Consider the following 57,671-nt stretch of genomic DNA (forward strand, 5'->3'; position numbering starts at 1 on the left):
TTAAGGCAAATGCAGAGAGGGAGGACTGATATCATGGCAAGAACAAGTTTAGACGATAGAATCAAGAAACAGGAAGAGGCAGTATTTAAGGCAAAAGACAGATATGAAGCAGAGCTTAAAGAACTGGACAAGCTCATAACAAAGCGCAGGGAACTTGAGAGCAAGGAACTGGTGAAGGCTTTCGAGAAGAGTAAAAAGTCACTGAAAGAGATCATAGAATTCATGAATGGGGACGCTGATGAGGAGGATTAAAAATCATCAACCCTGCATTAAGAGATTTTTTGAGGGGATTTACCGGAAGTGACGACGAGAGTTAAAAAGATAGGAAGTTAACATTTACAAATTCTGTTAAAATCTTAAAAATCCTGGCTGTAGTTTTTCGTTTTTTTGCACAAATCTTGTAAAAACTCTTTTGGAGTTTTCGTAATATTCACATGATATTTGTGATGTTTACAGGAAACTATTTTAGTTGTATGAAAATTGTGCACACAAATAGCAAATTGTGCAAATTATTAAGCAATTATTAAGAAGTTATTACAAATCATTACTGTTAGAATGATGGTGCTCGAGCAAGTAACTATCATAAACATGCTGGTATTGGGGGATGTCTGGCATGTAGATTCACGAAATCCAACTTAATAAGAAATGGAGAAACAAGTATGAAAAAGTTTAACGTGAAAGGGATCATTTCGAAACTACTGATCATGCTTCTCCTTGTTAGCACAATGGGGGTGTGCTTCAAGAGTAATGTGAGGGCCGCAAGCTACAATCTCATGGAGACCTATGGCGCCAAATACGGGTATTCCGGCAACTGTGTTCATACATTTATGCTCAGAAACCAGAGTACAGTTAACGCCATCAAGAAAGATTCAAACATTGTCACCTTGGGAAATGAGTTTAAGCCAGATTATCTTTTAGGAAGCAGATCTGCTACTCTCATATCAGTAGACGAAGCAAAAAGACTTGGCTACTACATTCCCTCAAATTATAAGGAAAGCTATGTTCCAAAGATCAACTTTTCCACTGTTGATGAAGCCATGAAACTCTGCTATCAGAATGGTCTTAAGATGAGAGGCCACACTTTGGTTTGGCATTCTCAGACCCCTACATGGTTCTTTAGAAATGGTTTTTCAGGAAATGGCGGCTTTGTAAACCAGTCCACAATGGATGCCCGCCTGGAGTTCTATGTCAAGTCAGTTCTTAATCATGTTTATTCAAGCCAGTACGGCAGCGTTGTTGTATACTGGGATGTTGCAAATGAGATCATGCATGCCCAGAACTCAGGCTGGGAGGCTGTTTACGGAAACAATAAGACTAACGCTTCTTATGTAAAAAAAGCTTTCAATTACGCCTATGAGTGTCTTGAATACTTCAAGCTTACGGATAAGGTAAAGCTCTTTTACAATGATTACAACACTTACATGGTAGTTAACGACGAGATCAAGCTTGTTAATTACATCAACCAGGGCAAAAAAGTCTGCGCCGGCATCGGAATGCAGTCTCACCTTAGCACAAGCTATCCTTCAGTTGATTATTATACACAGGCTCTCAATGCCTTTATCAGAGCAGGTTTCGAGGTTCAGATCACAGAGCTTGATATCAAGAACAACGGCGACAACGATCTTAACAACTACTGCTATCAGCTCTTTAAGAACATCAATACAGCCAAAAAGAATGGCGGAAACATTTCCTGCATCACATGGTGGGGCCCTTCAGATGCTGAAACCTGGTTATCAGGTCAGAAGCCTCTTATCTGGTCAAACATTGGCGTTAGTAAGCCAGCTTATGACTATGTGGTTAAGGCTTATACTGATGTCTTTGGCAATCCCGGTCAGGGCGGAAGCGGCTCTGGCAGCGGAAGTGGTAGTGGAAGTGGATCTTCAGAAACAGCACCTTCTGGAAACACCAATGCTACAGCGCATATCGATGATGGCTGGTATTACATCAAGAATCCTGCAACTCAGAAGTATCTTACAGTTGAGGGCAACAAGGCAGATGGCTGGAACAGCGTTGTAATAAGCTCCGGCACAGGTGTTGACGGCCAGAAGTGGTATGTAACAAATAGAAATGATGGTTACGTAACACTCACAAGTAAACTTGGAAATATCATGATGGATGTAGCTAACGGAGAGGACGTTGATGGCGCAAACATCGGAACATACCAGGGCTACGGCGGAAACGCTCAGCAGTTTATCTTAAAGGCAACAAGTACAAACGGTGTTTACACTATCGGAACAAAGAGTTCAAATGCTGCCAAGTATCTTGATATCTATGAGAAAAAGACAGCTGACGGAACAAACGTAGTACAGTGGACCTACAATGGCGGCGCTAACCAGCAGTGGCAGTTTGAAAAGACAGACGCAGGCTCACAGGGCGGCTCTACCGGCGGCAACGAAGGCCAGGGCGGCAATGGCGGCTCTACTGGCGGCAATGAAGGTCAGGGTGGTTCAACTGGCGGTAACGAAGGCCAGGGCGGACAAGGTCAGACAGACCCACAGCCTACTCCAGTTGTTTCATCTGGTCTTTCACTTGAATATTCAATTAATAGCTGGGGTTCAGGCTATCAGGTAACCTATAAGATTTCCAACAACTCTGGAAACACAGTTGATGGCTGGACACTCAAGGTTAACAAGAATCAGGTAAATATTGATTCTTGCTGGAATGTAAATCTTGAATCAAGTGGTGATTATTATGTGATCACTCCTGTAGACTGGAACAAGTCTATTGCAAACGGACAGAGTATTGAATTTGGTTCAATCGGTGTAGGCCAGGTAGGCAGCTCTTTTGACTACGTTCTTGAAAGCGCAGCTGGAAGCACCACAGGAAGTGGTTCTGCAGGAAATGAAGGCGGAAACAGTGGTTCTACTGGTGGAAACGAGAATCAGGGCGGCAACGAGTCTGCTGGTGGTAATGAAGGCCAGGAGCCAACTCCTAACCCACATTACGATCCAACTGCCAAGATTGAGAACTCAATCCCTTCCAAATATTCATCTGCAAGATACGGAGAAGGTTCAGGTACTATAGTGAACATTTCCTATACTGCACATGACACAGAGGCTAATGGCCGCACATATACCAAGAAGGCTAACGTATACCTTCCTGCCGGATACAGTCCAGACAAGAAGTACAATGTTCTTTACCTTCTCCACGGTATCGGCGGAAACGAGAACGAATGGGGTATGACAGGCAACAACTCAACAGTAAAGGCTATCATGGATAACTTGTCATACTATGGCGACATTGATTCATTTATCGTAGTTACACCAAATGGTAAGGCTTCAGCCAGCGGCTCAACAAATTCTTTTTACAACTTCGGTGCTGAGCTCAGATACGACCTCATTCCTTACATTGACTCTCACTACAGCACAAATGCTGACAGAGATCACAGAGCTATAGCTGGTCTTTCAATGGGCGGAATGCAGACTATCAACATTGGTATCGGAGAGTGCGTTGATCTGTTTGGCTACTTTGGAGCATTTTCAGCAGCTCCTACAAGTAATGCAGCTTCCAAGACCGCATCACTTCTTAGTGGCAATTCATATCCTATCCACTATTTCTACAATGTATGTGGACTTCAGGATGGCATCGCATACTCAAGCCACTCACAGGCAGCCAAGAACCTGCCTTCTGTATGCAATCAGTTCGTAAGCGGCCAGAACTACATGTGGCAGGAGCTAAACGGCGGCCATGATTTCAACATCTGGTACCTCGGCTTCTACAACTTCGCGCAGATTGCTTTTAAATAAGAAAAAGCCGCAGGATAAAAATCCTGCGGCTCTTACTTTGCCTTAAGTTATCCGATGGCCTTTTTAACAGCCTCGAGAACACGGTCAGCCTGGAAAGGCTTAACAATGAAGTCCTTGGCTCCGGCCTGAATAGATTCAATTACCATTGCCTGCTGACCCATAGCAGAGCACATAATGCAAACTGCATTAGGATCTGCAGCCTTGATTCCCTTCAAGGCTCCGATACCATCAAGCTCAGGCATTGTGATATCCAGAGTTACAAGGTCGGGTTTCAACTCATTATATTTTTCGATTGCGACTTTACCGTTCTCAGCTTCGCCAGCAATCTCATATCCGTTCTTGGAGAGGATATCCTTAAGCATCATGCGCATGAAAGCGGCGTCATCAGTAATGAGTATTCTTTTTCCCATATTGAACCTCCAATAAGTATTTTTAGTTGCTAAGAAAATTGATGAAATTTCTTTCTTTCTTTTTTTTATTTTTTAGTTGTTCAGTACATAATCTATTGTAACACGGATTTATAAATATAAGCGTTAAATCGTTATGCTAAAAATTAAAATTTGATAAAGTCTTGGGAAAATTTATGCTAATATAATGACTTATTTATATACTGGAAGCGTGTAATCGTACTCTGTGTCGCGGTGATCCACAATTTGCCACTGGGTAATTGTATATTTATTCGTTGAATTGGTGGAGTTGTTTCTAATATTTGACATTAACGTAATATCAAGTGACTGATTATCGGTAATTGGTATACTTTTCTTAATTATATCATCTTGAGAAAAGTTTTCATAGCCTGAATTTACGGCGGCTACAAAGGCATTTCCCTCATGGCAGGCTCTGTAATATGCTAGCTGTCTCTGGGCTAGATTGTTGCTAAGATTATAGTCAGCTTTTGAATTTACTAGTGTAAGGGTGGCAAAAGAGATAAGGCTCAGCACCGCAAAGATCAGCAGTATCGAAGCGCTTCCTGCGTTTATTCCCTTGGATCTTCTTGCTTTCATTTTTCGTTACCTTCCTATTTGCACCATTTCTAAAATTAGTCTTCCCCGACATACACATCTACGGTGTTCTCAAACAGCACATCACTACTATCTTCCGGAATAACCATGTAACTTTCACTCCGTCCTCTGATGTCTAAAATTGCAATCTTTCCAGTTATTGCATAGCCCTTAAGGGAAGCCTCCTTATCTTTTACGTCAGCATACACGTTATCCGCCAGGTCTTTTCTGATAATGAGCATAGCCTCGTAGGAGGCTCCAGACAAAGAACTGTCTATCGGATACCAGTCCTGGTCGAAAAAAAGGATGATCGTGCCATCACTTTCAGTATCTTCCTCCGCAAGATAGGCTGTAGGGTACAGATTTTTTATCATTAGAAGGTGTCCGTTGCTACCATAGAAGCTTTCGGACAGATTCTGGGACCACAAAATAGCATTATTTAGATTCTTGTCCTGATCTGACATAATGTGGGCAGCAGCAAACAGCCGCAGGCATACAGCACTTGCCAGGGAAAAGAACAAAATAGCGATTATGATTTCCATTAGGAAAAGACTTGTTTTTGAATGGGATGAATTCATAGGCCAATTATCTCTTTTTACTTGCTGTGGATTGAAATGTATACGGTTTCTTCCTGCCCGTCTTCTTCAGTTATGGTAGCCCGGAGTAGATCGTCACTAGCTTTTTCAATCATAAAGGAATTGATCTTTAAAATTTTCTGCCCGGTCTGAGGGTAAAAACTTTCAAGGTCGTCTCTTGCAAACAATTCCATCAGATACCCCTCATGGCTGTAAATGTAGGTATTGTAGAGGTCTCCGTTTACCTCCTGCTGGAACACAAGCACATTTTGCCCAAAGAGCTCCCGGACGAAGATAGAGCCTGACACATCCGACTGTCTGACCTTCTCTGTGACATAAGCGATAGAGACCCGCTGGGCGTAGTTGTCGTTGGTCTGAGCCACATTCTTTTTATATATGCTTGCACCTATGGCGATAATTGTAAGGGCAGACAAAAGAAAAAGCAGCATCAGGCAGATGACAAAAACCGTATCAATTACATGTTTTTTGCTTGTTCTTGGATTCATCTTTTTCCTCAGATCAGTTTAAAGCTACTTCTTTATGCGGATTATGGTTACATCGGGATACAGATTGGATGCAACCGGGATATAGTCAACAAAAAATGTTTCTTTGTCGTAGGTCAGGCCATAGTGGTCTTCAAGATACTTAAGGTCAGGTGGATAACTGCCTTCAATGGCATAGCACTGGACAATGTCGCGGGAGAGGGCATTTTCTAAGGATTCTTGTTGCTTACTGATGGAACTTTTGCCGGTAGCATCAACAGCCAGGAAAAAGAGAAGGGCGATTCCCACAAAAATAGCTATGGAAATAAGCCTATAGGCTCCGTCAGAAATCCTGAATATTCTGTTTTCCTTTGATTCGAATCTATTAGCCATACATTTCTCCTGGATTTATGCCTCTTCCAAGGTTTGTGCGGTACTAGGTTTTTGCAAGTGGCTGTCTGGTGCATATATCGGCAGCATTCTCTCACCCGATAGTCGTCATGATGCCCATAAGGGGCAGTATTACTGACAAAAGAATGATTCCGACGATGACGGACAGGATTATTACTAGGGTTGGCTCAACTATTGAGATAAAAGAGTAGATTTTTCGCTCTGTTTCTTTTTCATAGCGGTCAGCAATCTGCTGCATAGCGCTGTCCATGGAACCTGCCTTGAAACCAACGGAAACCATCTGGGAATAAAAAGAAGTGAAAATGTTGGATTTTTCAAGGGCTTCAGGAAAGCTATCTCCCTCAAGCAGGAGATTTCGGCAGTTTTCGACCTTTTTTTTCATCTCATCAGTTTCAACAAGCTTGCTAACAAGAGAGAGCCCCTCGAAAGTGTCCATGCCGCTTGAAAGAGTAAGGACCATGCCGCTTGCAAATCTGGCACTCTCAAGTTCCTGCATGAGTTTCTTGGTGGTTACGAATTTGCTGAGGATTTTTTTGAATAGCTTTTTACCCTTGTCAGTGCTTGAGAAGAAGATGAACAAGAAGGCTATGATCACCAAAATGGCCACCATTACTATGGAATACTTGTTCAGTATGTTTCCAAGATCAAGAAGAGACTGGGAAAATCCGCTCATATTGGTGCCTAGCTGTGCAAAAACCTGCTGGAAGATAGGAAGAACTTTGATGATGAGGACTATGACAACAACAAGCATCATAAATACCATGATGAGAGGGTAGCTGACTGCGCTTTTTATGCTGGTTGATATGGATTCCTCGCGCTCGTAGTAGTCAGCCAGGGAATTCATGACTGTATCCAGAGTTCCGGATTCCTCACCGATTGTCACCATATGGACCATGTAGTCAGGAAAAGAACCATTCATCTCAAGGGCAACGTGGAATTTTTCACCGCTCATTAGCACATGGTTTATCTGTTCCAGGAGTTTCTTGGCAGAAGCGTCGTGGGAATCCTGGATCAGAATCTCAATTCCTTCTGCAGGAGAGATGCCAGCTTTTATCAAAAGAGCCATCTGCCTGCAAAAGCTTGCTATTTCATAGTTTGAAAGCTTTAACTGTGTTTTTTTCTGTATCATCTTGCCTCCATCAGTAAATGTATTTAACTGAGTAGTTCTTGCCATCGCCAATAAAGTCTTTTAAAGCTTTTTCTTCCGTATTTGATGCAAAGGTCGGATCCATTAAAGACCACTCTTTTCCGTCAAACTGTATCATACCGTTGACCCAGCCAATGTCCTTTATATAAGTGCTGATCCAGGCGTGATAAGCTGTTCCAGCATAGCCAATTTCCATTCTGGTAGGAATCCTCTGGCTTCTTAACATGCTGCACATAAGAGCGGAGTAGTCGAGGCATATACCTTTTTTGGTGGTCATAACCTCGTTGATGTCAGGAAGATAGCCGCTTTGCACTGTTTCAGCTTCATCGTAGTCATATTTGATATTTTCTATCATGAAGTTGTAGACTTCTGATACTACTTCCAGGTCATTATTACAAGTAAAAGCCAGTTCCTCAGCTTTTTTTACAGCAAGGCTGTCGGCGCTGAAAGTGCAGTACTGGTTTGGATACAGAAAAGGCCCGAATTCATTAGCGAGCGTAACATCAACCATCTGGGAAAAGACGGTTGTGTACTGGGTTCCTTGCAGGTTTTCAAAGACATTTACCAGATACTGACCATTGCCACTCTGGAGAGGAAAGACCTCATCAGTGGGGGCTCCTACTGTAAGGTTGTAGGTGTAGGTAATCTCGTTTGGACCTGTTATCTGGAGCTTTACCTTGCCAGAATCCCCGGTATACCTTACTACGATGTAGCCCTCGGAAATGTTGGAAGCATCAAGATGGGCGTATTCATTCTCGTAGACAGTAGTTCCCGGCGCTTCTGGGACAAGACACACGGAAGTGTTATCTCTTTCCCCTTTTACAGGCGGAGCAGTGCTTTCTGTGACTGCAGCCTCCGCAGGACTAGAAGCAGGCTTGTTTCCTATATTAGAACTTGCTGTTCTTGTGGCGCCTTCATCTGCGCTTTCACAGGAAACTAAAGCCATGGAGGCAAGCCCCACGGCTAGAAAGATAGCTATTTTGTTTTTATTAAACAATCTGTCTGCTTTTAATTTTTTTATCATATTCATGAGAGAATCTGGGGAATTTCCTTAAGCCTCTTGTATCCAAGAGAAATGAGCTCAGCTATTTTTTCTTTGTGTTCGTCTCGGTTAAGACAGCGTGAATAAGCAACTTCCAGCGGATCGCCAATGTTCATTTCGTTGTAGCCGTGAATTCTTTTGGTGAGGTCCATAAGAAACATATCCGCCTTCACGTCATCACAGTTTTCCATGATCATAATGAATTCATTGCCACCATTTCTGCCAATGTGGCCATAATCCTGGCTAACATCCTCCAGAATTGAGCTAAACTCGGAAATCAGGAAGTTTCCATTTGTATGCCCATTATCCTTGTTAATAGAAGAGAGATTATTGATCTTAAGCAGGAGGAATCCAGCATTTGGTAAGATTTCAGGAGAACTGAAGCTCTCAAAGATCAGATCACAGCTGTATCTGTTAGGAAGCCCTGTCAGCTTGTCTATGTAAGCAAGCCGGTTAAGATGCCTGCCAATTGATGCGGTTCTATGGAGAATGTAAAAGTCAAAAATGACAGAAAAAGCAAACAAAATAAGAGTAATGAGCATGACATAGAAAATAGGAGGAGTTGGAGAAGCTATAATGCCATCCACAACTGCCTGGTCTCTAAAGAACATTACGGCAAGAATAATTGTCAATATGGCGAGAACGACCAGAGAGATGATCTTATATATGTAAATGCTGTTATATACAGTTGCTCTTTTGTTTTTATCGAAGAACTCTGTCTGCATCACAATCCTCCTGCGTATCAAACTATTTAGCAGATTTCAAGCACAAAGTATCAAATGCAAATGAACATATGTATAATTATTGTACTATATTTAGTTAATGATATAAAGGAGATTTGTTGTTGCTTATGTTGATGCTTGTGTTGATGCTTATGCTGCTACTTGTGTTGATGCTTGCGGAGGCGAGAATTGTACTATTACATGTGGAAAGCTGTTTGTTGAGAAAACGCGTGTACATTGCAAAAAAATGAAAATATCATTTTACACGCCAAAAAGAATGCAATAGAAAAATGCGTGTAGGGAATTCTGATAATAACTGGCATCCTACACGCACAGAAGAGTCAAACGGGAATACGCGTGTAAGGGCATCGTGATGGAAAGCGGGAGTGTACACGCATATAAGGGCCAAACAGAAATATGCGTGTAAGGGCATTGTGATGGAAAGCGAGAGCGTACACGCATATAAGAGCCAAACAGTAATATGCGTGTAAGGGCATCGTGATGAAAGTGGGAGTGTACACGCATATAAGAGCCAAACAAGAGTATGCGTGTATGTGGAGTATGGATCCATGCATTACGCAGGATTCGTCCCTCGTTTCGCAAGGGACTGGTCCAATACGCCCCATTTCCAAATGAAAATCAAGCTTCTATAGTTTAATTGCAGATGGAACTCTCTTGTTAAAGGTGTAGTACTCGGTAAAGCCGCAATTCATAGCAATTTCACGGGCTTTTTCAAAAGAACCTGCGATACCTTCTGGAGTGTGGGCATCGGCTCCGAAAGTTATGATACGTCCGCCAAGCTCATGGAATCTTTTCAATACATCTGCTGGTGGATTGGGCTCCTTGCTTCCACGGAAAAGAGCCTTGGTATTAAGGTCAAGTCCCTTGCCATTTTTGACAAGTGTGACTAGAATTTCATCTATTATTTCCTTATACATATTGTAAGAGTAGTAAGGCGCGCCACTTGGGGCATAGCGCACAATGTAGTCAAGGTGTCCCAGACAGTCATAGTCATTAAAGGCTTGGATGTTCTCTAAAGTGGATTCAAAGTAGCGAAGGATCACATCTTTTTCATCCTTGCCTTCCCAGGCCTCAGGGTAGAAGGGATCCTTTTTATCAAGAAGGTGGATAGAACCAATGACAAAGTCGAAGTCATTTTCCTTTATAAGAGCAGAGTTTGTATCTGTGATCTGCATCTGAAGCCCTAGTTCAATTCCATATTTTATAGTGATCTTATCCTTATACTCTTCTTTATAGGAAAAGAGATCACGCTTATAGGCTGGAATGTCAAGAGTAAAGAGGCCTTCCGGAACTTCTTTTGTCACAGGAAAGTCCAGATCCATATGCTCAGTAAAACAGATTTCTGAGAGGCCAAGCTTTATGGCACTCTCAATCATATCTTTCATTGGAGTGTCGCTATCTCCGGAATGATCTGAATGCATGTGATAGTCAGCGGGAAGTATATTCATTTATATCCTTTCCTGGCATATTGCTTGTTATGCAAAATCCATTTGAAATATTGATTATTGTTGATATTACAAATATGTATGGCTTTTATAATTTTTTTATAAAGACCTGTAAAGTGCCACAGTTACGCATTTTTTAAAAATTCGCCGTTTGCACCCTATTATGATATCACGTTTTTTAAATATTCTTACTTGATTTATGTGGAAAAGTCTATTAGAATTGTAATTGCTGATAAAAAATTATCAAATTGATATGTAACAGCAATCAAAATATAAATTTCATTTTAGGAGGAACTTAAAATGGCAGTAAAAGTTGCAATTAATGGTTTTGGCCGTATCGGTCGTCTTGCATTCAGACAGATGTTTGGTGCAGAAGGTTACGAAGTAGTAGCTATCAACGATTTGACAAGCCCTAAGATGCTTGCTCATCTCTTGAAGTATGATTCATCACAGGGCCGTTACGTAGAAGTAGGTCATGAGGATGACGTAACAGCTGATGATGAGGCTGGTACAATCACAGTAAAGGGTAAGACAATCAAGATCTACAAAGAGCCAGATGCTAACAACTGCCCTTGGGGAGAGCTTGGCGTAGACGTTGTTCTTGAGTGCTCAGGCTTCTATACATCAAAGGAAAAGGCACAGGCACACATCAATGCTGGTGCTAAGAAGGTAGTTATCTCTGCTCCTGCAGGAAACGATCTTCCTACAATCGTTTACAACGTAAACCACAAGACTCTTACAAAGGATGACAAGATCATTTCAGCTGCTTCTTGCACAACAAACTGTCTTGCACCTATGGCTAAGGCTCTTAACGATTACGCTCCAATTCAGTCAGGTATCATGTGCACAATCCACGCTTACACAGGTGACCAGATGATCCTTGATGGACCACAGAGAAAGGGCGACCTCAGAAGATCACGTGCTGGTGCTTGCAACATCGTTCCTAACTCAACAGGTGCTGCTAAGGCTATCGGCCTTGTTATCCCTGAACTTAACGGAAAGCTCATCGGCGCTGCTCAGCGTGTTCCTACACCTACAGGATCAACAACACTTCTCTTTGCAGTAGTTAAGAAGGCTGACGTTACTAAGGAAGCTGTTAACGCAGCTATGAAGGCAGCAGCTACAGAGTCATTCGGATACAACACAGACGAGATCGTTTCATCTGATATCGTTGGTATGAGATTTGGTTCACTCTTCGATGCTACTCAGACTCTTGTAAACAAGGTTGATGACGATACATACGAAGTACAGGTTGTTTCATGGTATGACAACGAGAACTCATACACATCACAGATGGTTAGAACAATCAAGTACTTTGCAGAGCTTGGCTGATCTACCTCGAATATCGAAATAGACTTTTGATGAGGTCCGGTCCATATGGGCCGGGCCTCATTTTTTTAAACCTTTTCAGCATCCGATTCAGAGGATGCAATAATTCAAATCATAATTCCAGGAGGAAAAAAATATGTCACTTAACAAAAAGTCAGTAGATGACATCAATGTAAAGGGCAGACGCGTACTCGTTCGTTGCGATTTCAACGTACCTCTTAAGGGTGGCGAGATCACAGACGAGACAAGAATCGTAGCAGCTCTTCCTACAATCCAGAAGCTTATCAAGGACGGCGGTAAGGTTATCCTTTGCTCACACCTTGGAAAGGTTAAGAATGGCCCTAACGAGGGAGAGTCACTTGCTCCAGTTGCTAAGAGACTTTCAGAGAAGCTTGGCAAGGAAGTTAAGTTCATCGCTGATTACAACGTAACAGGCGCTGACGCTACAGCAGCTGTTGCAGCTATGAATGAGGGAGATGTAATTCTTCTTCAGAACACAAGATTCAGAGGCAAGGAAGAGACTAAGCCTGAAGAGGCTGGTGAGGCTTTTGCAAAAGAGCTTGCTGATCTTGCTGATGATTATGTATGCGATGCTTTTGGTTCAGCTCACAGAGCACATGCTTCAGTTGCAGTTGTTACTAAGTACATCACACAGAAGGGTGGCAGCAATGTAGTTGGTTACCTTATGCAGAAGGAAATCGACTTCCTTGGAAACGCTGTTGAGAACCCAGTTAGACCTTTCGTAGCTATTCTTGGTGGCGCTAAGGTTGCTGATAAGCTCAACGTTATCAACACTCTTCTTGATAAGTGCGATACTCTTATCATCGGTGGTGGTATGGCTTACACATTCCTTAAGGCTAAGGGATATGAAGTTGGTAAGTCACTTCTTGATGAGACAAAGGTTGATTATTGTAGGGAAATGATGGAGAAGGCTCAGAAGGCTGGCAAGCAGCTTCTTCTTCCTGTTGACGCTGTAACTATCGCAGAGTTCCCAGATCCTATCGACAATCCATCAATTGAGACAGTAGTTGTTGATGCTGATAAGATCCCTGCTGACAGAGAGGGTGCTGATATCGGACCTAAGACAATCGCTCTTTACGCAGAGGCTGTTAAGTCTGCTAAGACTGTTGTTTGGAACGGACCTATGGGCGTATTCGAGAACCCAGTTCTTGCTACAGGTACCAAGGAAGTTGCTAAGGCACTTTCAGAGACATCTGCTACAACAATCATCGGTGGTGGTGATAGTGCTGCAGCTGTTAACCAGCTTGGCTATGCTGACAAGATGAGCCACATCTCAACAGGTGGTGGTGCTTCTCTTGAGTTCCTTGAAGGCAAGAAGCTTCCAGGCGTATACGCAGCTGACGACAAAGATTGAGAACAGAACCTCATTATAAATGATGTGAACCGGTATAAGGAGACAAAAATGGCAAGAAGAAGAATTATTGCCGGCAACTGGAAGATGAACATGACACCTTCTGAGGCTGTTAAGCTTGTTGCTGAGCTCAAGGATTTAGTTAAGAACGATGCTGTAGACGTAGTATACTGCGTACCAGCTATCGATATCGTACCTGTAGTAGAGGCTGTTAAGGGCACAAACGTTAATGTTGGTGCTGAGAACTTCTACATCGAGGACAAGGGTGCATTCACAGGTGAAATTTCTGCACCAATGCTTGTAGATGCAGGCGTTAAATATGTTATCATGGGACATTCTGAGAGAAGAGACATCTTCGGCGAGAATGATATCCTCATCAATGCTAAGGTTAAGAAGGCATTCGCTGCTGGTCTTACACCTATCCTTTGCTGTGGTGAGTCTCTTGCACTTCGTAAGGCTGGTACTTACAAGGAGTGGATTGAGAGACAGATCACTTGGGACCTTTCAGGTGTAACAGCTGACCAGGTTAAGAAGCTTGTTATCGCTTACGAGCCTATCTGGGCTATCGGAACAGGCGAGACAGCTACAGCTGATCAGGCTGAGGAAGTTTGCGGATTCATCCGTGAGCTCATTGCTAAGCTCTACGACCAGGCTACAGCTGATGAAGTTCGTATCCAGTACGGCGGATCAATGAACGCTGGCAACGCTGCTGAGCTTCTTTCAAAGCCTAACATCGACGGTGGTCTCATCGGCGGTGCTTCCCTTAAGCCAGACTTCGGCAAGATCGTTAACGCCTAAGCCAGAAATGGATCTAGGGGACGGAGTCAACAGACCATGTCGGTAAAAAGGACGAAAGTAACCAGATCAGAAATACATTGAGATGGAAACCATTTCCTGCATTGTGCAGAGTAAATGGCTTCCATCTTTTTTTACACCAGAAAAATGGTACTGAGTGACGGAGTCAACGTCATTTAGATAAGGAAATGCAGTAAATGCGAAATAGGCACGCCACGTTCTTCGGATTATACAGTAGCGGCCATTCTCTTTGCGCATGCAACAATATTCTGCTATACTCTATAGGGCTGCAAAAGACAGCCGTAGAGGAGCCTAAAACTATGAAAAAAAACAACATTATCCTGATAGGAATGCCTGCTTCTGGAAAGAGTACAGTAGGCGTAATACTTGCAAAGATTCTGGGGTATAACTTCGTAGATGCTGATATAGTAATCCAGAAAAAAGAAGGACGTAAACTATCTCAGATCATTGAGACAGAAGGAATTGACGGCTTCATCAATATAGAAAATCAGATCAACTCTGAGATTGAAGTTGAAAAGAGTGTCATTGCTACAGGCGGTAGTGCCGTATATGGCAAAGAGGCTATGGACCACTACAAGAATATTGGAAAGGTAGTCTATCTTAAGGTTAGCATGGATACACTTACAAAGCGCCTTAGAGATGTTAAGCAGAGAGGCGTAGTTATGAGAGAAGGCCAGTCGCTGGTGTCTCTCTACAACGAAAGAACCCCTCTATATGAGAGATATGCAGACATCACCATCGATGAAGGTGATAAGACAATGGAAGAAGTTGTCGCAGATTTGTTGGCTGCACTAGCTTGATCTGAAGATAAAATCATTGATAGATTATCTTTAGTTATCATCTTGATTTTCTCCCAAGTTGTAGCCTATCTTCTATATTGGTCTGTACATTAGCTCATTCCCATGATCTTTTAGCCATTTGCGCTTTTCTTTATAATCAGGAATGATTTTCTCAACTTCTGCCCAGAATCTTGGTGAGTGATTCATCTCTTTTCTGTGGCAGAGTTCATGAACGATGACGTAGTCTATGATCTCATCTGGAGTTTTCATAAGTAAACAATTAAAATTAAGATTTCCCTTGGCGGAGCAGCTTCCCCAGCGGCTCTTTTGCATTCTGATAGTGATATTTCCGTAGGTCACACCAATGAGAGCGGCGTAAGACCTGACTTTCCCAGGGATGATCCTCTTGGCCCGGGTTTTTAGGAGCTTTATTTCCTGCTCGGAAATGGGCATTTTTTCCTCTCCAGCCTCCTGGCGTTCTTTTTGCTTGTTCTTCATCTTGCGCACATGATCATCAATCCAATCGGCTTTTTGTCCAATAAATTTGTTGATTTGTGAAATTGGCATGCGAAGCGGCGCACGGACACAAACTTCGCCTTTGGCGTTAACCTCTATGACTAATGTTTTTCTTTTGCTTCTGATCAATTTGATTTCCTGACTCATACAATAATTATATCATATGCCTTGAAAGTGTAGAGGTTGACTGAAATCATGCAAGAAAATAGAAAAACCAAGTTATGCATGACAAGTGTAGAAATGGATCATGCAAGAAAATAGAAAAACTAAGTTATGCATGACAAGTGCAGAATAGAATCATGCAAGAAACAATAAAAAACAGATTATGCATGACACTCCAAGAACGAAATGATGCAAGGAAAGAGAAAAGTAAGAAATTGCATGATTTGTGCTGGCTAGAGTGATGCAAGAAAATGAAAATGCAGATTTTACATCACTTAGTGAGAACATAATGATGCAAGAAAATAGAAAAACTAAGTTATGCATGACAAGTGCAGAACAGAATCATGCAAGAAACAATAAAAAACAGATTATGTATGATACTCTGAGAAAAAATGATGCAAGGAAAGAGAAAAGTAAGAAATTGCATGATTTGTGCTGGCTAGAGTGATGCAAGAAAATGAAAATGCAGATTTTGCATCACTTGGTGAGAATAAAATGATGCAAGAAAATAGAAAACTAAGTTATGCATGACAAGTGCTGGCTAGAGTGATGCAAGAAAATTAAAATGCAGATTTTGCATCACTTGGTGAGAACAGAATGATGCAAGAAAATAGAAAAACCAAGTTATGCATGACAAGTGCAGAACAGAATCATGCAAGAAACAATAAAAATCAAAAAATGCATGATACCCCCAACCCAACACCAAAAACGACCAAAGCACATCACATTGAATAGTGCATTTACTAATGTTATACTGATAATATCAAAAAGACATCTAAATACATCTATAGGCATTCTTTTTAGGGGAGAAAAACAGTGGAAAAAGGTAATGTTCTTGTAGTTGGTTATGCAGGGGTTGGCAAGACTACTTTGATCAAGGCTGTTCTTGGAGAAAAAGCTGAGAAAAAAGTTGCTGGAACAGGAAAGACCAGCAAGACCTGCAAAGATTTCCAAATCTATGAAAATCCTGGAATCTCATTTCGCTTAATCGATACTGTTGGAATTGAGCCTGGTGTTTTTAAAGAGCACAAGGCTGTTAATGCTGTGAAGAAGTGGTGTGGCGAGTCCATAAAGAACACAGATGATGACATAGACAGAATAAGCGCCATATGGTTCTGTGTGGATAAATATACGGCCAAGCTTTTTCCCAAGACCATAGATTCACTTATGAATGCTGTCAGTGTTTGGCGTAATGCTCCGATCATAGTTGTTATCACCCAGTCCTACAAAGAAAGCGACACCAAGTCGGCTCAGGAAATTATTGAGAAAGCTTTTTTGTCCAAGAAAAAGTATGCGACAAGGCTTTCTGAGATCATGACAGTTGTGGCCAAGCCTAGCACTTCGGAGGATGGAAAAATAACCCCTCCTAAGGGTATAGTTGAGCTTATAGAGCTTACAAACAGCCTTCTTCCTGAGGGCTACCAGGTCGCAGAAAAGGATGTTGCCAAGTACAATCTTTCAAGAAGACGCGCCATGTCCCACGCGGTTGCTGCAGCGGCAACGCTGGCTGGTGTAACACTTGGAGTAGGGGCGCCGCCCTTTGCAGATGCTATGCTCCTAAAACCCACAGAGACAGTTGCGGTAGAATCTATATCAAAAATCTGGGGAATCAAGAAAAACAAGCAGTCCAAAGAATTCATGAAAAAAATAATAGAACTTGGAACCAAGGGTGAAGTTGGCAAAATGATTACTTCAGGCCTTAAGATGATTCCGGGGCTCAACATAGGCGCGGCTATTATAAACGGTTTTGTGGCAGGATGCGTTGTCTTTGCCGTAGCAGAAGGTGCCACCTATATATTCGAGCAGGTCTATTCTGGTAAAAAAACTATGGAAGAGCCAGACTGGATTGAGAAGATCATGGAGGATAAGACAGCCAAGAAAGTCGTTGACCAAATGACGGATGTTGTCACAAACATCCCTAAAAATGCAGACCAGAAGGATATTCTTGACGTTATTCTTAAGGCTTTTACCAAGAAAGCTATGGCTCTATAAAACGGACAAACATGAGAAACCAGCAGTGTTCTATTGTCAAATGTTTTATTTGATCAAATGATCATGATGCAGAATAACCTGTGTCATGTCTTCATTTTGAAAGGAGAAGGAATATGAAAAAGAAACTAGCATTGGTACTATCTTGTCTCATGACAATCTGCATGGTAGGCTGCGGAGAGACCACAGCACCTGCAGAAACAACTACGGAACCGCAGGTAGAACAGACACAGACGCAGGAGACAGCTCCTGCAGAAACTGAGGCTCCTGCAGCAGAAGCTGATGGAATGGATGCACTCATCGAAGCTGCAAAAGCAGATGGCGAGCTTATTGTTTATGGCTCCTGTGAAGAAGAGTATCTTGCAGCAGCATGTGAGAACTTTGAAAAGACCTATGGCATCAAGGTTCAGTTTCAGAGACTTTCAACCGGTGAAGTTCAGAGTAAGATTGAAGAAGAAAACGGCAATCCTTCTGGCGATGTTTGGTTCGGCGGCACAACTGATCCTTACAACGTTGCAGCAGGAGAGGGACTATTAGAGGCCTATGAAGCTCAGAATGCAAGCCACCTCCTTAGCGATATGTATCGCGATGCTGATGGCTACTGGTATGGCATTTACAAGGGAATCCTTGGATTTATGGTAAACAAGGATGAACTTGCCCGTATGGGAATTGAAGAGCCTGCAGACTGGACAGATCTTCTTGATGAAAAGTACAAAGGCCTTGTATGGCTTTCAAACTATAACACAGCTGGAACAGCCAAACTTGTAGTTAACACAATGATCCAGAAGTACGGACACGACGAAGGTATCCAGTACCTTGTAGATCTTGATAAGAACATCGAAGTTTACACCAAGTCAGGTTCTGGCCCATCCAAGAATGTAGGAACCGGTGAGTGCGTTGTGGGTATCGGTTTCCTTCATGATGGCATCACACAGATTGTTGATAACGGGTATGGCAACATCGGACTTATCATTCCTTCATCAGGAACATCCTTCGAAGTTGGCGCTACAGCAATCTTTAAGGGCTGCGCACATCCAAATGCTGCCAAGCTTTGGATTGAGTATGCACTTAGCCCTGAATGTGTAGAACTCGCTGCTCAGAACGGCTCTTATCAGTTCCTGGTTCTTGATAATGCCAAGCAGCCAGAAGTAGCAGCAGAGTTTGGCCTTGATCCTGAGAACGTTATGAAATACGACTTTGCAGATGCAAAAGAAAATACTACAAAATATGTAGAAGAAGTTATGACAGCACTTGGAAGCGCAGCAGATGATCGTTTCAAGACTGAGTGATTATTTATAATGCGGAGTAGAAAGTATTAAAGATACGCTGGGCGGAAGGGTTTTCCCTCCGCCCATAATTTTAAATTCCTGCGGGCAATTACCTCGTTTGCGCGCAAGAAAGACATTAGCAACTGACGGAGGAGGACTAAGATGGCAAAAAGTCAGAGCGCCAGCCTTGATAGAAAAAAGCTTCTTGGGGATCCTATCATGGTGACAACCATTTTGCTTTTGATAGTTTTTTTGACGGTATTTATCCTGTATCCGCTAGCGATACTATTGGTGGATAGCTTTGTGTCGGATGAAGGCTTTACCCTGGGAACATTTAAAAGAGTTATGGACCTTCCTAACTTTAGAAGAGCCATAACCAATACCTTAAAGGTGGGATTTTTGGTAGGCATTGCGTCAGCTCTTATTGGGCTTTTGTTTGCCTATGTAGAAGTATATGTAAAGCTTCGCACAAGATTTATGGAGGGACTTTTTAAAGTAGTATCAATGCTGCCTGTGGTTTCACCTCCATTTGTACTCTCGCTTTCTATGATCATGCTTTTTGGAAAAGCAGGGATCATCACTAGATTTCTTTTGCATATTTACGACAACAGCGTTTACGGCTTCTGGGGAATTGCCATTGTTCAGACACTGACATTTTTCCCTGTTTGCTACATGATGCTCAAGGGCCTTCTGAAAAACATCGACCCTTCTCTTGAGGAGGCAGCAAGAGATATGGGAGCATCAAGATCCAAGGTGTTTATGACAGTAACACTTCCCCTGATACTTCCTGGACTTGGAAATGCCTTCCTTGTTACCTTTATTGAGTCAATCGCAGATTTCGCAAACCCAATGATCATCGGTGGCTCCTATGATACCCTGGCAACTACAATATACCTGCAGATAACAGGAGCTTACGACAAAGAAGGCGCTGCGGCTATGGCGGTAGTTCTTTTGGCAATAACACTTCTAATGTTTGTTGTGCAGAAGTATTATCTGGAGGCCAAGAGCACAGCCACTCTGACAGGAAAGGCATCAAGAGAGCGTATGCTGATAACAGATAAAAGCGTTACGATGCCTCTTACAATCCTCTGCTCAGGCCTTGCAATATTTGTAATAATCATGTACATCTGCGTTCCCTTTGGAGCAATGTTTAGAACCTGGGGATACGATTTCCATCTGACCTTTAAGTGGTTTGGCCTCGTGTTTAGCAAGTACAAGGGCTTTAAGGCCTTTAAGGACAGCTTCGTTCTGTCACTTATATCTGCGCCAATAACAGCTCTTTTGTCCATGATCATATCTTATCTGGTTGTCAAAAGAAAATTCAAAGCCAAAGGCTTTATTGAAGCAGTATCCATGCTGGCTATGGCAGTTCCTGGAACAGTTCTTGGTATTGGTTACATCAGAGGCTTTTCAGGAGGCATTTTCCATACAGGATTTTTGCAGGGCCTATATGGAACGGGAGCCATCCTGGTTATCGTATTTATCGTGCGAAGCCTCCCTACTGGCACAAGAAGCGGTATTTCAGCCCTTCGCCAGATTGATAAGAGCATCGAGGAATCAGCCTATGACATGGGCGCCGACAGCTTCAAGGTGTTTATGACAGTTACACTGCCTCTTATAAAGGACAGTTTCCTGTCCGGCTTTGTAACAAGCTTTGTACGAAGCATAACAGCTATCAGTGCCATCATACTTTTGGTTACACCTTCGTATCTGCTTATTACCGTCCAGATCAATGAGTTCGCCGAAAAAGGCTCCTACGGCATCGCCTGCGCCTTCGCTTCCATACTGATCCTTATCACCTACGGATCCGTGCTGATAATGGATTTGGTGATAAAGCGATTCGGCACCAGCCGTATGGTGAACTAAAGCCGGAAATGGACCTGGGGACGGAGTCATAGGGCCATTTTGAGGTATACGATTCTTATAAAATACACAGATGGAGATGAATATTATGTCAAAAGAGAAAAAAGGCGTTCGCCTTGAACATATTTCAAAAATATACAAAGATCCTAAGACGGGAAAAGACTTTTATGCAGTTAAAGATGCTAATATCGAGATAGAACCGGGGAGCTTTGTGACGCTTCTTGGGCCATCTGGCTGCGGAAAGACTACGACACTTCGTATGATTGCAGGCTTTGAGAGCCCTGACGAGGGTGAAATTTACCTTGGAAATGAGGCTATAAATTCCCTGACGCCTAATAAGCGCGATACAGCCATGGTTTTCCAGAGCTATGCCCTTCTTCCTCACTACAACATTTTTGACAATGTTGCCTATGGCCTTAAGCTTCGCAAGCTTGATAAGGCGGTGATAAAAGAAAAAGTGACAGATATCCTAAAGCTTGTTGGCCTTGAGGGTATGGAAAACCGCATGACAAATCAGCTATCTGGTGGCCAGCAGCAGAGAGTTGCCCTGGCAAGAGCTCTTGTTATCGAGCCTGGCGTACTTCTTTTTGATGAACCCTTATCAAACCTTGATGCAAAGCTCCGTGTTTCAATGCGTACGGAAATCAGAAGAATCCAGCAGGAAGCCGGGATTACAGCTATCTACGTAACCCATGATCAGAGCGAAGCTATGGCAATTTCTGATAAGGTAATCATCATGAACAAAGGAATAGTTGAGCAGATCTCTACACCGCAGGAAGCCTACTATTATCCTAAAAACAAATTTGTGGCGGACTTTATCGGCGAGGCGAATTTCCTGGAGGCATCAGTTAAGGGAAAAGACTGCGTTATTATTGATGGCGCAGAAGTTGAGTGCTCAACTGGAAATATGGAAACTGGAGCAAACTGCAGCGTTGTACTAAGGCCCGAGGGCGCAAGCCTTTCTGATACCGGAGCTGTGAAGGGCACCGTTAAGTATTCATGCTTTATGGGGGCGTATCAGGACTACCACGTACAGGTAGCAGATTCCTTGGTCAAGATTCAGGAGTATAACCCCAAGAATAAGAAAATCTATCGCGTAGGCGATGAAGTCTTCCTAAACTTTGAAAAAGACACCCTCTATGCGCTATAATATATCTTGTAATCAAATTCTTGGAGGTGCTGATGGGAGCGCAGAGCGTACTTGAATTTTTGGAAGGATCATCTGATATTGCGGTTGCTATCAGACTTATTCTTGCCACATTGTTTGGAAGTCTCATAGGATGGGAGAGAGTTGTCAAAAGACATAGCGCAGGCATCAAGACCTTTGCCCTTGTGAGCCTTGGAAGTGCTGTAGCCACAGCTCTAAATATATATCTGGCAGAACTGCCTGGCCTAAATGCAGATGTAAGCCGTATTCCAGCCGGTGTTGTAAGCGGAATCGGATTCCTGGGCGCTGGAACTATCCTGGTCACAGGAAGACAGCAGATAAAGGGCCTTACAACAGCCGCATCCCTCTGGGTTGCATCCTGCATGGGAATGGCCATAGGAGGCGGATACCTTATTGTTGGAATCATCTGCTTTGCCCTTGTTATGCTGGCTAACATCGTTCTTGTGAATCTCAGCAAGGTTGTTGAATCGCATAGCAAATACATCAGTGTCTATGTTGAAGTCAACAAGGGAGGCGGAGCCAAGAAACTCACAAAGTGGTTTTCTGAGCAGGGCTACAGGATCAGCAGCATGACCAAGAGTAAGGAAAAGACAATCCAGTCCTCCGATACTGCAATCATCTTTGATATTGATTTTGACAAAAAGAGATCACACAGAGAATTCCTTGATGAGATAAATGAGCTGGAATATGTAAGTTACGTAGAAGAAGTTTAAGACATAAAATGGCAGCCCCTGCGGCTGCCATTTCATTTGACAAAATTACCCCAATAGTTCCAAAAGTTCTTCCTTGGTAAGAGTAGGACTACTAAGAGAACCGGAGTTGAGCAGTTCATCTGCCAGCTCTTTCTTTTTATTCTGCAAAAGAATTATCCTCTCCTCGATAGTATTCTGCATGATCAGCCTGTATACTGTAACCACATTCTTTTGTCCAATCCTGTGGGCTCTGTCAGTAGCCTGATTCTCCACGGCTACATTCCACCAGTGATCATAGTGAATGACAATATCCGCAGCGGTGAGATTAAGCCCCGTTCCGCCTGCTTTAAGAGAAATGCAAAATACAGGAGTGTCATCTTCCTGGAAAGCATCAACCATCCTGATCCGGTCTTCTTTTTTGGTGGAGCCAGTCAGGAGATAGTGCTTTATTCCCTCTTTTTTCAAAAGATCAGTAAGTCTGTCCAGCATAGATGTAAACTGTGAAAAGAGAAGAATCTTATGACCACCTTCAGCAGCACTCTTTATCATCTCAAGGCACAGATCAGCCTTGGCGCTTCCTCCCTTGTAATTATCATAAATAAGCCCCGGATCGCAGCACAGCTGCCTTAGTCTTGTGAGCTCAGCCAGGATCATGATGCGGTCCTTTCTAAAGTCCTCATCACTCTTGGAGTCTACCATGAGCTTTATCTGCTGAAGGTGCGCTCTGTAGAGCTTTTCCTGTTCATCCAGCATAGGCGCGTAGATATTCTCCTCCAGCTTATCCGGCAGTTCTTTTAACACATCCTTCTTAAGACGCCTTAGGATAAAGGGATTTATCATACGTTTAAGCCGCGCCTTGGCATCGTCATCGCTATCAAGAATAGCAGGTGATTCAATTGATTCCTTGAAGTGCTTGTAGGTAAAAAGATATCCCGGCATGCAGTAATCAAAGATGCTCCACAGCTCGCTGAGTCTGTTCTCTATAGGAGTTCCTGTAAGAGCAACCTTAAAGGTGGACTTTATTGATTTAACAGCCTTGGCTACCTGGGTTGTGGCATTCTTGATAAACTGCGCCTCGTCTATTATCTGACAGTCAAAAGAAATATACTTATAAAGCTCAATATCACGCCTTAACAGGTCATAGGAAGTGATCAGCACATCAGTGCCTTCCTCCTCAATTTCAGAAGTAACCCTTACTCTGTCAGCCTTTATGCCTACTGCAAGTTCGCAATTTAATTCAGGTGTAAAACGCTTTATTTCATGCTGCCAGTTGTAAACAAGGGAAGCAGGGCATACCACAAGACTACAGCGGTTTTTGAGCCCTTTCTTTATATTTTCCTCCTTGATGCTTACAAGAAGTGATAGTATCTGCAGGGTTTTGCCAAGACCCATGTCATCAGCCAGAATTCCGCCAAACCCATTGTGGCGAAGCGTCCTGAGCCATAAAAAGCCATCCTTTTGGTAATCCCTGAGAACGCCATTTAGCGAATCGGGCACCTGGTACAGGTTATCATCAGTTGTGGCAAAAGAACTTACCAGGTCCTTAAACTGTCTGGAGCGGCTAAGATGAAAGCCTCCATCCTCACCCAGAGAATCAAGCTCATTAAGGAAAAGCGCTCTGTATCTTGGAAGAGAGACGTGTCCCTCTAAAATATCCTTGGAGCTAAGGCCCAGGCCTTCATTTAAGCTAAATAAAAGATCCATCTCTTTTGTCTTAAGGTCAAGGATATCCCCGGATTTAAGCCTGTAGTAGCGCTTTTTTCTGCGATATCTGGATAAAATTTCAGTAAGTTCCTTGGGGCTTATATCTGTTGGAACGATAGAAAGCTCCAACAGGTCTGCAACTACAGAAACACCCATATTTACGCCTGGAGCAGTTGTTATGTTTACAGATCTTATAGCATCGGATAAATAAACTTCTCCAAAGGTAGAAATATCAGGAATATCATTTGCTATGAAAGAAAAAAGTTTATCTTCATCGTCGCCCTCAGCTTTTAGGACAAGAAGCCCCTTTTGACTGTCAAGGCTGTCAAAGTGATTGCTGATAGCCTTGATAATAGCGCTTTCATGATGAAAATTTCTCTTAATTAGCGTAGCGTTGCCATCATCTGAAGAACTGTTGCCTGAGAATCCAGAACTAATGGAGTCTCTGCCATTTCTGTTTTGGGTATCAAAAAGGTGAATCGCCTCTTCATCAGGAAATCCTTCGTGATAAATTACCTGTATATCACAAGTTATAGTAACGGAATCAGGCATATCAAGGTATATCTTAAATTTCGGAATATCTGGTGAATATCTGGCCGGGTTAAAACCATCGCTACTTATATTAAAAAACTGCTCTAAAACAGGATAAAGGCCTGTAGAAAATAGTGAAAGATCCTTATCTGATATAAACAGCTCATTTTCAGTTCTTCTGGAAGATAAGAACTTAAGGAAAGGGATAACTTCCTCGCAGTCCTTTCTAGGGATTACGTTGATCTTGCGCCTTCTCTCGAAATAGATATTAGAATATCCTTCAAACATGGTAAAAGAGCCAGATTCAAAGGTAATACCTGTTTCAACCTTCTCAATTCTAAGGTCAATATTAGGAAAAACGGGAACTATGTCCACGGGACGTTCATCATTGTATCTTGCTCTGAAATCGGAATTAAGGAAATATATACTGGAGACAGAGGCAAAAAATTCGTCTATTTCATAGCCTGAGAGCTCAATTTCTTTTGCATGGCCTTTTCCATAGGAATATGGAGATGAGTAGGAAGCAAAAGCCTCTCCAAGCTGTTTACCTCTGAAATAGTTCTTTAAAAAGATAATGATCTTCTGACTTTCCTCTGAAAATGCTGTCAGATCATGGGTAAATTCAAGGTGCTTACCATAACTTACGATTTCTCTTTCATCTATAGCTTTTAAAAGTTCAGCTATATCTTTTAATACATAGCTATGTCCGCTAATACCAGAGCATATGTTAAAAGAAATATATAATTTGTCATGATTTAGAGTAACATGCGGCTGCAGAACAACAAGATCACCCTTCTTGTATATTGATGGAGTCTCGCTTTCCGGAGAGTACTCCTTTAAAAGCTTTTTAGTTTCAAAGGATGTATAGTGGAACTGCTTTTGAACATCAGAAATAAACCGCCTTCCAGAGGCGGTTACGTATTCTTTTTTTGAGTTGTCAGAAAAATTTGTGCTCATCTAATTTATTATATACAAAATCGGCCTATATTTCTATGATTTCACTGCTTTTGCAATATAAAATTTTTATCATAATTAACAGACCGGCCTGATCATACACTTCGTTTTTGCTGCATTTCTTCGTGATTATTACATATGGAGTTGCGCAGCATTGCGCAAGTATAATGTATGATATAGGCGAAATAAATATGAGGAAAAAGCAATTTACCTAGTAAATTAGCGGCTTCCGATATAGTCTTTATGGAGGGAAAAAGAATGAAAAAATGGGGAAAAGCGCTTTCTGTGGCGCTGGCTTTTGCATTGTCTTTTGGACAGCCACTGGCCATAACAGCAGAGGCAGAAGAAAGTGAAACGGATAAAGAGCCTTCTGTTACAATCTTAAATTCTGACATGTCCGCTGACATCTGGGGAAGCGATAGCGGATGGACTGTAAGCGTTGATGACTGGGATGCAACAGGTGCCAGCATCAAGAGCTTTTCTTACTCATCAGATCAGTGGATGGACTTGCCTTCAGATGGGTCAGATACGGGCGTTAATTACTGGTTTGGCGAAGGTGACGGCGTACTTACATTTTCGCAGCAGGTAGATATTCCTGCGGGAACGTATGTCTTTTCCTCAGAAGCAATGGGAGAAAAGAGCTCTTTTACCATTTCTGTTGGTGATGTAAAGAGTGACGAAGTTTCCCTTACAGGCTATAATAACTGGCTTGCTGGAAACCTGGAATTTACAGCAGAAGAGGACCTTGACGACGTGACCCTTTCTGTTTCCTTTGATGTTTCTAAGGATGGCTGGGGCTATCTTAATAACGTTCATGCTAATTACAAGAACCCAGAAAGTTCCGAAGGTGGTGACGAGCCAGGAACTGGTGAAGATCCGGACCCTTCAGAAAAACCTTCAGAGGATACAGCAGTGGATGCAGATATTTATGTTGAAAAAGTAGCAGGGGTGGATGACAGCTTCATTACAGGCGCAGATCTTAGTTCCTACCTTGCTGAGAAAAATAGCGGTGTTAAGTTCTACAACTATGAAGGCAATGAGCTTGATGATCAGGGATTTTTTGATTTCCTGTATCAGGGTGGAACAAACTACGTAAGAATCCGTGTCTGGAATGACCCTAAGGATGAAAACGGCAATATTTACGGCGGTGGAAACTGCGATATAGAAGTTGCCAAAAAGATAGGTAAATGGGCCACAAATGCTGGAATGAAGGTTCTTATTGATTTTCACTACTCAGATTTCTGGGCAGATCCTGGCAAGCAGACAGCGCCCAAATCTATGGCTGCAATGAGTGCAGATGAGAAGGCTGCCGCAATTAAGACCTTTACAGAGAATAGCTTAAAAGAGCTTCTTGATGCAGGCGTAAATGTTGGCATGGTACAGATCGGCAATGAGACCAATAACGGCGTTTGCGGGGAAAAGAGCTGGGATGGCATGAGTAAGATCTTTTCAGCAGGAAGCAGTGCTGTAAGAAAAACAGCACAGGATTATAACAAAGAAATCCTGGTGGCTGTACACTTTACAAACCCAGAGACCAGCGGAAGATATGCAGGCTACGCTCAGAAGCTTGATTCCTACGGCGTTGACTACGATGTTTTTGCTTCATCCTATTATCCATACTGGCATGGCACTTTGGATAATTTAAAGACAGTTCTTTCAAATATAGCAAGCACCTATGGCAAGAAGGTGATGGTTGCTGAGACTTCATACCTTACAACCTTTAAGGATGGAGACGGATCTGGTAATACAGAGCATGAGGGCAAGGCAGGTGATGCCTTTAACTATGACATTTCTGTCCAGGGACAGGCTAACTCTGTTCGTGCTGTAGTAAATACAGTTGCAGGAATAGACGGTGGTATCGGCGTATTTTACTGGGAACCAGCTTGGATTCCGGTTCAGGTCTATGATGAAAGTGCAGATAATGCAGCAGAAATCCTGGCTCAGAATAAGGAAATCTGGGAAACCTACGGAAGCGGCTGGGCTACCTCTTTTTCAGGAAGCTATGACAAGGACGCTGTGCAGTGGTACGGCGGAAGTGCTGTAGATAACGAGTCCTGGTTTGACTTTGCAGGCCACCCTCTTGCTACAGCAAGACTTTATAGCTATATCAGAACAGGCACAACAGCCAAGATTACAGTTACTTCAGTATCTGCGGGCAGTGTAGAAGCTCAAGTTGGAGAAAACGTCTCTCTTCCGGAGAAAGCTATAGTTAAATATTCAGATGGCTCAGAAAAAGAAGCAGATGTTACCTGGAATGAAGATGAACTTAAGAAGGCAGTGGCTGCGGGCGTTGGAACTTATACCATAACCGGAACAGTTACAGTTGACGGTGAGAACTACGCTGCTAGCGTTGAGCTTGTTATTAAACCTGTAAATAATCTTGTAAATCCTGGCTTTGAGGATGCTGACATGTCAGCCTGGGTTATCACAGATAAGAATTCATGTGTTTCAAGAAAGAACGATTCCAGCAATGTTCGCTCAGGCGCTTACTGCCTGCATTTCTGGGACAATAAGGAAATATCCTACACAGTAGAGCAGAAAGTAACGCTTAATAAGGGCGTATACAAGCTTGGATGCTATCTTGAAGGCGGCGATGCCGGAGAAAATGCAGAGTTTATTCTCTATGCAGTTTCAGGTGATGACAAGCTTACAACAAATACAGGTGTTACAGGTTGGCAGAACTGGGCAAATCCAGAGGTTACAGATATCAAGGTAACAGAAGATGGTACAGAAATAACAGTTGGTGTCAGCGTAAAAGCACCTGCAGGCGCCTGGGGAGCCTTTGATGATTTCTATCTGTACAGAACAGGTGATGCGGGATCTTCAGAAGAACCTACAGATCCACAGGAACCAGAAGAACCACAGGAGCCAGAAATCACAGGCCAGTGGCAGACAAAGTGGGGCTCATATTACTACGTTTACAGCGATGGCACCAAAGCCCAGGGCTTTACTGAGATTGAAGGCGCAACTTACTACTTCAACTCCAAGAACCATATGGTCAGAAGCTCTTTTGTAACAGAGGGCGATAACACCTATTATCTTGGCGCTGACGGCAAACTCGTCACAGGCTTTATGACAAAGTGGGGACACAAGTACTACTTTAACAGTGAAGGCCAGATGCAGACAGGCTTTACAGATATTGATGGCAATACTTATTTCTTTGACCAAAAGGGCAAAATGGTAGAAAGTAACTGGATCGATCAGAACGGCAAAAGATATTACGCCAAAAAGGGAGGCATTCTTGCCAAAAACGAGACAATTACTAAGTGGTTCAAAAAGTATTCTTTTGATGAAAATGGAGTTTTGATCAAATAATTTTTAGTTTATAAAAAGTAGCTCTAAGCTGGGGAAACCTAAGTTTAGGGCTTCTTTTTTTACCCTACATTTCATTGACATGAGATGCTCAATTTTGTAAAATAATAACGCATGATTTTGTATTCTATTTATCTTACGCAGCGGGAGGAAATATGTCTAGAAAAGCCACAATCACACAAAAAGAAATAGTAAATGCAGCATTTAAGATAACCAAGAAGGAAGGCTTTGAGCAGATCACATCTAGAAAGCTTGCGGCAGCAGCAGGATGTTCAACACAGCCTATTTTCCGTATTTATGAGAACATGGATGGCCTTAAAAAGGACGTTTATGACAAGGCAGCTGCATATTATGAGGATTATTATAACGATTTTGAGAAAACTCATGAGGTTCCGTTTGTAGATCTGGGACTTGCTTATATTGGTTTTGCCCAGAAATACCCTCACCTTTTCAGACTTCTTTTTGTATCAGAACAGGGAACTGACAGCAGGAGCATGTATGACCTGGTTAACGGTTCCAATGAGAATGTGGTAAAAGAGATAAATAGAGCCAAGGCTAAGGGCGCTGGCGATGCTCAGCAGCTCTTTATGCAGATGTGGATATTTATTCACGGTGCTGGATGTATGGCTGTTACAGGTGATTATGACCTTGACGAGGCTTCATCAGTTGCTTTACTTGAGTCTGCTTATAAGGCATTTAGTATTGGCTGATGTGAGGACAGGGTATGAAGTTTGACGAGGGAGTTGACGTAATTACCAGGATAAATGAGTGCTATTCACGGATGAGTAAGGGCAAGAAGTCAATTGCCACCTATATCTGTGACCACTACGAGCAGGCAGTTTTCATGACTGCAGCAGAGCTGGGCAAGATTGTGGGGATGAGCGAATCCACTGTGGTTCGTTTTGCCATGAGCCTTGGTTATGACGGTTATCCTGCATTTCAAAAGGCACTTTCAGTATGGGTCAGCGACAAATTTGGCTCCGTGGAGAAGGTTGGCAGGAAATTTGGCAAGAGTAGTGAGGGAGAGATACTATCAGCTATCCTCAGATCAGATATCTCCAACATTGAACATACCATTAACAATATTGATGTGGCGGCCTTTAGAACAGCTGTAGATATAATTTTAAAAGCCAGAACAGTTTACATTGTAGGCATAAGATCCTGCGAACCACTTGCAGATTTTTTGCATTTCTATTTAAATATCATAAGGGGCAACAACGTCCTGATCAGAACCACAAGCGTCAGCGAAATGTTTGAGCAGATGATCAGGATAAGCGACAGGGATTGCATCATTGGTATCAGCTTTCCAAGATATTCCATGAGAACCCTTAAGTGCATGGAATTTGCCAATGACAGAAATGCCAAGGTTATCACCATTACGGACTCAGTGCATTCACCTATGAATCTGTATTCATCCTGTAACCTTCTGGCTAAGAGCGAGATGGCATCAATTGTGGATTCTCTGGTGGCACCACTTAGTGTGATAAATGCACTGGTTGTGGCTTTATGTATGAAAAAGCCCCAGGAGGTACAGGCAGACCTCAAGATGCTTGAGGAGGCCTGGAATAACTATCAGGTATATATCGGCGATGAGATCGACTTCGCTTCAGATGCACCTATGATAGGCTACCCTTTTAGGCAAGATAAGGAAAAGAGTTAATGAAGAAAATTGCAGTTATCGGCTGCGGTGCGGCCGGAATGATGGCGGCGCTTACTGCTGCGGAGAGCGGCGGTAGCGTCACTATTTTTGAAAAGAATGAAAAACCCGGTAAAAAGATCTATATTACCGGAAAAGGCAGATGTAATGTGACTAATGCCTGCCAGGTAGAGGATTACTTTGGATTTGTAAAGAGAAACCCAAGGTTTTTGTATAGTGCGGTCTATAGTTATGACAACAGCGCAGTTATGGACTTTTTTGAAAGCCATGGCTGTAAACTTAAGGTGGAGCGCGGCGACAGAGTCTTTCCTGTTTCCGACCACTCCTCAGATATTATCAACACCTTGTATAGAGCAGTTGTAAAGGCTGGTGTAGATGTTCAGTTTGGAACAACTGTTAATTCAGTTGAGAGCATGCAGGGGGCTGTCAGCGCCATAACCTATTCAAAAGGCGATGATCCTATTACAAGAGAAGAGTTTGATAGCGTGATCGTCTGCACTGGCGGCATGTCTTACCCATCAACTGGCTCAACAGGTGATGGCTACAAATTTGCTAGAGACCTTGGTCACACAATTGTGCAGCCACAGCCATCACTGGTTCCATTTGAAACACAAGAGGAATGGTGCAAGGACCTTCAGGGCCTATCTCTTAGAAATGTCGGCCTTAAGATGTTCCTTGAATCTAAAAAATCAAAACCTGTATACGAAGGCTTTGGAGAGATGCTTTTTACCCATTTTGGTATAAGCGGCCCTCTTGTTCTTACGGCCAGCTGTCATTATGAAAAAGAAAAGTCTGCCAAGATCTTTATAGACCTTAAGCCTGCTCTTTCTGAGGAACAGCTTGATAAGAGAGTTTTAAGGGATTTTGAAGAGGGGCTCAATAAGTCATTTAAGAATATTTTGGGAGGTCTTTTCCCTTCCAAATTGATTCCTGTTATGATAAAACTATCAGGTATTGATCCGGAGAAAAAGGTTAATGCGATCACTAAAGAGGAAAGAATAGCCTTTGTTAAACTGATCAAGAACCTTCCACTCACAGTTACAGGAACCAGAAGCTTTAACGAAGCCATCATCACACGAGGCGGAGTCAGCGTAAAAGAGATCAATCCATCCACCATGGAATCCAAGCTTGTAAAGGGACTTTTCTTTGCCGGAGAAGTCATCGATGTTGATACAGAAACTGGTGGATTTAATCTACAGGTCGCCTGGTCTACAGGACACCTTGCTGGCGAGCAGAGCACTTGCTAGTGTAAAAAAATTTACAGGAGAAAAACAATGGGTAATATTGCAATTGATGGACCTGCAGGCGCAGGAAAGAGCACAATCGCCAAGATGGTGGCCAAGGAGCTTGGCTTTGTATATGTGGATACAGGAGCAATGTACAGAGCAATGGCTCTTTACATGATAAATAACGGAGTTCAGTCAGATGATGCTGCTAAGATAAGTTCTACCTGCCAGAGCGCAGACATCACTATCAAGTACGAAAACGGTGAGCAGGTTGTGTATTTGAATGGCGAAAACGTCAACGGCAAGATCAGAACTGAGGAAGTTGGAAAAATGGCTTCTGTCAGCAGTGCCAATGGCGATGTCAGAAAAAAACTTGTGGAGCTACAGCAGAAGCTTGCCAGCGAGATAGATGTAGTGATGGATGGAAGAGACATTGGAACAGTGGTCCTTCCAGATGCTCTTTTAAAGGTATATCTTACAGCAAGCTCCAGAGTAAGAGCGGAGAGACGTTATAAAGAACTTGTAGCCAAGGGAACTGAGTGCGACATAGATGTTATTGAAAAAGACATCATTGATAGAGACTATAGAGACATGCACAGGGAAAATTCTCCTCTTATGCAGGCAGAAGATGCCATTTTAGTTGATTCTTCTGATATGACAATCTCTGAAGTCGCAGAGAAGATCATTAGCCTCTACAAGGAACGTGCTTGATTATTGAAATCTAATTTGCTACATTTTAATTTGGTAATATTTGATTTGGAGTATTTATGGAAGTAATAGTAGCTGAACATGCTGGATTTTGCTTTGGCGTTACCAAGGCAGTTGATACAGTTTACGAGCAGATAGCTAAAAAGTCGGATGGAGAAAATGTGGGTAATATCTATACCTATGGACCTATAATCCACAACGAGACTGTAGTTTCTGACCTTGAGAAAAAAGGCGTCAGCGTTATCGATAGTATCGATGATCTTAAGAGCCTGGCTGACAGGTTTGAAGAGAACAGAAAAAATGGCTCATCAGATGAAGATAAGGCTAAGGGCACAATAGTTATCCGTTCTCATGGCGTGACAAGAGAAGTCCAGGAACTTATTGAGAAAACAGGTCTTGATGTTATTGATGCCACCTGCCCTTTTGTAAAGAGAATCCACAAGGTTGTTCTTGAAGAGAGTAATAAGGGCGCCAGCATTATAGTTGTTGGAAGTGCGAACCATCCAGAAGTGGAGGGAATCGTAAGCTATGTAAATGGAAAAGTTTTCGTGATAGACGGCCCTGAAAGTGCTGCAAAATTCAGCGAAAATAAGGAAACGAATTATACAGTTGTGGCCCAGACTACATTCAACAAGAAGAAATTTCAAGAAACCGTTGAAATCTTCAAAAATAACGGTTACAATATTAATATTGTGAATACTATATGCAATGCAACTGATGAACGTCAGACAGAAGCCGAGGAAATTGCATCCAGAGCTGATGCCATGATAGTGATTGGTGGTGCGCACAGTTCGAATTCCAGAAAACTCTATGAAATCTGCAAGGAGAAGTGTGCAGATACATATTTTATTCAGACCCTTGAGGACTTGCATTTAAATTTGACAGGAAATGTTAAGCTCATAGGGATTACCGCCGGGGCATCGACCCCAAAGAACATTATCGAGGAGGTTCAGAATTATGTCAGAACAAACTTTTGAACAGATGCTTAACGAATCGTTCAAAACAATTCACACAGGGGAGGTTGTTGAGGGAACTGTTATTGACGTTAAGCCTGATGAGATAATCCTCAACATCGGCTACAAGTCCGATGGTGTTCTTACTAAGAACGAGTACAGCAACGACAACAGTATTGATCTTACAACCGCCGTTAAGGTTGGCGACACAATGGACGTTAAGGTTCTTAAGACCAACGACGCTGACGGACAGGTTATTCTTTCATACAAGAGACTTGCCATTGACAGAGGCAACAAGAGAATCGAAGAGGCCTTCAACAACAAGGAAGTCCTTACAGCTAAGGTTGTACAGGTACTTGAGGGTGGCCTTACAGTAGTAGTTGATGAAGTTAGAATCTTCATCCCAGCAAGCCTTGTTTCTGATAGCTATGAGAAGGATCTTTCCAAGTATCAGGATCAGGAAATCCAGTTTGTTGTAACTGAGTACAATCCTAAGAGAAGAAGATATATCGGTAACAGAAAGATGCTTGTTTCAGCTGAGAAGGCTGAAGCTGCCAAGAAGCTCTTTGAGAACATCAAGGCTGGCGACGTAGTTGACGGTGTTGTTAAGAACGTTACAGACTTCGGTGCATTCATTGATCTTGGTGGAGCTGATGGACTCCTTCACATCTCAGAGATGAGCTGGGGAAGAGTTGAGAGCCCTAAGAAAGTATTCAAGATTGGCGATACAGTTAAGGTTCTTGTTAAGTCTATCGACGGCAGCAAGATTGCTCTTTCTAGAAAGTTTGATGATGAGAACCCTTGGAAGGACGCTACAGAGAAGTATGCTGTAGGCAACGTTGTAAAGGGTAAGGTAGCTAGAATGACTGACTTCGGCGCTTTTGTAGAGCTTGAGCCAGGTATCGATGCACTCCTTCATGTTTCTCAGATTGCCAAGGAGCATGTTGAGAAGCCAGCTGACGTACTTAAGGTAGGCCAGGAAGTAGAAGCTAAGATCGTTGATTTCAACGAGGATGAGAAGAAGATTTCTCTTTCAATCAAGGCTATGTTTGCTCCTGAGAAGGAAGAGGAAGCTCCTGCTGAGGAAGGCGATGTAGTATCAGTTGATATCGACAAGGTTATCGCTGAGCAGAACGAAGAGAACTAATCTCTTTTAACTTGGAAGAATAATTGAGCTGATGGTTATAATGAATAGCCATCAGCTCTTTTTTTTTTGTACCAGTAGATATGCAAGGTCAGATAATTAATTAAAACGAAATAGTATTTATATTTATTTAATTTTACACACACTTCCCTATGCATTAGAATTAATTGAGAGGTATTTGGTTTTCCTTATCATTTAATAACTAGGAGGGAAGTGCATTCATGGAATACGATTACGAGTGGTTTAAAAAGGGTGTCTATGACCTTACCAAGATTGATCTTAATGCTTATAAAGAAAAACAGATGAAAAGAAGAATCGATACCCTTATCGGTAAGTATGAAGTTAAGGGCTATGACGGGTTCCTTGCTCTTATCAAAAAAGACAGAGAAGCCCTGGATTCTTTTGTAACATACCTTACCATCAATGTATCTGAGTTCTTCCGAAATATGGATCAGTGGAACCTTATGGATAAAGAGATGGTTCCTGAGCTTATGAATAAGTTTGGCAAGAACCTTAAGATCTGGAGTGCAGCCTGCTCTACAGGTGACGAGCCTTATACTATTGTTATGATGCTCTCCAAGCATATGCCACTCAATCAGATCAATGTCTATGCTACAGACCTTGACGCTGTGGTTCTGGCCAAGGCTAAGGCTGCTATATATGATAAAAAAGAGATTGCCAATACTCCTGAGGAGTTTAAAAAGAAATACTTTACAGAGACTCCCGATGGCAAGATGAAGGTATCCAGCGAGATCACATCCCGCGTTACTTTCAAGCAGGCTGATCTTTTAAGAGATCCTTATCCAAAGGATTGCCACCTTATTGTATGTCGTAACGTTCTTATTTACTTCACTGAGGAAGCTAAGGATGACATCTTCAGAAAGTATTATGCAAACCTTGTTCCCGGCGGTATCCTCTTTATCGGAAGTACAGAACAGATCGTCAATTACAAGGATATAGGCTTTGTTCGTAAGAATTCCTTCTACTACGAGAAGCCTAAGGGATAAATAAGTTTAGAGCAAAAAACATATTTTGCAAAAGTAGAAAAATATAAGCTGCGAAAATGCGTTAATTAACGTATATTTCGCAGCTTTAATTTTATACAATTATTTCAACATAAACAAAGTGATAACAAAGTATTCAGTTATCACTGTCAGGCAACTGATGACATATTGTTTTTCTTGAAAGGAAGGTGAGTGTTATGTTGTCACTGCTATTTATTATTTTATTCTTTGCTGTTTTCGGAAAAATGGTTAGTTTTGCATTTAAAGCTACCTGGAGCATCTTTAAGGTTGTTATGTATCTGGTGTTCCTTCCAATGATCATTATTGGATTTGTGATCGGCGGATTTATATATATAGCAATTCCGATACTTATCATAATTGGAATTGCAAGCTTATTTGCAAAAGCGTGACTATGTAAATTGAAAGGAGAACAAAGGTATGAATATTACATTGGAAGCTGTTGAAAAGGTAATGGAAGAAACAGGTGTTGATTACAAGGTTGCAAAAGAGGCTCTTCTTAAAACGGATGGAGACGTTGAAGCTGCAATAAAGAGCATTCAGCCAAACACTAATGACATAAGTGATGATATCAAGGCTCTTATTGATAAGCTTAAAAACAAAGTTGAAGAGGGCAACGTAGACAGAGTTCAGATCAAAAAAGGCGAGGAAGTAGTTTTTAGTGTTCCTGTCAACGTTGGAATCCTTGGAGGAATCCTGGGACTTGCTACCGCACCTTGGGCCCTCATCGCTGGTTCCGTAGCAGCATTTGGTCTTGGCTGCAAACTCGAAGTAGTCAAAAAAGACGGAACCACCGACGAAGTAAAATAACCAACATCCCCCACCAAAACAGTGCACCCGTTCCTCCTTGTAAGCGGGTGCACTCATTCTAAAAGTTTTTTTCGTCGGCTTCAGTTCGGGTATTCATGGACTTCTGGAAGAGGCATAAGAATTCTACGGTTCAAAACTCGCGCCAGGGCAGCGCTTGCGAGTCGTCCAGTTTCCTATGCGAGTCTTATCTGGCAAATGCGATTTTCTAATGTTTCCACAGCAGTTTTTCCCGCGCATGCGAAGCGTTGTCTGAAGCAGGACGGAATATATTTAATTTCATAAGAAAATGCCATTTGGCGCATGGCGCCATAAAGAAATGAGGCATCAATTTCTCTAAGCTTGCTTGAGAGAATTGATGCCTCATTTCTTGTAACGCCCGCATCGCGGGCTATGGCATTTTCTGTTGTAATATTGCTCACCGTCCTGCAAGTTTACGCTGCAGCATGCGCATTGAAAGAAAAACTGCGGAAACATCTAAGAAAATCTGCATTTGTCAGTGACGAGCACTACGGGAACTGGCGTGAGTAAAAAGCTGCCCCTTGGCGCTCAGACATGTTGAACCGAAGCAGAATTCTTATGACCTTCCAGGAGCCTCATGAATTCCCCCTCCTTACACAGACGAAAAAAACTTTTATGAATATCGTTTCCCGCTTACTCGGAGGAACATAAACTACATTTGACACAATTTACAAATCAGTATAAATTATTGGAGTTAATGTAATGAGTTGGATTTTGTGATAGGAATGCGATATGAATGAGATATCAGTTACGAAATTAAATAAGATGCCCAGAGAATCTTATGTGCTTGTAGATGTTCGCAGTGAGAGTCTTGCGGATTATGGTATGATGCCAGGTGCTATCTGGGTTAGTGCAGAGGATATTGAAAAGGGCAATATAGAAAAGATTGAGAATATCCCTGCTGATAAGAAGATAGTTTTTTACTGCCAGATAGGCCAGAAATCTCAGGAAATATGTGGCCTTCCATGCTTTGAGGGCAGGGACTGCTATAGCCTTAAGGGCGGATATATGGAATACCTCCAGGATGAGCTTTCAAGGAGCGAAGCTGGAGCTAAGCAGGAAAAAGCAGAGGAGAGCATACGCAAGAAATTCCACAAGCAGCTCTTTTCCCCATTTGCCAAGGCATGTAAGACTTACAAGCTGATAAATGAAGGTGATCATATAGCTGTGTGCATCTCAGGCGGCAAGGACTCTATGCTGATGGCCAAGCTCTTTCAGGAAATCCAGAAGCACAGACAGGTCAAGTTTGACGTGACTTTCCTTGTAATGGACCCTGGCTACAATAAGGAGAACAGAGCCCTCATTGAGAGCAATGCCAAGGCTCTTGGAATCCCGGTTACAATTTTTGAGAGCACCATTTTTGATACAGTTGATACTATCGAAAAGAGCCCATGCTATCTTTGTGCCAGAATGAGACGCGGATATTTATATAGCAAGGCTAAAGAGCTGGGATGTAACAAGATTGCTCTTGGTCACCACTACGACGATGTTATCGAGACTATCCTTATGGGAATGCTCTATGGCGGCCAGGTTCAGACTATGATGCCCAAGCTTCACAGCACTAACTTTGAGGGCATGGAACTTATCAGACCTATGTACTTTATAAGAGAAGCTGACATATGCGCCTGGAGAGACTATAACGAACTACATTTCCTTCAGTGTGCATGTCACTTTACAGAGACCTGCTCAACCTGTCATACTGATGGAACTACAGCATCCAAGCGTCTTGAGACCAAGCACCTTATAGCAGCTATGAAGAAGGATAATCCTTTTGTAGAGGCTAACATCTTTAAGAGTGTTGAGAACGTAAGCCTCAATACAATTATTGCTTACAAAAAAGATGGAGTTAAGCATCATTTCCTTGATGAGTATTGAATATATTGTGATGAAAAAGAGTCCTGCCTTTTGGTCAGGACTCTCCTAGTATATGGCCTATTACATGAGATGCGTATAAACTCATGGCAAACCGGCTCTTTTTCATATTGTCATTAAGGTCAAAGAAAAAGCGATTGTCTTTGTAGTCTTCCTTGAAAAATGGAGCAAAAACAAGATCCCACTCCAGCAGATACTGGCCTTCCTTTTTGGTATAGCAGTTCTCGGGAGTTGCTTTTTCGCGGAAAGACTTATCTACAAATTCAGCAATAGACTTGTGGATTGCCATATCTTCTTTTGGCAGATAATAGTAATCTCTGTAATTTGAATAGTAGTACTTAAGCTCGGTTTCGTATAGAGGAACCCGAAGAGTAGCTTCTTTTCCCACAATCTTAAAAAAGCATCCGTCAAGATTTCCTGAAAGAGATGAAGGAAGCTCAAAAGGAAGCGCCAGCTTCATAAAGACTTCCTGCTTGCTGGAACCGTCCAGATCCTTGTAGTAATTGGCCTGAACCTTCTTGGCCCTGACTGGAAGCTCATAGTCATAGGCATTGTCATCTATTTCCGCATCGGTTCTTATAGAAACCTCAGGCATGTTTTCAAACAGGTGAAAGAACTCCAGATACCGCAGCATTGGCAAAAGTCCAAACATTCCCTTAACATCCTCAAAATTATGAAGCAAAAGGAGTTTAAGCTTCTCAGGGTCCTTGCTCTCGGTAAAGTCCTTGTACACCGGGATCAGCTTGCCTCCGTCGTATTTGTCCTCTCTGTCAATCCCAAGGTATAGCTCTATGGTTTTTTGTTTACAGTCAGGAAGCCCTAATTGGAGCTTGAAGGGAGATATCTTTTTATACAGGTCAAAAGATTCTATGCCTTCAAAGGGATCCTTAAGGCCATAGAGAGTACATCTTGCCTGAATAAAGGGAATATCAAAACGATTACCGTTAAAGTGTATAAGATACTTAAAATCCTTAATAAGATCAGAAAAACTATCAAGGATTTCTTTTTCGTGATCTTTGTTCTCGGCCATGAACTGGGCTATATGCCAGGTATGACCCTGATAGTAGGAAACTCCGATAAGATAGACCTCCGCTGTCTTGGGAGATAAGCCGCATGTCTTTATGTCGAAAAAAAGAATCTCAGAAAGATTGCAGCCAAAGAGCTTATCCAATGAGTTTGCTATATCATTTTCTGGAAGTGAAAATTCTTCGCTGGTCCTTATCATGTAGTTTTATAACCCTCCCCAATACTCTTTCACCCAATATTGCATTGAATAGATTTATTATATCAAATAATATTCTGAAAAAATCTACATTTTTGTATGTATTTATTTACAAATATACGATAAAATGTAGAATTTTTGCATAAAAATAGCTATACTTATAGTGTTGGGGAACAGTTTCTCAAAAGGTCTTTTGAGATAAGTTTTCAAATAATAAATTGAAAGAAGGGTAGGAAATGGCTAGAGGTACGTTCGCGGGCGGTATCCATCCATATGAAGGCAAGGAATTGTCTAAGGATAAGCCCATAAAATCAGTGCTACCAAAAGGGGATTTAGTTTATCCTTTGTCTCAGCACATCGGAGCACCGGCTAAAGCGATTGTTGCAGTTGGTGATCACGTTCTTACCGGTCAGAAAATAGCGGAGGCTGGAGGATTTGTTTCTGCTAATATTTTCTCAACGGTATCTGGAACTGTTAAGGCAATAGAAAAACGTCGCCTTACTACTGGCGCTATGTGCGACAGTATCATCGTCGAGAATGACGGCAAATATGAAGAAGTTGAGTTTAAGCCTCTCAAACCTTATGAGGAGATGACTCCGGAAGACAAGATTGCGGCTGTCCGCGAAGCAGGAGTTGTTGGTATGGGTGGAGCAGGCTTCCCGACTGCTGTTAAGTTTGCGCCTAAAGAGCCTGACAAGATTGATTATGTTATTGCGAATTGCTCTGAGTGTGAGCCATATCTGACCTCTGACTATAGACGTATGGTAGAAGAGCCAGAGCTTCTTCTTGAAGGTCTTAAGATTGCAGTCAGCATTTTCCCTAATGCAAGAGGAATACTTGCTATTGAGGATAACAAGCCTGATTGTATTGCCAAGTACAAAGAACTGACTAAGGATGAGGACAAGATAAGTGTCAAGGCTGTCAAGACCAAGTATCCTGAAGGTGCTGAGAGAATGCTTATCTATGCCTGCACCGGAAGAGAGATCAATTCTTCAATGCTTCCTGCAGATGCAGGCTGTATCGTTGATAACGTTGATACACTCTGCGCAGTTGCAAGAGCGGTAAAAGAGGGACGACCCCTCATGGAGAGAATCGTAACTATCACCGGTGACTGTATTGCAGATCCTAGAAACTATAAAGTCAGGATTGGTACTAACTACAAGGAACTTATTGAGGATGCTGGCGGTTTTGTTACTGAACCTGCCAAGATCATATCAGGCGGTCCTATGATGGGCTTTGCTATTTTTGATCTCGATGTTCCAACTACCAAGACTGCATCAGCAATTACTGCATTTTCCAAGGATGCTGTTTCAGAGATGGAGCCTTCAGCCTGCATCAACTGTGCACGTTGCGTAGAGGTCTGCCCTGAAAGGCTTGTTCCAAAGAATCTTGCAGATGCTGTAGAACACAATAATGAACAGGCATTCCTCGATATGTACGGAATGGAATGTTGTGAGTGCGGATGCTGTAGCTATATCTGTCCTGCAAGACGTCAGCTTACACAGCTGATCAAGGGTATGAGAAAGATTCAGCTTGGCAAGAGGAAAAAGTGAGGGGAGGATTAGCTTAAATGAGTGAACTTAGAAAAGTGTCATCCAATCCACATGTAAGATCCAAGACTACAACATCTAATATCATGATGTGGGTGGTTATTGCCCTGCTCCCTGCAGCTGGCTTTGGTATCTACAACTTTGGCGTGGATGCACTAATTATTTTGTTATTATCAGTGGCTACCTGTGTGCTTTCAGAGTTTATCTATGAGAAGGCATTGCACAAACCAGTTACAATCGGCGATCTGTCTGCGGTTGTAACAGGTCTTTTACTGGGCCTTAACCTTCCATCTACAGTACCGTGGTGGATCCCGGTTTTAGGCGGTATATTTGCTATTATCCTGGTCAAGCAGCTTTTTGGCGGTCTTGGACAGAACTTTATGAACCCGGCTCTTGGCGGAAGGTGTTTCCTTGTTATTTCTTTCCCGGCTATCATGACTAATTTCATTACAGATACTTACACAGGTGCGACACCTCTTGCAAATCTTAAAAACGGTGTAGAAGTAAACGTAATGGACATGATCATTGGTAGGACAGGTGGTACCATTGGTGAGACATCAATGCTGTGCATAGCTATAGGTGCTATGATCCTGTTTGCAGTTGGAATCATTGATTACGTGATCCCATTTACCTATATCATTACATTTGCGCTGTTTGTAGCTCTTTTTGGAGGCTATGGATTTAACTGGTCTTACATTTCCGCACATCTTGCTGGCGGCGGACTTATGCTTGGTGCCTTCTTTATGGCAACTGACTATGTTACATGCCCTATAACTCCAAAGGGAAGATTTATCTATGGCTTGATACTTGGTATTTTAACTGGTATTTTCCGAATTTTCGGAGCCAATGCAGAAGGTGTTTCCTATGCGATCATAATCACAAACCTTCTGGTTCCTCTTATTGAGAAATTTACCATTCCTAGAGCCTTCGGTATCAAGAAATCTGCAAAAAAGGAGGCGAAAAGAGCATGAATGATACAAAAAGCATGATTAAAAACGCCCTTATTCTTTTTGCAATCACTCTGGTAGCTGGTATCCTTTTAGGTCTTGTATATCAGGTGACAAAAGATCCTATAGCTTATCAGGACAAGCTGGCTCAGGACAAGGCTAATCAGTCAGTTTTTGCTGCGGCTTCTACCTTTAATGACAAAGAGATCAACGAGGCTGCACTTCTTGATGCTGAGACTAAACACGGCGGAATGACCATTGAGAGCGTAAAAGAGGCTGTTGATGGAAGCGGAGCTGCTCTTGGCTATGTTATACAGGTTCAGTCAAAGGGCTACGGCGATATGATCGAGTACACTGTTGGTATTACAAACGACGGCAATGTAAATGGAATATCCATTATTTCAATCGCTGAGACTCCTGGACTTGGAATGAATGCAGATAAGGTTTTGACTCCACAGTTTGTGGACAAAGCTGCAACACAGTTTACAGTAGTTAAAAATGGCCAGCTTACGGACTCAAACACACAGATTGAGGCTATTTCAGGAGCTACCATCACATCAAGAGCCGTAACTAATGGCGTCAATGCTGCTGTAGATTATTTTAATGATGCGTTGAAAGGAGGACAGTGATGAGCACAGAATCAAAAAAAGGCGCTTTGGGCTTTAGGCAGGATTCACCCTCTGAAAGATTTTTCAACGGCCTCATTGCTGAAAACCCTACTCTAGTTCTTATGATTGGTATGTGTCCAACCCTTGCGGTTACTTCCTCTGCCATAAACGGCCTTGGAATGGGACTTGCTACCACATTTGTTCTTGCACTTAGTAATGCAGTTATTGCAGCACTTCGTAAGACGATTCCTTCAACAGTAAGAATTCCGTCTTTCATCGTTGTAATTGCTTCATTCGTTACACTTGTTGAACTTCTCATGAAGGCCTATGTCCCTTCACTCAACAAGGCACTGGGAGTTTATATCCCACTTATCGTTGTTAACTGTATCATCTTTGGCAGAGCGGAAGCTTATGCCAGCAAACATGGTATCATCCCTTCATTCTTTGATGGTATAGGCATGGGAATTGGATTTACCTGTGCAATTACAGTTATCGGACTTATAAGAGAATTTATCGGTGGCGGTACAGCTTTTGATGTGCAGATACTTGGCGATGGAACAGTAGTTCCAGGCCCTGTAGGCGCATTCCTTTCAGGCTATCAGCCAATTAGTATCTTTATTCAGCAGGCAGGTGCTTTCTTTGTTCTGGCATTTCTTATTGCCATCATGAACAAGATCAAGATAAATGCTGCCAAGAAGGGTAAAGAGACCAAGATAGGCCAGGGATGCTGCGGCTCAGAAGAAGCGGCTGTTGCAGAAAAAGTCATCGCAGAAAAAGCTGGAAAGGAGGCTGAATGATCATGGAAACAATTCTTAGTCTTGTAGGGCTTATGATTACAGCTTCACTTGTTAATAACGTAGTACTGAGTCAGTTCCTTGGACTTTGTCCTTTCCTTGGAGTTTCCAAGAAAACAGATACAGCACTTGGAATGGGCGGCGCATGTATCTTTGTTATAACACTGGCTTCACTTGTTTGTAGTATTATTTATAAGTTTATTCTTGATCCACTGGATCTGTCCTATCTTAGGACTATCGTATTTATCCTTGTAATTGCCATGCTGGTTCAGTTCGTTGAGATGATCCTGAAAAAATACATTGTATCTCTTTATCAGGCACTGGGAGTTTACCTTCCTCTTATCACAACAAACTGTGCAGTTCTTGGTGTAGCTATCAACAATGTAAATGATGGTTATACAATCCTTCAGAGTGTAGTAACCGGATTCGCTACAGCCGTTGGTTTCACAATTGCCATTGTTATCCTGGCTGGACTTCGTGAAAAGATGGAGTACAACGATATTCCTGCTCCATTTAAGGGAATGCCACTGGTTCTTTTGACATCAGGTCTTATGGCTATTGCGTTTACTGGATTTAGCGCGTTGAAATAAAGGGGAATATTACAAGGAGAAAAGACTATGATTAGTGGAATACTAATTGCAACCTGCGTTGTGGCTGGTGTCGGAATTGTAATAGGTATAATCCTTGGCATAGCTGACATGAAGTTGCATGTAGATGTAGATGAAAAGGAAGCCGCTATTTTAGAGGCTCTTCCTGGTAACAACTGTGGCGGTTGTGGATTTCCTGGCTGTTCTGGCTGTGCGGCAGCTATAGCTAAGGGAGAAGCTGCTGTCAATCAGTGTCCTGTTGGTGGTGCTCCTGTAGCAGCCCAGATTTCCGAGATCATGGGAATTGCAGCTATTGAATCCAAAAGGATGGTAGCTTTCGTACATTGCGGCGGTGACTGCGAGAAAGCCAAACAGCAGTATGAATACAGCGGAACTGCAGACTGTAGACTTCAGATGCAGGCTCCTGGCGGCGGCTCTAAGACATGCTCCTATGGATGCCTTGGCGGCGGAAGCTGCGTATCTGTTTGCCAGTTCGATGCAATCCACGTTGTAAACGGAATTGCAGTTGTTGATAAGGATTCCTGTAAGGCCTGCGGCAAGTGCATAGATATCTGCCCAAGACACCTTATAGACCTTATTCCTTATGATGCTGGCGAGGCTGTTGCCTGCAAGTCTCAGGATATGGGCAAGGCAGTCAACGGATATTGCTCAGTTGGCTGTATAGCTTGTCACATCTGTGAAAAGAACTGCCCATCTGGCGCAATTACTGTTGAAAACAATGTGGCTAGCATTGATCAGGACAAGTGTACAAAGTGTGGTACCTGCGTAGAGAAATGTCCAAAGAAAGCTATTAAAGCTATCTCATAATATATATGAAATGTAAAAAGAGCTTCCGCTGCCTGACTAATTGGTGGTGGAAGCTCTTTTGTGATATAGCAACATGCTTTCTTACTTTCTTGTTGAATAAGGGAAGATTAGTGTATAATTCATGAAGTGAGTGATTGTTTTGGAGGAAGCTTTTTTGAAGGAAAAGTTAGTTGGGAAAAATGATATTATCATGATCGGCGTACTTGTTTTGTGCGGAGCCATAATTGCTCTGGCACTACTACTTACAAGGCATGAAGGCAGTCAGGTTGTAGTGAGCGTTGATGGCAAAGAGATTGCAAGCTTTCCTCTGGATAAAGATATTACATATGAAATAGATGGGTATGAGGGTGGACACAACACTCTTATAATAAAAGATGGCCTTGCTTATATGTCAGATGCAAGTTGCCCGGATCATCTCTGCATGGGAATGGGCAAGATATCTAAAAATGGCCAGTCAATCATCTGCCTTCCAAACCGCGTTGTGGTGGAAATCAGAGACGCAGGAGGTAAGGCTCCCGAATATGATGTGGTAGGCTGATGGTGATAGGATGAAAGTTGCCGGAATAATACATTAAAAGAAAGGGTTAATGCCTGATAATACCATGCAGAAGAGATTATGAGGCTGGAGATAAATGAGAACAAAGAAGATTACGACAATTGGAATATTGATTGCTCTTGCGCTTATCTTAAGCTATGTGGAATCCCAGATCCCGGCTTTTGTGGCGATACCTGGCATGAAACTTGGCCTTACCAACATAGTTGTTCTCACTACTCTTTATATACTTGATGTTAAAAGCGCAATGCTCATAAATGTGATCAGGATCATCATCGTAGCAATACTCTTTGGAAGTGCCATGAGTTTTGCTTTTTCATTTGTAGGTGGAATGCTGAGCACAATAGTCATGATCCTTCTTAAGAAAAGCGGCAGGATGAAGATAATTGGAGTCAGCGCTGCTGGAGGTATCACTCATAACATCGGCCAGATATTAACTGCAATGGTTCTTCTTGGAACCAAGGCTATTGCCTGGTATTTGCCGGTTTTGTGGATTTCTGGTATATTTAGCGGAGTTATCATAGGAATTATCGGAGGCCTTGTAACTGCAAGGCTTGGCAAGCTGGATCAGATTTGACTAAGTGCACTTATTTACTCTAATTGCCTGAATTGACACATAAATACAGCTCTTCACAAATTGTTCACAGGGGAATAGAAAATATTCTCTTGTGTTTTCTTTTTATTTCTGTATAATGATTTTTCGTCGGCATTCAGCTGACACTAAATCACGAGAATTCTCTCGATGATTTTCCACACAACAATTTTATAGTACGCGCGCAGAGAGCTTGCTATAAGAGGACTCTTTTTCTCTTTTGCTGCCGATGCTGCGCACGAAGAAAGGGAGAATGTGTAAAATGAAATTCAAATTGTTTAGGAAAAAAGAGTCTAGTAACTCAATCAAGGTGCTTCTAAAGAAGCTCAAAAGACATGACACCAAGGTGGTGGCTGTAGCAGTCATCATTGCGCTGTTTCTAAGCGGAGGGCTTATCTATATCAGTACTCCGATAGTTGCCACAACTGCTACAGAGGAAATTGCAGAAAGCGGAAGACAATCAAGCAAGGAAACAACAGAAAAGCTAAATGAGATCAATAAATATCTGAATGAGCTTGATAAGGTGGTTACAAATAATCAAAAGAGCCTTAATACCATCACGCAAAATTCAGGCTATACAAGTTCCAAGGAAACCATTGATGCCACAGGTAAGACAACTAATACAATAAGCGAGAAGGTTACCACACTTGGCGGGTCTCTCAAGGAAGTCCACACAACAATTGAGAGTACAACAAGTAAGATAGAAGAGCTGAATAAGGCTTTGGAAAAGAATGATACAACCAACAAGCAGCAACTTGAAAAAGATTTTGCTCAGGTCAACCAGGACCTTGCCAAGATCAATACACAGTATGAGGAGGCCAAAAAGCAGAACAAGGAACTTATTGAGAAACTTCAAAAGGATATGACTGATGGCGATAAAAAGCTTGGTGACAGTTCAACTGAGAATCATAAAGCTCTTTTAAAGGAGCTTGAGACCATGGATAAGAGCATGGAGGAAAAGAATACTAAGACCATCGAGACTTTCCAGGGGGACATTGCAAAGCTTAGTGAAAGCATGGATAAACAGCTTGAAGTAATAAATACTTCTGTAAATACCATGAATAGCTCTATGAATTCGGGCTTAGGCGAATTAAAGGAATATGTCGGCAATGTGGCAGGCGGCATTAACGGAAGGCTTGACCAGGTTTTTCAATCTGTGAGTGATGGTAAAAAGTTATTGGCATCCACATTGCTCACTAAGGGAATCGTAATCAATGAGGATGCCACATTTCAGGAGATCAGCAAGGCTATCATGGACATTCCTACTACGATCACTGTTCAGGAGATGACAGGAACAGTTGTCTATGACAAGCACTTTCATACGGATGGAAAGGGCACTGAGTGCAATGAACATCACGTCTCTATTGATAGAATGGGCGGCTGCTATAAAAAACCTTACTATCATGTCCATGATTCCAGCTGTTACAGAACAAGCATTAGCTACAGCTACTACACTAAACAGGAAACATATGTACAACATTGGGCAAGAGATGAAAATGGCCATGCTATTTTTAGATATGAATGCAGAAACTGTCATTCTTCCTTTGAAAGTACAGATGGTGAGCATCTGGAGTATGCAAGTACTTATGATCAGGCTCGCAGAAGAGATGGTACCGGAATCAAGGAACATGTAAATCAGGTTCTTGTATGTGGCAAGAATGGTAGTACTCTTGAAGGTTATAGCTGCTCCTGCGGTTATCTCCACGGACAAATCCTAGCGGCGCACATCGATTATAGTATGAACAAAAATCTAAAGTCTCTTCCTGATATAGAGCAGTCTCACATGGCTGTACAGGCGCCTGGTGCTGGTAAGGCTATGGATGCGCTTATGCTTCTTACAGATATGGACATGAGTGCAGGGGAAAAAGATATTACATTGGAAAAAGAATTATCTGGGTCCGAAAATGTCAGCGTAGCAGAGCCTGAGGGAAAAGAGAATTCTGATCAGGCAGGAAATTTAGATTCATTAGAGGAAAATGCTGACGGCAAAAATGCAGGCGGCAAAAATGCAGGCGATAAAGCTCAGGGCGAAAAAGCCGCAGGTGATACAGCTGCAGATAATACAGAATCTACAAATAAAGAATCAGGGAATATGAATGAATGCGATTCCTCAAAACAGAGTAACGAAGATATGCCTGGAAATATAGGAGGTAGCTCTTTTGCTGAGAATGAAGAGAATGAAGAACAAAAGAAACAGAATTCCAATACTAGTACTGAAGGTAATACGAATGCTGATAATACTCTGCAGGACAATATAGCTCAGTAATGTGTTAACCATGTTTAACATACAAAAGCCCGTATTTAGTGCCTTCTTGACATTCTTTCTGCCTGTGCTTACAATGTAGTTTGTTGTAGTGTTTATAGCACAGATATTGTGCAGAATGGAGCGATAAAATGACAAAAATAGATATTATTTCAGGCTTTTTGGGAGCTGGTAAGACAACTCTCATCAAGAAGCTTTTAAAGGAAGCATTAAATGGAACTAAGGTTGTTCTTATCGAGAACGAGTTTGGCGAGATCGGTATCGATGGCGGTTTCCTCAAGGAAGCTGGAATTGAGATCACAGAGATGAATTCAGGATGTATCTGCTGTTCACTTGTCGGAGATTTTGAGACATCACTTAAGCAGGTAATGGAGCAGTATGCACCAGAGAGAATTCTTATCGAGCCTTCAGGAGTAGGCAAACTTTCTGATGTTATGAGAGCTATTCAGAATATTGCAGAGGGCAGCTCAGATATGGAGCTTAACAGTGCTGTTACTGTTGTAGACGTTTCTAAGGCCAAGGTTTATATCAAGAACTTCGGCGAGTTCTTCATCAACCAGATTGAGAATGCAGGAACAATCATCCTTACAAGAACAGACAAGGCTGATCAGAAGAAGATCGAGGATGCTGTAGAGCTTATCCGTCAGCACAATGACAAGGCAACTATCATTACTACTCCTCTTGATCAGATTACAGGTAAAGAGATCCTTGATACCTTCGAGGGTAACAACGACCTTGAGGCAGAACTTCTCAGACAGGTTATGGAGGAAGAAGAACATCACCACCATCATCATCATGATCACGGCAGCCACAAGGTTGTTAATGAGGACGGTTCTGTAGTTTATAAGGCACATCATCACGACGATGATGAGGAGTGCGATGATGAAGAGTGCAGCTGTCACCATCATCACCATGATCATGACGAGGACGAGCACGAGCATGAGCATCACCACCACCACGATCATGATGAGGATGAGCACGAGCATGAGCACCATCATCACCACGATCATGATGAGGATGAGCACGAGCATGAGCACCATCACGACCATGATCACGCAGCTCATGATGTATTTACAAGCTGGGGAATGGAAACACCTCTTAAATACACCAAGGATGAGATTGAGAAGATGCTTGGTCAGCTTGAGGATGAAGAGAAATTTGGTATCGTTCTTCGTACTAAGGGTGTTGTTCCTACAGCAGATGGACAGTGGATTGAATTCGACTATGTTCCTGGAGAAGCAGATGTTAGAGACGGTGCAGCTGATGTAACAGGTAAATTCTGCGTTATCGGTTCACAGCTCAAGGAAGATAATCTCGAGAAGTTGTTTAGAAGATTATGATTAGGAGATCCAAATTGAAACCAGTATATATTATCAATGGATTTTTAGACAGCGGAAAGACAGATTTCTTCCGCTATACAATAGCTCAGCCATACTTTAGGACTAAGGGTAAGACTCTTTTGATAGTCTGTGAAGATGGTGAGAATGACTATGAGGAGAAGCTCCTTAAGGCTACTAATACTGTAGTAGAACGCATAGAGGAGGAAGAGGATTTTAATCCTGATGCACTTGTTGCTCTTGATGCCAAGCACAATCCAGAGCGTATTCTTGTTGAGTACAATGGTATGTGGAATTTCAAGAACATGAGACTTCCTGCTATGTGGAATCTTGAGCAGCAGATCACAGTGATTGACGGATCAAGCTTTGAGTTGTATTTCAACAATATGAAGTCACTTCTTGCTGAGCAGATCCGTAATTCTGATCTTATTCTCTTTAACAGATGTGATGGCCTTGAGGATCTTGCATCTTATAAGAGAAATGTTAAGGCCATCAATCAGAAGGCTGACATCATCTTCGAGGACAAGAATGGAGAAGTGGATGTGACTCTTGATGAGGATCTTCCATTTGATCTTAATGCAGATCCTATTGACCTTAACAATTATGGATATGGAATGTTCTATCTTGATGCTCTTGATCACGTTGATAGATACGAAGGCAAGACTGTTAGATTTAAAGGAATGGTTCTTAAGCCAGAAGAGTTCCCTGAGAACAGATTTGTTCCTGGCAGAATGGCCATGACTTGTTGCGCTCAGGATATGCAGTTTTTGGGCTTTGCCTGTGAATATGAGGATACCAAGTCTCTTAATGAGAAGGAATGGGTTCTTGTCACAGCCAAGGTTGTAAAAGAGTATGTAGCTGAGTATCAGGGAGAGGGCCCTGTACTTAAGGCTATTTCCGTCGAGAAGACAACTGAGCCTGCTAATACTGTAATCGATTTTTCTAATCCAGAGCAGTAAGAGTTATTTTTTGAAATCTATATCTGGCATTTTGCTTTTTGGCAGGATGCCAGATTATTTACTATAACGAAAACCATAAATGTGTGGGGGTAATGGTGTTTAATTATAATATTATTCAGTGGCTATTTCTGTTTTTCTTTTATAGTTTCTGCGGCTGGTGTTGGGAATCCGCGTATGTTTCTATTTTGGAAAAGAGATTTGTCAACAGGGGCTTTATGAGAGGGCCATTTTTGCCTTTATATGGATGCGGAGGTGCTATGATGCTGATCGTGTCCAAGCCTTATTATGACAATATTTTTCTTGTTTACATCGCAGGCTGTATTGGAGCTACAATACTGGAGTACCTGACAGGCGTCCTTATGGAGACTCTTTTTAAAGTCAGATATTGGACCTATGATCACAAAAAGTTTAATTATAAGGGCTATATCTGTCTGGAATCATCTTTGTTCTGGGGCGTATGCACAGTTGTATTTTCGCATTTTCTTCAGCTTCCCATAGAAAAGCTTCTTTTAGCTATTCCGATGAATATTTTATCCATCGTAACTATTATCCTTACCGTGATAAATAGTTGCGACTTTATGCTTGCTTTTAAGACTGCTATTGAGCTTAGAGATGTCCTTATGTACATGGATAAGGCTAGAGAAGAGATGCGCAGGATGCAGAGGCGTCTTGATGTCATCATTGCCTTTAGAGGTGAGGATGTCAAGGAGGTTAAGGACGGAATCGGTTCTAGAATGGAAAATCTTGGCAATAAGGCCTATGAGCTTGGCTTTGGCCTTAGCAGTAAGGTTGGCGAGATTGGAAATGGCATAGGCAGCAGGCTTGATGTTTTAGGATCGTCTCTTGAGAAATCTTTCAGCACAGTCAGGGAAAAGATAATGTCGAGCCCCTCAGATTATGTGCTTGGAGTGAGAGAAGAAGTATCAGAATTATATGCCAAGTATCGTATTATCAAGGATAGGATGACTCCTGCCCCTGTTAAGAACTTCTTTGAATGGTACAAGGAGCGCACAATTATGGGCAACCCAACCATGTCCTCTGAAAAGTTTAAGTTTAGTCTTGAGGAGATAAAAGAAAAGATCTCTATGAGGGATAAGGGTTCTGATGAAAGTGAGTTGAAAGAAGAGTAGCAGAAAAGACAAGCATAAATATAAGCAAAGAAAATATAAGAAAAAATGAAATAAATAAAACCTCGTGTCGGTGAGAAGACACGAGGTTTTAATTGTTGTATAAAAACTTTTTTATGATTATCTGAAAGAAGTTAAGCCATCTTGTTTACAGCCTGAGCAAGACGAGAAACTTTTCTAGAAGCTGTGTTCTTCTTGAATACGCCCTTTGACTCAGCCTTGTCGATAGCAGATGTAGCAGCAAGAAGTGCCTTAGCAGCCTCTTCCTTGTTACCAGCCTCAACAGCAGCGCGAACCTTCTTAACCTCAGTCTTAACAGCAGACTTGATCATCTGGTTTCTAGCAGCCTTCTTCTCGTTAACTAAAATTCTCTTCTTGGCGGATTTAATATTAGCCATAATTACCTCCGATATACGCAAAAATTTATGAAATCATGTTCGTGTGCGCATTAAGCCGGACACGGACAGTTAATGCCACATACGGATTATATATTAGACTATATTCAAGATGATGTCAAGAGAGTTGCTTATTTTTTATGGATTTTTAGACGCTTACATGATATGATGATGTGAGCTAATTTTGACAATAATTATGTATAGAATAGAGGAATTAATTTTGGCAGATCAGAGCAAAATCAGAAATTTTTGTATTGTAGCACATATTGACCATGGTAAGTCTACTCTGGCAGACAGAATGATAGAGAAGACAGGCGTTCTGACCAGCAGGGAGATGCAGAATCAGGTCCTTGATAACATGGACATCGAAAGGGAGAGAGGAATCACTATCAAATCCCAGGCAGTTCGAATGATCTATAAGGCAAGCGATGGTCAGGAATATACTTTCAATATGATCGACACACCAGGTCACGTAGACTTTGGTTATGAGGTTTCAAGATCTCTTGCAGCCTGCGACGGAGCAATCCTTGTTGTTGATGCAACTCAGGGCGTGGAGGCACAGACCCTTGCGAACGTATATATGGCTCTTGACCATGATCTTGATGTATTTCCTGTTATCAACAAGATAGACCTTCCAAGTGCACAGCCTCAGGAGGTCAAGGACGAGATAGAGGATGTGATCGGAATAGAGGCTCAGGACGCACCTCTTATTTCAGCCAAGAATGGTATTGGAATAGAGGACGTTTTAGAGGCAGTTGTTCACAAGATTCCAGCTCCACAGGGAGATGTAAACGGACAGCTCAAGGCACTTATCTTTGACAGTATTTATGATTCCTATAGAGGTGTTATCGTATTTGTCCGCGTCAGAGACGGCGTTATCAAAAAGGGCATGAAGGTTAAATTCATGGCAACCGGTGCAGAGGCTGACGTGGTAGAAGTTGGCTATTTTGGACCAGGCAGATTTATCGCAAGTGATGAACTTGCTGCTGGAGATGTTGGATATTTTACAGCATCTATCAAGAATATCCAGGACACTCGCGTGGGTGATACTGTAACAGATATAGAAAATCCATGTGCTGAGGCGCTTCCAGGATATAAAAAGGTTATGCCTATGGTTTACTGCGGCCTTTACCCTGCAGACTCAGCTCATTATTCAGATCTTAGAGATGCCCTTGAAAAATTGCAGCTTAACGATGCCTCTTTGTTCTATGAGCCAGAAACCTCACAGGCTCTGGGCTTTGGATTTAGAGCAGGCTTCCTGGGACTTCTTCATCTGGAAGTTATTCAGGAGAGACTTGAAAGAGAATATGACCTTAACCTTGTTACAACAGCTCCTTCTGTTGTCTATAAGGTTCATAAGACTGACGGCACCTGCTTTGATCTTACTAATCCTACAAATCTTCCTGATCCATCAGAGATTGAATACATGGAAGAGCCTATAGTAAATGGTGAGATCATGGTAACTACTGACTATGTAGGAGCTATCATGCAGCTATGCCAGGAGAGAAGAGGCAAATATCTTAGTACTGATTATATTGAGCAGACAAGAGCAATCCTCAAGTACGAGCTTCCTCTTAATGAGATCATCTATGACTTCTTTGATGCACTTAAGTCAAGATCTCGCGGATATGCTTCTTTTGACTATGAACTTAAGGGCTATGAGAGATCTGAGCTTGTTAAGCTTGATATTCTCATCAACAGAGAAGAGGTTGATGCTCTTTCTTTCATCGTTCATAAAGAGGGTGCATATGAGAGAGGACGTAAGATGTGCGAGAAGCTCAAGGATGAGATCCCAAGACACATGTTTGAGATTCCTATCCAGGCAGCTGTAGGCGGCAAGGTTATCGCCAGAGAGACAGTTAAGGCCTATAGGAAGGACGTACTTGCCAAGTGCTATGGCGGCGATATTTCCCGTAAGAAAAAACTTCTTGAGAAGCAGAAAGAGGGAAAGAAGAAGATGCGCCAGATTGGTAATGTTGAGGTGCCACAGGCAGCCTTCCTCAGCGTACTTAAGCTTGATAATACGGACTGATATCTAATTATTTGCGAAAGGGAAGAATGAAGGATTTATCAATTTATGTTCATATTCCGTTTTGTGTTAGGAAGTGTCTGTATTGTGACTTCCTTTCTTTTGGCGCAGGAGAAGAACAGATCAGCAGATATTTCAAGGCCTTGAGTCAGGAAATAGAGCTATCTTTTTTGGAATATGGCACTAATGGATACACCGTCAGATCCATCTTCTTTGGTGGTGGAACGCCGTCATTTCCGGATTCTAAGTATATATGCGAAACTCTTGAACATATAAAGAAAAATTTTAATGTAAGCCCTGATGCCGAGATTACACTTGAGGTTAATCCGGCATCTGCTATGTATGAGAAGCTTGTGGATTACAGAAACGTCGGGTTTAACAGGATCAGTATTGGCGCTCAGTCCCTTAATGATGAGGAATTAAAGGGCATTGGCAGAGTGCATGATTCCAAAATGTTTTTTGAGACCTACGAAAATGCCAGAAGGACTGGCTTTGATAATATCAACATTGATGTGATGAGTGCACTTCCAGATCAGAACCTAAGGTCTTACATGGAGACTTTGAAAAAGGTTGTAGAGCTAAGGCCTGAACACATATCGGCCTATAGTCTTATTGTGGAGGAAGGGACACCTTTTTATGATATGAACCTTAATCTTCCTTCTGAAGAGGAAGACAGACAGATGTATCATGAGACCAAGAAATTTCTAGCGGAACATGGATATCATAGATATGAGATATCAAATTATGCTCTTGATGGAATCGAAGAGGAAGATGCCATACATAGAGATAGTAGACGCACGTGGGAATATGATAAATACGAGTGCTACCACAATAAGGTATACTGGAAAAGAGGCAATTATCTGGGGCTTGGTCTTGGCGCATCCAGCATGGTAAACAATGTCAGATGGAAGAACTTAGAAGACATAAGGGAATATATTGAAGTTGTGACAGGAGAGAGTTCTTTCTGCGAAGAGGACACTTCTCATTATGCGAACGAGGTATTTAAAAAGCTGCGCCAGGAAGTTCAAAAGCTTTCAACTAATGAATGCATGGAAGAGTTTATGTTCCTGGGGCTTCGCCTTGTGTCTGGCGTAAATACATTAGAGTTTCTAAGTGAATTTGGAAGGAACATAAGAGAAGTTTACGGAAGTGTAATTGATAAATACATTAAGATGGGCCTTTTAGAAGAATCAGGAGACAATCTGAGATTATCTGATAAGGGACTTGATGTCAGCAATACTGTTATGGCTGATTTTTTGCTTTGAAAATATTTGGTATCTAGAAAGGGAATTTTATGAATTACAATTTTTTTGCCCTAATATCAAGAATGAAATACATAGACAGATGGGCACTTATGAGAAATACAAGGCAGGAGAACCTGTGCGAGCATTCAATGGAGGTTGCCATGATCGCGCATGCTCTTTGCACTATTGGAAATGTGAGATATGGCAAGCATCTTGATGCCAATAAAGCTGCACTTATAGGTCTTTACCATGATGCGTCCGAGATCATCACTGGAGATATGCCTACTCCAGTTAAGTACTTCAATTCAGAGCTAAAGCACGCCTACAAGGAGGTTGAGGCTCTTGCAGACAGCAAGCTCCTTGATAAGCTTCCTGACGACATGAGGCCAATTTATGAGGATATTTTTATTCCTGGCGATACTGAGGAAGACAAATATATCAGAAAGCTTGTTAAGGCAGCAGATAAGCTCTCTGCTCTTATTAAGTGTATCAGCGAGGTCAATGTGGGTAATGCAGAGTTCAAGACTGCAAAAGATAGCACTGGTAAATCTATAAGAAAGCTTTATCAGGAGCTCCCTGAAGTTTTAGATTTTGTTAATGAATTCTTATCATCCTATGGAAATACGCTTGATGAGCTGACTTGAGAAAAGTCAGCTCTTTCTTTTTGCCAGAAAATGGCGGTTTGCAGCATTTGATTTTTTTACGTATAAGCATCATAATTAATACGATAGACTGATACGAGATAACGCAGGATTTATAATCAATTATGCTCGAGATGAAGGGAATAATCTGCACATGTCAATGATAGAAGATATCCTTAAAGAGGCAAAAGAAAAAGGTGCATCTGACGTACATGTTACTGTTGGCCTTCCGCCCAAGATGAGGCTAAATGGTAAGCTAATTGCAATGGAAAATTTCCCAAAACTTCTTCCACCTGATACTCTGGCCATCGCAGAAGAAATAATGACAGAGAAACAGCTTGAAAAGCTTGAAGAAAATGGACAGCACGATATGTCTTTTTCTATTCGCGGAGTAGGAAGATACAGACTAAATGTATTCAAGCAAAGAGGGTCTGTGGCTCTGGCCTTTAGAGTTGTTGCTACAGAGATTCCATCTGCGGAGAGTCTTGGAATACCAGATGGAGTAAGTGAACTCTACCTTAAAAAGCGTGGACTTGTGCTGGTCACAGGTCCTACAGGTAGTGGTAAGTCTACAACCCTTGCTTCGATCATAGATAAGATCAACAACAATAGAGAAGCTCATGTTATAACCCTTGAGGATCCTATTGAATTTACCTATCAGCATAGGATGTCTATTGTGAACCAAAGAGAGATCGGCACGGATTCTAATTCCTATGCTAATGCCTTACGGGCGGCTCTTCGTGAGGATCCTGATGTTATCCTGGTTGGAGAGATGAGGGACCTTGAAACTATAAGTACTGCCATCACTGCAGCTGAGACTGGACATTTGGTGCTATCAACTGTGCATACGATTGGAGCCAGCAATACAGTGGACAGACTTATAGATGTTTTTCCTTCCCACCAGCAGCAACAGATAAGAATTCAGCTGGCAAGCGTATTAGAAGCTATTGTGTCGCAGCAGCTTATTCCTGCTAATGACGGCTCTTCAAGAGTTGCTGCCTTTGAAGTCCTACATGTCAATTCTGCGGTGAGAAACCTTATAAGAGAGGGTAAGTCACATCAGCTGCTTACTGTAATGCAGACTAATCGCAAACAGGGAATGATTTCGATGGATGATGCTATTATAGAGCTATACAGAAGCCAAAAGATATCTCGGGAAATGGCAGTTCAATTTGCGCAGGATCCCGATACAATGCAGATGAAGATGTTAAGATAAAAAAGCGCCGTAGCCAATAAGACTACGGCACTTTTTATATATTAAGCTTTTTTCCTGAAGTAGACTCCTTCCTGAAGGATGAGTCCCTTATAAGTAAGGTCCATGAGCTTTGTCATAAGCTGAGGAATTGAGATATCTATGTCTCTGGAATTTAGGCCTTCGATTATGTTAGAGGCAGATACTGGAATGATATCGATAAGATCAAGAATTTCATCATCCAGGGTCTTTTCTGGCTCCTTTTCAGTAAAATTATCGAAAGGATCATTGTAATTTCCGGATGAAGTATTGCTACAATCCTTTGCCTCAATTTCACTTTTCTCTT

The 57,671-nt window shown here is 42.1% G+C and carries 52 protein-coding genes (1 of these 52 running past the window's edge); 38 read left to right on the top strand and 14 right to left on the bottom strand.

Features of this window, described 5'->3' with window-relative positions; translation table 11 throughout:
* Positions 1 to 33 precede the first annotated feature (33 nt).
* Both BLO53_RS04610 and BLO53_RS04615 read left to right on the top strand, forming a co-directional pair.
* The gene (locus tag BLO53_RS04610) at positions 34 to 252 is read left to right on the top strand and encodes a hypothetical protein (RefSeq protein ID WP_022755965.1); all 219 of its coding nucleotides are present in this window, start codon (positions 34 to 36) and stop codon (positions 250 to 252) included.
* Positions 253 to 659: 407 nt separating this feature from the next.
* A complete protein-coding gene (locus tag BLO53_RS04615) occupies positions 660 to 3,746 on the top strand; it encodes an endo-1,4-beta-xylanase (RefSeq protein WP_176757167.1) in 3,087 nt (1,028 codons plus the stop codon).
* A 47-nt stretch (positions 3,747 to 3,793) separates the two neighbouring features.
* On the opposite strand, the gene BLO53_RS04620 is transcribed toward BLO53_RS04615, so the two are convergent.
* The 9 genes from BLO53_RS04620 to BLO53_RS04660 all read right to left on the bottom strand — a co-directional run bounded on the left by BLO53_RS04620 (position 3,794) and on the right by BLO53_RS04660 (position 10,595).
* The gene (locus BLO53_RS04620; protein ID WP_022764589.1) at positions 3,794 to 4,156 is read right to left on the bottom strand and encodes a response regulator; all 363 of its coding nucleotides are present in this window, start codon (positions 4,154 to 4,156) and stop codon (positions 3,794 to 3,796) included.
* A gap of 189 nt (positions 4,157 to 4,345) precedes the next feature.
* Positions 4,346 to 4,750: a hypothetical protein gene (locus BLO53_RS04625; RefSeq protein ID WP_092059334.1), complete on the bottom strand. Its 405-nt coding sequence runs from the start codon at positions 4,748 to 4,750 to the stop codon at positions 4,346 to 4,348.
* A gap of 35 nt (positions 4,751 to 4,785) precedes the next feature.
* Entirely contained in the window at positions 4,786 to 5,325 is a 540-nt protein-coding gene (locus BLO53_RS04630) for a hypothetical protein (RefSeq protein WP_092059335.1), read from the bottom strand.
* 17 nt (positions 5,326 to 5,342) lie between these two features.
* A complete protein-coding gene (locus tag BLO53_RS04635) occupies positions 5,343 to 5,828 on the bottom strand; it encodes a DUF4860 domain-containing protein (RefSeq protein ID WP_026490514.1) in 486 nt (161 codons plus the stop codon).
* Positions 5,829 to 5,852: 24 nt separating this feature from the next.
* Positions 5,853 to 6,197 (bottom strand): hypothetical protein, encoded by a 345-nt coding sequence (locus tag BLO53_RS04640; protein WP_092059336.1) that lies wholly within the window; start codon positions 6,195 to 6,197, stop codon positions 5,853 to 5,855.
* A 91-nt stretch (positions 6,198 to 6,288) separates the two neighbouring features.
* Positions 6,289 to 7,344 carry a type II secretion system F family protein gene (locus tag BLO53_RS04645; RefSeq protein WP_092059563.1) on the bottom strand — a complete coding sequence of 352 codons (1,056 nt, stop codon included), beginning with the start codon at positions 7,342 to 7,344 and terminating at the stop codon, positions 6,289 to 6,291.
* Positions 7,345 to 7,354: 10 nt separating this feature from the next.
* Complete coding sequence (locus BLO53_RS04650; RefSeq protein WP_242875301.1) at positions 7,355 to 8,308, bottom strand: transglutaminase-like domain-containing protein; 954 nt, start codon at positions 8,306 to 8,308, stop codon at positions 7,355 to 7,357.
* Between the two features lie 80 nt (positions 8,309 to 8,388).
* Positions 8,389 to 9,129, bottom strand: a complete 741-nt coding sequence (locus tag BLO53_RS04655; RefSeq protein WP_092059337.1) for a GGDEF domain-containing protein — start codon at positions 9,127 to 9,129, stop codon at positions 8,389 to 8,391.
* Positions 9,130 to 9,773: 644 nt separating this feature from the next.
* Entirely contained in the window at positions 9,774 to 10,595 is an 822-nt protein-coding gene (locus BLO53_RS04660; protein WP_242875302.1) for a histidinol-phosphatase HisJ family protein, read from the bottom strand.
* A 297-nt stretch (positions 10,596 to 10,892) separates the two neighbouring features.
* Here BLO53_RS04660 and gap point away from each other — a divergent pair, with 297 nt between their 5' ends.
* The 4 genes from gap (at position 10,893) to BLO53_RS04680 (ending at position 14,909) form a co-directional block, all read left to right on the top strand.
* Complete coding sequence (gap, locus tag BLO53_RS04665; RefSeq protein WP_026490508.1) at positions 10,893 to 11,924, top strand: type I glyceraldehyde-3-phosphate dehydrogenase; 1,032 nt, start codon at positions 10,893 to 10,895, stop codon at positions 11,922 to 11,924.
* 133 nt (positions 11,925 to 12,057) lie between these two features.
* A complete protein-coding gene (locus BLO53_RS04670) occupies positions 12,058 to 13,296 on the top strand; it encodes a phosphoglycerate kinase (protein WP_092059338.1) in 1,239 nt (412 codons plus the stop codon).
* Between the two features lie 48 nt (positions 13,297 to 13,344).
* On the top strand, positions 13,345 to 14,091 hold the full coding sequence (tpiA, locus tag BLO53_RS04675; protein ID WP_092059339.1) for a triose-phosphate isomerase: 747 nt from the start codon (positions 13,345 to 13,347) through the stop codon (positions 14,089 to 14,091).
* Positions 14,092 to 14,408: 317 nt separating this feature from the next.
* Positions 14,409 to 14,909: a shikimate kinase gene (locus tag BLO53_RS04680; protein WP_092059340.1), complete on the top strand. Its 501-nt coding sequence runs from the start codon at positions 14,409 to 14,411 to the stop codon at positions 14,907 to 14,909.
* A 72-nt stretch (positions 14,910 to 14,981) separates the two neighbouring features.
* Here BLO53_RS04680 and BLO53_RS04685 read toward each other — a convergent pair whose 3' ends face one another.
* Positions 14,982 to 15,533 carry a M48 family metallopeptidase gene (locus tag BLO53_RS04685; RefSeq protein WP_330388812.1) on the bottom strand — a complete coding sequence of 184 codons (552 nt, stop codon included), beginning with the start codon at positions 15,531 to 15,533 and terminating at the stop codon, positions 14,982 to 14,984.
* An 849-nt stretch (positions 15,534 to 16,382) separates the two neighbouring features.
* Between BLO53_RS04685 and BLO53_RS04695 the strand changes: the two genes are divergently transcribed.
* The 5 genes from BLO53_RS04695 to BLO53_RS04715 all read left to right on the top strand — a co-directional run bounded on the left by BLO53_RS04695 (position 16,383) and on the right by BLO53_RS04715 (position 22,567).
* Entirely contained in the window at positions 16,383 to 17,558 is a 1,176-nt protein-coding gene (locus BLO53_RS04695) for a GTPase domain-containing protein (RefSeq protein ID WP_092059343.1), read from the top strand.
* 113 nt (positions 17,559 to 17,671) lie between these two features.
* Positions 17,672 to 18,844 carry an ABC transporter substrate-binding protein gene (locus tag BLO53_RS04700; RefSeq protein ID WP_092059344.1) on the top strand — a complete coding sequence of 391 codons (1,173 nt, stop codon included), beginning with the start codon at positions 17,672 to 17,674 and terminating at the stop codon, positions 18,842 to 18,844.
* A 141-nt stretch (positions 18,845 to 18,985) separates the two neighbouring features.
* Positions 18,986 to 20,689 carry an ABC transporter permease gene (locus tag BLO53_RS04705; RefSeq protein WP_026490501.1) on the top strand — a complete coding sequence of 568 codons (1,704 nt, stop codon included), beginning with the start codon at positions 18,986 to 18,988 and terminating at the stop codon, positions 20,687 to 20,689.
* Positions 20,690 to 20,774: 85 nt separating this feature from the next.
* The gene (locus BLO53_RS04710) at positions 20,775 to 21,836 is read left to right on the top strand and encodes an ABC transporter ATP-binding protein (RefSeq protein WP_092059345.1); all 1,062 of its coding nucleotides are present in this window, start codon (positions 20,775 to 20,777) and stop codon (positions 21,834 to 21,836) included.
* A gap of 32 nt (positions 21,837 to 21,868) precedes the next feature.
* Entirely contained in the window at positions 21,869 to 22,567 is a 699-nt protein-coding gene (locus tag BLO53_RS04715) for an MgtC/SapB family protein (protein WP_092059346.1), read from the top strand.
* Between the two features lie 45 nt (positions 22,568 to 22,612).
* On the opposite strand, the gene BLO53_RS04720 is transcribed toward BLO53_RS04715, so the two are convergent.
* Positions 22,613 to 25,738: a DEAD/DEAH box helicase gene (locus BLO53_RS04720; protein WP_092059347.1), complete on the bottom strand. Its 3,126-nt coding sequence runs from the start codon at positions 25,736 to 25,738 to the stop codon at positions 22,613 to 22,615.
* 255 nt (positions 25,739 to 25,993) lie between these two features.
* Here BLO53_RS04720 and BLO53_RS04725 point away from each other — a divergent pair, with 255 nt between their 5' ends.
* The 11 genes from BLO53_RS04725 (at position 25,994) to BLO53_RS04780 (ending at position 38,460) form a co-directional block, all read left to right on the top strand.
* Positions 25,994 to 29,050, top strand: a complete 3,057-nt coding sequence (locus tag BLO53_RS04725; RefSeq protein WP_242875303.1) for a glycosyl hydrolase 53 family protein — start codon at positions 25,994 to 25,996, stop codon at positions 29,048 to 29,050.
* A 152-nt stretch (positions 29,051 to 29,202) separates the two neighbouring features.
* Complete coding sequence (locus BLO53_RS04730) at positions 29,203 to 29,757, top strand: TetR/AcrR family transcriptional regulator (RefSeq protein ID WP_092059349.1); 555 nt, start codon at positions 29,203 to 29,205, stop codon at positions 29,755 to 29,757.
* Positions 29,758 to 29,771: 14 nt separating this feature from the next.
* Positions 29,772 to 30,707, top strand: coding sequence for a MurR/RpiR family transcriptional regulator (locus tag BLO53_RS04735; protein ID WP_092059350.1), 936 nt, complete (start codon positions 29,772 to 29,774; stop codon positions 30,705 to 30,707).
* Positions 30,707 to 31,951 (top strand): NAD(P)/FAD-dependent oxidoreductase, encoded by a 1,245-nt coding sequence (locus BLO53_RS04740; protein WP_092059351.1) that lies wholly within the window; start codon positions 30,707 to 30,709, stop codon positions 31,949 to 31,951. The genes BLO53_RS04735 and BLO53_RS04740 overlap by 1 nt, the downstream gene beginning before the upstream one ends.
* Positions 31,952 to 31,978: 27 nt before the next feature.
* Positions 31,979 to 32,641 carry a (d)CMP kinase gene (gene cmk / locus BLO53_RS04745; protein WP_092059352.1) on the top strand — a complete coding sequence of 221 codons (663 nt, stop codon included), beginning with the start codon at positions 31,979 to 31,981 and terminating at the stop codon, positions 32,639 to 32,641.
* 56 nt (positions 32,642 to 32,697) lie between these two features.
* Positions 32,698 to 33,615, top strand: coding sequence for a 4-hydroxy-3-methylbut-2-enyl diphosphate reductase (gene ispH / locus BLO53_RS04750; RefSeq protein ID WP_092059353.1), 918 nt, complete (start codon positions 32,698 to 32,700; stop codon positions 33,613 to 33,615).
* A complete protein-coding gene (gene rpsA, locus BLO53_RS04755) occupies positions 33,596 to 34,738 on the top strand; it encodes a 30S ribosomal protein S1 (protein ID WP_026489628.1) in 1,143 nt (380 codons plus the stop codon). The genes ispH and rpsA overlap by 20 nt, the downstream gene beginning before the upstream one ends.
* Positions 34,739 to 34,956: 218 nt before the next feature.
* Complete coding sequence (locus BLO53_RS04760; RefSeq protein WP_026489627.1) at positions 34,957 to 35,742, top strand: CheR family methyltransferase; 786 nt, start codon at positions 34,957 to 34,959, stop codon at positions 35,740 to 35,742.
* A 194-nt stretch (positions 35,743 to 35,936) separates the two neighbouring features.
* Positions 35,937 to 36,149 (top strand): hypothetical protein, encoded by a 213-nt coding sequence (locus BLO53_RS04765; RefSeq protein ID WP_092059354.1) that lies wholly within the window; start codon positions 35,937 to 35,939, stop codon positions 36,147 to 36,149.
* Between the two features lie 28 nt (positions 36,150 to 36,177).
* Positions 36,178 to 36,567 (top strand): DUF4342 domain-containing protein, encoded by a 390-nt coding sequence (locus BLO53_RS04770; RefSeq protein WP_051197187.1) that lies wholly within the window; start codon positions 36,178 to 36,180, stop codon positions 36,565 to 36,567.
* A 750-nt stretch (positions 36,568 to 37,317) separates the two neighbouring features.
* Complete coding sequence (locus tag BLO53_RS04780; protein WP_092059356.1) at positions 37,318 to 38,460, top strand: ATP-binding protein; 1,143 nt, start codon at positions 37,318 to 37,320, stop codon at positions 38,458 to 38,460.
* Between the two features lie 34 nt (positions 38,461 to 38,494).
* Here BLO53_RS04780 and BLO53_RS04785 read toward each other — a convergent pair whose 3' ends face one another.
* Positions 38,495 to 39,682: a ribonuclease H-like domain-containing protein gene (locus tag BLO53_RS04785; protein ID WP_092059357.1), complete on the bottom strand. Its 1,188-nt coding sequence runs from the start codon at positions 39,680 to 39,682 to the stop codon at positions 38,495 to 38,497.
* A gap of 233 nt (positions 39,683 to 39,915) precedes the next feature.
* On the opposite strand from BLO53_RS04785, the gene rsxC reads away from it, so the two are divergent.
* The 12 genes from rsxC to BLO53_RS04845 all read left to right on the top strand — a co-directional run bounded on the left by rsxC (position 39,916) and on the right by BLO53_RS04845 (position 51,827).
* The gene (gene rsxC / locus BLO53_RS04790; protein ID WP_092059358.1) at positions 39,916 to 41,232 is read left to right on the top strand and encodes an electron transport complex subunit RsxC; all 1,317 of its coding nucleotides are present in this window, start codon (positions 39,916 to 39,918) and stop codon (positions 41,230 to 41,232) included.
* A gap of 17 nt (positions 41,233 to 41,249) precedes the next feature.
* Positions 41,250 to 42,200 (top strand): RnfABCDGE type electron transport complex subunit D, encoded by a 951-nt coding sequence (locus tag BLO53_RS04795; protein WP_092059359.1) that lies wholly within the window; start codon positions 41,250 to 41,252, stop codon positions 42,198 to 42,200.
* A complete protein-coding gene (locus tag BLO53_RS04800; protein WP_092059360.1) occupies positions 42,197 to 42,805 on the top strand; it encodes an RnfABCDGE type electron transport complex subunit G in 609 nt (202 codons plus the stop codon). Before BLO53_RS04795 ends, BLO53_RS04800 begins: the two co-directional genes overlap by 4 nt.
* Positions 42,805 to 43,581 (top strand): electron transport complex subunit RsxE, encoded by a 777-nt coding sequence (gene rsxE, locus BLO53_RS04805; protein WP_092059361.1) that lies wholly within the window; start codon positions 42,805 to 42,807, stop codon positions 43,579 to 43,581. Before BLO53_RS04800 ends, rsxE begins: the two co-directional genes overlap by 1 nt.
* A gap of 2 nt (positions 43,582 to 43,583) precedes the next feature.
* A complete protein-coding gene (gene rsxA, locus BLO53_RS04810; RefSeq protein WP_026489618.1) occupies positions 43,584 to 44,168 on the top strand; it encodes an electron transport complex subunit RsxA in 585 nt (194 codons plus the stop codon).
* A 27-nt stretch (positions 44,169 to 44,195) separates the two neighbouring features.
* On the top strand, positions 44,196 to 44,993 hold the full coding sequence (locus BLO53_RS04815; protein ID WP_092059362.1) for an RnfABCDGE type electron transport complex subunit B: 798 nt from the start codon (positions 44,196 to 44,198) through the stop codon (positions 44,991 to 44,993).
* A gap of 154 nt (positions 44,994 to 45,147) precedes the next feature.
* On the top strand, positions 45,148 to 45,531 hold the full coding sequence (locus BLO53_RS04820) for a NusG domain II-containing protein (protein WP_092059363.1): 384 nt from the start codon (positions 45,148 to 45,150) through the stop codon (positions 45,529 to 45,531).
* Between the two features lie 94 nt (positions 45,532 to 45,625).
* Positions 45,626 to 46,123: a Gx transporter family protein gene (locus BLO53_RS04825; protein WP_092059364.1), complete on the top strand. Its 498-nt coding sequence runs from the start codon at positions 45,626 to 45,628 to the stop codon at positions 46,121 to 46,123.
* A gap of 277 nt (positions 46,124 to 46,400) precedes the next feature.
* Entirely contained in the window at positions 46,401 to 48,404 is a 2,004-nt protein-coding gene (locus BLO53_RS04830; protein ID WP_092059365.1) for a hypothetical protein, read from the top strand.
* Positions 48,405 to 48,532: 128 nt separating this feature from the next.
* Positions 48,533 to 49,741, top strand: a complete 1,209-nt coding sequence (locus BLO53_RS04835) for a CobW family GTP-binding protein (RefSeq protein ID WP_092059366.1) — start codon at positions 48,533 to 48,535, stop codon at positions 49,739 to 49,741.
* Complete coding sequence (locus tag BLO53_RS04840; protein WP_092059367.1) at positions 49,738 to 50,697, top strand: TIGR03943 family putative permease subunit; 960 nt, start codon at positions 49,738 to 49,740, stop codon at positions 50,695 to 50,697. The genes BLO53_RS04835 and BLO53_RS04840 overlap by 4 nt, the downstream gene beginning before the upstream one ends.
* 92 nt (positions 50,698 to 50,789) lie before the next feature.
* Entirely contained in the window at positions 50,790 to 51,827 is a 1,038-nt protein-coding gene (locus BLO53_RS04845) for a putative ABC transporter permease (protein WP_242875304.1), read from the top strand.
* 131 nt (positions 51,828 to 51,958) lie between these two features.
* On the opposite strand, the gene rpsT is transcribed toward BLO53_RS04845, so the two are convergent.
* Positions 51,959 to 52,222 carry a 30S ribosomal protein S20 gene (rpsT, locus tag BLO53_RS04850; protein ID WP_026489610.1) on the bottom strand — a complete coding sequence of 88 codons (264 nt, stop codon included), beginning with the start codon at positions 52,220 to 52,222 and terminating at the stop codon, positions 51,959 to 51,961.
* Positions 52,223 to 52,415: 193 nt separating this feature from the next.
* Between rpsT and lepA the strand changes: the two genes are divergently transcribed.
* The 4 genes from lepA (at position 52,416) to BLO53_RS04870 (ending at position 57,349) form a co-directional block, all read left to right on the top strand.
* On the top strand, positions 52,416 to 54,251 hold the full coding sequence (gene lepA / locus BLO53_RS04855) for a translation elongation factor 4 (RefSeq protein ID WP_035789768.1): 1,836 nt from the start codon (positions 52,416 to 52,418) through the stop codon (positions 54,249 to 54,251).
* A 26-nt stretch (positions 54,252 to 54,277) separates the two neighbouring features.
* Positions 54,278 to 55,513, top strand: a complete 1,236-nt coding sequence (gene hemW / locus BLO53_RS04860; protein WP_092059369.1) for a radical SAM family heme chaperone HemW — start codon at positions 54,278 to 54,280, stop codon at positions 55,511 to 55,513.
* Between the two features lie 29 nt (positions 55,514 to 55,542).
* Positions 55,543 to 56,136, top strand: a complete 594-nt coding sequence (yfbR, locus tag BLO53_RS04865; RefSeq protein ID WP_092059370.1) for a 5'-deoxynucleotidase — start codon at positions 55,543 to 55,545, stop codon at positions 56,134 to 56,136.
* Between the two features lie 151 nt (positions 56,137 to 56,287).
* The gene (locus BLO53_RS04870; RefSeq protein WP_026489606.1) at positions 56,288 to 57,349 is read left to right on the top strand and encodes a type IV pilus twitching motility protein PilT; all 1,062 of its coding nucleotides are present in this window, start codon (positions 56,288 to 56,290) and stop codon (positions 57,347 to 57,349) included.
* Between the two features lie 41 nt (positions 57,350 to 57,390).
* Here BLO53_RS04870 and dprA read toward each other — a convergent pair whose 3' ends face one another.
* Positions 57,391 to 57,671 carry the 3' portion of a DNA-processing protein DprA gene (dprA, locus tag BLO53_RS04875; protein WP_092059371.1) on the bottom strand. The gene runs 880 nt beyond the window's last position, so the window shows 281 of its 1,161 coding nt (coding positions 881-1,161); its start codon lies off the right edge, out of view; the stop codon is at positions 57,391 to 57,393.

This window comes from Butyrivibrio sp. INlla14 (assembly GCF_900102515.1).
In the GTDB taxonomy this organism is placed as follows: domain Bacteria; phylum Bacillota; class Clostridia; order Lachnospirales; family Lachnospiraceae; genus Butyrivibrio.

Bases quoted from the DNA above. Each gene is read 5' to 3' on its own strand.
- BLO53_RS04650 (WP_242875301.1), bottom strand. From the start codon at position 8,308: ATGGCTTTAGTTTCCTGTGAAAGCGCAGATGAAGGCGCCACAAGAACA.
- rsxC (WP_092059358.1), top strand. From the start codon at position 39,916: ATGGCTAGAGGTACGTTCGCGGGCGGTATCCATCCATATGAAGGCAAG.
- BLO53_RS04635 (WP_026490514.1), bottom strand. From the start codon at position 5,828: ATGAATCCAAGAACAAGCAAAAAACATGTAATTGATACGGTTTTTGTC.
- BLO53_RS04700 (WP_092059344.1), top strand. From the start codon at position 17,672: ATGAAAAAGAAACTAGCATTGGTACTATCTTGTCTCATGACAATCTGC.
- BLO53_RS04835 (WP_092059366.1), top strand. From the start codon at position 48,533: ATGACAAAAATAGATATTATTTCAGGCTTTTTGGGAGCTGGTAAGACA.
- gap (WP_026490508.1), top strand. From the start codon at position 10,893: ATGGCAGTAAAAGTTGCAATTAATGGTTTTGGCCGTATCGGTCGTCTT.
- rsxA (WP_026489618.1), top strand. From the start codon at position 43,584: ATGGAAACAATTCTTAGTCTTGTAGGGCTTATGATTACAGCTTCACTT.
- BLO53_RS04670 (WP_092059338.1), top strand. From the start codon at position 12,058: ATGTCACTTAACAAAAAGTCAGTAGATGACATCAATGTAAAGGGCAGA.
- BLO53_RS04740 (WP_092059351.1), top strand. From the start codon at position 30,707: ATGAAGAAAATTGCAGTTATCGGCTGCGGTGCGGCCGGAATGATGGCG.
- tpiA (WP_092059339.1), top strand. From the start codon at position 13,345: ATGGCAAGAAGAAGAATTATTGCCGGCAACTGGAAGATGAACATGACA.
- BLO53_RS04785 (WP_092059357.1), bottom strand. From the start codon at position 39,682: ATGATAAGGACCAGCGAAGAATTTTCACTTCCAGAAAATGATATAGCA.
- BLO53_RS04615 (WP_176757167.1), top strand. From the start codon at position 660: ATGAAAAAGTTTAACGTGAAAGGGATCATTTCGAAACTACTGATCATG.
- BLO53_RS04870 (WP_026489606.1), top strand. From the start codon at position 56,288: ATGTCAATGATAGAAGATATCCTTAAAGAGGCAAAAGAAAAAGGTGCA.
- BLO53_RS04845 (WP_242875304.1), top strand. From the start codon at position 50,790: ATGGTGTTTAATTATAATATTATTCAGTGGCTATTTCTGTTTTTCTTT.
- BLO53_RS04795 (WP_092059359.1), top strand. From the start codon at position 41,250: ATGAGTGAACTTAGAAAAGTGTCATCCAATCCACATGTAAGATCCAAG.
- BLO53_RS04725 (WP_242875303.1), top strand. From the start codon at position 25,994: ATGAAAAAATGGGGAAAAGCGCTTTCTGTGGCGCTGGCTTTTGCATTG.
- rsxE (WP_092059361.1), top strand. From the start codon at position 42,805: ATGAGCACAGAATCAAAAAAAGGCGCTTTGGGCTTTAGGCAGGATTCA.
- BLO53_RS04705 (WP_026490501.1), top strand. From the start codon at position 18,986: ATGGCAAAAAGTCAGAGCGCCAGCCTTGATAGAAAAAAGCTTCTTGGG.
- rpsA (WP_026489628.1), top strand. From the start codon at position 33,596: ATGTCAGAACAAACTTTTGAACAGATGCTTAACGAATCGTTCAAAACA.
- lepA (WP_035789768.1), top strand. From the start codon at position 52,416: ATGTATAGAATAGAGGAATTAATTTTGGCAGATCAGAGCAAAATCAGA.
- hemW (WP_092059369.1), top strand. From the start codon at position 54,278: ATGAAGGATTTATCAATTTATGTTCATATTCCGTTTTGTGTTAGGAAG.
- rpsT (WP_026489610.1), bottom strand. From the start codon at position 52,222: ATGGCTAATATTAAATCCGCCAAGAAGAGAATTTTAGTTAACGAGAAG.
- BLO53_RS04735 (WP_092059350.1), top strand. From the start codon at position 29,772: ATGAAGTTTGACGAGGGAGTTGACGTAATTACCAGGATAAATGAGTGC.
- BLO53_RS04760 (WP_026489627.1), top strand. From the start codon at position 34,957: ATGGAATACGATTACGAGTGGTTTAAAAAGGGTGTCTATGACCTTACC.
- BLO53_RS04720 (WP_092059347.1), bottom strand. From the start codon at position 25,738: ATGAGCACAAATTTTTCTGACAACTCAAAAAAAGAATACGTAACCGCC.
- BLO53_RS04620 (WP_022764589.1), bottom strand. From the start codon at position 4,156: ATGGGAAAAAGAATACTCATTACTGATGACGCCGCTTTCATGCGCATG.
- BLO53_RS04640 (WP_092059336.1), bottom strand. From the start codon at position 6,197: ATGGCTAATAGATTCGAATCAAAGGAAAACAGAATATTCAGGATTTCT.
- BLO53_RS04655 (WP_092059337.1), bottom strand. From the start codon at position 9,129: ATGCAGACAGAGTTCTTCGATAAAAACAAAAGAGCAACTGTATATAAC.
- BLO53_RS04765 (WP_092059354.1), top strand. From the start codon at position 35,937: ATGTTGTCACTGCTATTTATTATTTTATTCTTTGCTGTTTTCGGAAAA.
- BLO53_RS04630 (WP_092059335.1), bottom strand. From the start codon at position 5,325: ATGAATTCATCCCATTCAAAAACAAGTCTTTTCCTAATGGAAATCATA.
- BLO53_RS04815 (WP_092059362.1), top strand. From the start codon at position 44,196: ATGATTAGTGGAATACTAATTGCAACCTGCGTTGTGGCTGGTGTCGGA.
- BLO53_RS04800 (WP_092059360.1), top strand. From the start codon at position 42,197: ATGAATGATACAAAAAGCATGATTAAAAACGCCCTTATTCTTTTTGCA.
- BLO53_RS04770 (WP_051197187.1), top strand. From the start codon at position 36,178: ATGAATATTACATTGGAAGCTGTTGAAAAGGTAATGGAAGAAACAGGT.
- BLO53_RS04660 (WP_242875302.1), bottom strand. From the start codon at position 10,595: ATGAATATACTTCCCGCTGACTATCACATGCATTCAGATCATTCCGGA.
- BLO53_RS04730 (WP_092059349.1), top strand. From the start codon at position 29,203: ATGTCTAGAAAAGCCACAATCACACAAAAAGAAATAGTAAATGCAGCA.
- BLO53_RS04610 (WP_022755965.1), top strand. From the start codon at position 34: ATGGCAAGAACAAGTTTAGACGATAGAATCAAGAAACAGGAAGAGGCA.
- BLO53_RS04825 (WP_092059364.1), top strand. From the start codon at position 45,626: ATGAGAACAAAGAAGATTACGACAATTGGAATATTGATTGCTCTTGCG.
- BLO53_RS04645 (WP_092059563.1), bottom strand. From the start codon at position 7,344: ATGATACAGAAAAAAACACAGTTAAAGCTTTCAAACTATGAAATAGCA.
- yfbR (WP_092059370.1), top strand. From the start codon at position 55,543: ATGAATTACAATTTTTTTGCCCTAATATCAAGAATGAAATACATAGAC.
- cmk (WP_092059352.1), top strand. From the start codon at position 31,979: ATGGGTAATATTGCAATTGATGGACCTGCAGGCGCAGGAAAGAGCACA.
- BLO53_RS04780 (WP_092059356.1), top strand. From the start codon at position 37,318: ATGAATGAGATATCAGTTACGAAATTAAATAAGATGCCCAGAGAATCT.
- BLO53_RS04710 (WP_092059345.1), top strand. From the start codon at position 20,775: ATGTCAAAAGAGAAAAAAGGCGTTCGCCTTGAACATATTTCAAAAATA.
- BLO53_RS04830 (WP_092059365.1), top strand. From the start codon at position 46,401: ATGAAATTCAAATTGTTTAGGAAAAAAGAGTCTAGTAACTCAATCAAG.
- ispH (WP_092059353.1), top strand. From the start codon at position 32,698: ATGGAAGTAATAGTAGCTGAACATGCTGGATTTTGCTTTGGCGTTACC.
- BLO53_RS04625 (WP_092059334.1), bottom strand. From the start codon at position 4,750: ATGAAAGCAAGAAGATCCAAGGGAATAAACGCAGGAAGCGCTTCGATA.
- BLO53_RS04680 (WP_092059340.1), top strand. From the start codon at position 14,409: ATGAAAAAAAACAACATTATCCTGATAGGAATGCCTGCTTCTGGAAAG.
- BLO53_RS04840 (WP_092059367.1), top strand. From the start codon at position 49,738: ATGATTAGGAGATCCAAATTGAAACCAGTATATATTATCAATGGATTT.
- BLO53_RS04715 (WP_092059346.1), top strand. From the start codon at position 21,869: ATGGGAGCGCAGAGCGTACTTGAATTTTTGGAAGGATCATCTGATATT.